Origin of the sequence: Micromonospora sp. WMMD1128, from assembly GCF_027497235.1 — a bacterium.
Taxonomy (GTDB): domain Bacteria; phylum Actinomycetota; class Actinomycetes; order Mycobacteriales; family Micromonosporaceae; genus Micromonospora.
In genome coordinates, this window is record NZ_CP114902.1 from 449,257 (window position 1) to 504,968 (window position 55,712).

General features: G+C 68.9%; 66 protein-coding genes, 3 tRNA genes and 1 pseudogene (2 of these 70 only partly in view). 67 read left to right on the top strand and 3 right to left on the bottom strand.

All coding sequences use genetic code 11. The annotated features are described in order from the left end of the window. Together O7602_RS02195 and O7602_RS02200 are read left to right on the top strand one after the other, a co-directional pair. Positions 1–578: the 3' portion of a GntR family transcriptional regulator gene (locus O7602_RS02195; RefSeq protein ID WP_281586579.1), read on the top strand. The gene continues 244 nt to the left of window position 1, outside the view; only the last 578 of its 822 coding nucleotides appear in the window; the start codon falls outside the window, past its left edge; it ends in the stop codon at positions 576–578. Beyond that, positions 566–1,342: a glycosyltransferase gene (locus tag O7602_RS02200; protein WP_281586580.1), complete on the top strand. Its 777-nt coding sequence runs from the start codon at positions 566–568 to the stop codon at positions 1,340–1,342. Before O7602_RS02195 ends, O7602_RS02200 begins: the two co-directional genes overlap by 13 nt. Here O7602_RS02200 and O7602_RS02205 read toward each other — a convergent pair. Next, a pseudogene (locus O7602_RS02205) lies at positions 1,326–1,625 on the bottom strand (hypothetical protein); the annotation flags it as partial. The gene O7602_RS02200 and the pseudogene O7602_RS02205 overlap by 17 nt on opposite strands. A 165-nt stretch (positions 1,626–1,790) precedes the next feature. Here O7602_RS02205 and O7602_RS02210 point away from each other — a divergent pair. Continuing rightward, the gene (locus O7602_RS02210) at positions 1,791–3,029 is read left to right on the top strand and encodes an IS701 family transposase (RefSeq protein WP_281586581.1); all 1,239 of its coding nucleotides are present in this window, start codon (positions 1,791–1,793) and stop codon (positions 3,027–3,029) included. A 282-nt stretch (positions 3,030–3,311) separates the two neighbouring features. Here the strand turns inward: O7602_RS02210 and O7602_RS02215 are convergent, their stop codons facing one another. Then, positions 3,312–4,541 (bottom strand): hypothetical protein, encoded by a 1,230-nt coding sequence (locus O7602_RS02215; RefSeq protein ID WP_281586582.1) that lies wholly within the window; start codon positions 4,539–4,541, stop codon positions 3,312–3,314. 266 nt (positions 4,542–4,807) lie between these two features. Here O7602_RS02215 and O7602_RS02220 point away from each other — a divergent pair, with 266 nt between their 5' ends. The 9 genes from O7602_RS02220 (at position 4,808) to O7602_RS02260 (ending at position 11,983) form a co-directional block, all read left to right on the top strand. Next, a complete protein-coding gene (locus tag O7602_RS02220) occupies positions 4,808–5,203 on the top strand; it encodes a transcriptional regulator (RefSeq protein WP_281586583.1) in 396 nt (131 codons plus the stop codon). A 301-nt stretch (positions 5,204–5,504) separates the two neighbouring features. Continuing rightward, entirely contained in the window at positions 5,505–7,094 is a 1,590-nt protein-coding gene (locus O7602_RS02225; RefSeq protein WP_281590075.1) for an FtsK/SpoIIIE domain-containing protein, read from the top strand. Then, complete coding sequence (locus O7602_RS02230; RefSeq protein WP_281586584.1) at positions 7,091–7,345, top strand: hypothetical protein; 255 nt, start codon at positions 7,091–7,093, stop codon at positions 7,343–7,345. The genes O7602_RS02225 and O7602_RS02230 overlap by 4 nt, the downstream gene beginning before the upstream one ends. A gap of 5 nt (positions 7,346–7,350) precedes the next feature. Continuing rightward, positions 7,351–7,542 carry a hypothetical protein gene (locus O7602_RS02235; protein WP_281586585.1) on the top strand — a complete coding sequence of 64 codons (192 nt, stop codon included), beginning with the start codon at positions 7,351–7,353 and terminating at the stop codon, positions 7,540–7,542. Continuing rightward, positions 7,539–8,093 (top strand): DUF2637 domain-containing protein, encoded by a 555-nt coding sequence (locus O7602_RS02240; RefSeq protein ID WP_281586586.1) that lies wholly within the window; start codon positions 7,539–7,541, stop codon positions 8,091–8,093. The genes O7602_RS02235 and O7602_RS02240 overlap by 4 nt, the downstream gene beginning before the upstream one ends. Beyond that, positions 8,090–9,844, top strand: a complete 1,755-nt coding sequence (locus O7602_RS02245; RefSeq protein WP_281586587.1) for a replication initiator — start codon at positions 8,090–8,092, stop codon at positions 9,842–9,844. Before O7602_RS02240 ends, O7602_RS02245 begins: the two co-directional genes overlap by 4 nt. Beyond that, entirely contained in the window at positions 9,841–10,026 is a 186-nt protein-coding gene (locus O7602_RS02250; protein ID WP_018784531.1) for a helix-turn-helix domain-containing protein, read from the top strand. The genes O7602_RS02245 and O7602_RS02250 overlap by 4 nt, the downstream gene beginning before the upstream one ends. Further along, positions 10,023–11,459 (top strand): tyrosine-type recombinase/integrase, encoded by a 1,437-nt coding sequence (locus O7602_RS02255; protein WP_281586588.1) that lies wholly within the window; start codon positions 10,023–10,025, stop codon positions 11,457–11,459. The genes O7602_RS02250 and O7602_RS02255 overlap by 4 nt, the downstream gene beginning before the upstream one ends. Before the next feature lie 74 nt (positions 11,460–11,533). After that, positions 11,534–11,983, top strand: coding sequence for a S1 RNA-binding domain-containing protein (locus O7602_RS02260; protein WP_281586589.1), 450 nt, complete (start codon positions 11,534–11,536; stop codon positions 11,981–11,983). Positions 11,984–12,238: 255 nt separating this feature from the next. Here O7602_RS02260 and O7602_RS02265 read toward each other — a convergent pair whose 3' ends face one another. Then, positions 12,239–12,685, bottom strand: a complete 447-nt coding sequence (locus O7602_RS02265) for a hypothetical protein (RefSeq protein ID WP_281586590.1) — start codon at positions 12,683–12,685, stop codon at positions 12,239–12,241. Between the two features lie 282 nt (positions 12,686–12,967). On the opposite strand from O7602_RS02265, the gene O7602_RS02270 reads away from it, so the two are divergent. The 55 genes from O7602_RS02270 to O7602_RS02540 all read left to right on the top strand — a co-directional run. Further along, entirely contained in the window at positions 12,968–13,171 is a 204-nt protein-coding gene (locus O7602_RS02270) for a hypothetical protein (protein ID WP_281586591.1), read from the top strand. Positions 13,172–13,966: 795 nt separating this feature from the next. Then, the gene (locus O7602_RS02275; protein ID WP_281586592.1) at positions 13,967–16,495 is read left to right on the top strand and encodes a bifunctional diguanylate cyclase/phosphodiesterase; all 2,529 of its coding nucleotides are present in this window, start codon (positions 13,967–13,969) and stop codon (positions 16,493–16,495) included. Positions 16,496–16,590: 95 nt separating this feature from the next. Next, positions 16,591–16,663 (top strand) — tRNA-Thr (locus O7602_RS02280). 25 nt (positions 16,664–16,688) lie between these two features. Further along, a tRNA-Met gene (locus O7602_RS02285) sits at positions 16,689–16,761 on the top strand. Positions 16,762–16,892: 131 nt separating this feature from the next. Next, on the top strand, positions 16,893–17,060 hold the full coding sequence (gene rpmG / locus O7602_RS02290) for a 50S ribosomal protein L33 (protein WP_013288652.1): 168 nt from the start codon (positions 16,893–16,895) through the stop codon (positions 17,058–17,060). A 120-nt stretch (positions 17,061–17,180) separates the two neighbouring features. Next, complete coding sequence (locus O7602_RS02295) at positions 17,181–17,627, top strand: MaoC family dehydratase N-terminal domain-containing protein (protein ID WP_281586593.1); 447 nt, start codon at positions 17,181–17,183, stop codon at positions 17,625–17,627. A gap of 2 nt (positions 17,628–17,629) precedes the next feature. Then, positions 17,630–18,022 (top strand): MaoC family dehydratase, encoded by a 393-nt coding sequence (locus O7602_RS02300; RefSeq protein ID WP_281586594.1) that lies wholly within the window; start codon positions 17,630–17,632, stop codon positions 18,020–18,022. Positions 18,023–18,149: 127 nt separating this feature from the next. Further along, positions 18,150–18,222, top strand: a tRNA-Trp gene (locus tag O7602_RS02305). A gap of 216 nt (positions 18,223–18,438) precedes the next feature. Beyond that, a complete protein-coding gene (gene secE / locus O7602_RS02310) occupies positions 18,439–18,828 on the top strand; it encodes a preprotein translocase subunit SecE (RefSeq protein ID WP_281586595.1) in 390 nt (129 codons plus the stop codon). Positions 18,829–18,863: 35 nt separating this feature from the next. Further along, positions 18,864–19,586, top strand: coding sequence for a transcription termination/antitermination protein NusG (gene nusG / locus O7602_RS02315; protein ID WP_091065737.1), 723 nt, complete (start codon positions 18,864–18,866; stop codon positions 19,584–19,586). 150 nt (positions 19,587–19,736) lie between these two features. Continuing rightward, positions 19,737–20,168: a 50S ribosomal protein L11 gene (rplK, locus tag O7602_RS02320; protein WP_091065740.1), complete on the top strand. Its 432-nt coding sequence runs from the start codon at positions 19,737–19,739 to the stop codon at positions 20,166–20,168. 83 nt (positions 20,169–20,251) lie between these two features. Next, a complete protein-coding gene (gene rplA, locus O7602_RS02325; protein WP_281586596.1) occupies positions 20,252–20,968 on the top strand; it encodes a 50S ribosomal protein L1 in 717 nt (238 codons plus the stop codon). An 80-nt stretch (positions 20,969–21,048) separates the two neighbouring features. Next, positions 21,049–22,035 (top strand): ATP-binding cassette domain-containing protein, encoded by a 987-nt coding sequence (locus tag O7602_RS02330; protein WP_281586597.1) that lies wholly within the window; start codon positions 21,049–21,051, stop codon positions 22,033–22,035. After that, positions 22,032–22,724: a hypothetical protein gene (locus tag O7602_RS02335; RefSeq protein ID WP_281586598.1), complete on the top strand. Its 693-nt coding sequence runs from the start codon at positions 22,032–22,034 to the stop codon at positions 22,722–22,724. Before O7602_RS02330 ends, O7602_RS02335 begins: the two co-directional genes overlap by 4 nt. Before the next feature lie 320 nt (positions 22,725–23,044). Continuing rightward, positions 23,045–23,593 (top strand): 50S ribosomal protein L10, encoded by a 549-nt coding sequence (rplJ, locus tag O7602_RS02340; protein WP_281586599.1) that lies wholly within the window; start codon positions 23,045–23,047, stop codon positions 23,591–23,593. 53 nt (positions 23,594–23,646) lie between these two features. Beyond that, the gene (gene rplL, locus O7602_RS02345) at positions 23,647–24,036 is read left to right on the top strand and encodes a 50S ribosomal protein L7/L12 (RefSeq protein ID WP_281586600.1); all 390 of its coding nucleotides are present in this window, start codon (positions 23,647–23,649) and stop codon (positions 24,034–24,036) included. A 574-nt stretch (positions 24,037–24,610) separates the two neighbouring features. Beyond that, positions 24,611–28,042 carry a DNA-directed RNA polymerase subunit beta gene (locus O7602_RS02350; protein WP_281586601.1) on the top strand — a complete coding sequence of 1,144 codons (3,432 nt, stop codon included), beginning with the start codon at positions 24,611–24,613 and terminating at the stop codon, positions 28,040–28,042. A gap of 80 nt (positions 28,043–28,122) precedes the next feature. Next, the gene (locus tag O7602_RS02355) at positions 28,123–32,010 is read left to right on the top strand and encodes a DNA-directed RNA polymerase subunit beta' (RefSeq protein WP_281586602.1); all 3,888 of its coding nucleotides are present in this window, start codon (positions 28,123–28,125) and stop codon (positions 32,008–32,010) included. Between the two features lie 187 nt (positions 32,011–32,197). Then, complete coding sequence (locus O7602_RS02360; RefSeq protein WP_281586603.1) at positions 32,198–32,566, top strand: hypothetical protein; 369 nt, start codon at positions 32,198–32,200, stop codon at positions 32,564–32,566. A gap of 608 nt (positions 32,567–33,174) precedes the next feature. Then, entirely contained in the window at positions 33,175–33,555 is a 381-nt protein-coding gene (locus tag O7602_RS02365) for a hypothetical protein (RefSeq protein WP_281590077.1), read from the top strand. A 485-nt stretch (positions 33,556–34,040) separates the two neighbouring features. Further along, entirely contained in the window at positions 34,041–34,415 is a 375-nt protein-coding gene (rpsL, locus tag O7602_RS02370) for a 30S ribosomal protein S12 (protein WP_007465318.1), read from the top strand. Position 34,416: 1 nt separating this feature from the next. Continuing rightward, positions 34,417–34,887 carry a 30S ribosomal protein S7 gene (gene rpsG, locus O7602_RS02375; RefSeq protein ID WP_077938296.1) on the top strand — a complete coding sequence of 157 codons (471 nt, stop codon included), beginning with the start codon at positions 34,417–34,419 and terminating at the stop codon, positions 34,885–34,887. Positions 34,888–34,963: 76 nt separating this feature from the next. Continuing rightward, positions 34,964–37,060 carry an elongation factor G gene (gene fusA, locus O7602_RS02380; RefSeq protein WP_281586604.1) on the top strand — a complete coding sequence of 699 codons (2,097 nt, stop codon included), beginning with the start codon at positions 34,964–34,966 and terminating at the stop codon, positions 37,058–37,060. A gap of 223 nt (positions 37,061–37,283) precedes the next feature. Next, a complete protein-coding gene (tuf, locus tag O7602_RS02385) occupies positions 37,284–38,477 on the top strand; it encodes an elongation factor Tu (protein WP_091426406.1) in 1,194 nt (397 codons plus the stop codon). Between the two features lie 355 nt (positions 38,478–38,832). Next, complete coding sequence (rpsJ, locus tag O7602_RS02390; RefSeq protein ID WP_007073037.1) at positions 38,833–39,141, top strand: 30S ribosomal protein S10; 309 nt, start codon at positions 38,833–38,835, stop codon at positions 39,139–39,141. Between the two features lie 11 nt (positions 39,142–39,152). Beyond that, entirely contained in the window at positions 39,153–39,818 is a 666-nt protein-coding gene (rplC, locus tag O7602_RS02395; protein WP_281586605.1) for a 50S ribosomal protein L3, read from the top strand. After that, positions 39,815–40,465: a 50S ribosomal protein L4 gene (rplD, locus tag O7602_RS02400; RefSeq protein ID WP_281586606.1), complete on the top strand. Its 651-nt coding sequence runs from the start codon at positions 39,815–39,817 to the stop codon at positions 40,463–40,465. Before rplC ends, rplD begins: the two co-directional genes overlap by 4 nt. After that, entirely contained in the window at positions 40,462–40,764 is a 303-nt protein-coding gene (rplW, locus tag O7602_RS02405) for a 50S ribosomal protein L23 (protein WP_013288632.1), read from the top strand. The genes rplD and rplW overlap by 4 nt, the downstream gene beginning before the upstream one ends. A 12-nt stretch (positions 40,765–40,776) precedes the next feature. Next, entirely contained in the window at positions 40,777–41,616 is an 840-nt protein-coding gene (gene rplB, locus O7602_RS02410; RefSeq protein ID WP_278109425.1) for a 50S ribosomal protein L2, read from the top strand. 12 nt (positions 41,617–41,628) lie between these two features. Continuing rightward, positions 41,629–41,910 (top strand): 30S ribosomal protein S19, encoded by a 282-nt coding sequence (gene rpsS, locus O7602_RS02415; RefSeq protein WP_091627706.1) that lies wholly within the window; start codon positions 41,629–41,631, stop codon positions 41,908–41,910. 40 nt (positions 41,911–41,950) lie between these two features. Then, positions 41,951–42,415, top strand: a complete 465-nt coding sequence (gene rplV / locus O7602_RS02420) for a 50S ribosomal protein L22 (protein ID WP_281586607.1) — start codon at positions 41,951–41,953, stop codon at positions 42,413–42,415. Beyond that, the gene (gene rpsC, locus O7602_RS02425; protein WP_281586608.1) at positions 42,415–43,296 is read left to right on the top strand and encodes a 30S ribosomal protein S3; all 882 of its coding nucleotides are present in this window, start codon (positions 42,415–42,417) and stop codon (positions 43,294–43,296) included. The genes rplV and rpsC overlap by 1 nt, the downstream gene beginning before the upstream one ends. A 3-nt stretch (positions 43,297–43,299) precedes the next feature. Further along, positions 43,300–43,725 carry a 50S ribosomal protein L16 gene (gene rplP, locus O7602_RS02430; RefSeq protein WP_073834927.1) on the top strand — a complete coding sequence of 142 codons (426 nt, stop codon included), beginning with the start codon at positions 43,300–43,302 and terminating at the stop codon, positions 43,723–43,725. Further along, complete coding sequence (gene rpmC / locus O7602_RS02435) at positions 43,725–43,961, top strand: 50S ribosomal protein L29 (protein WP_161685901.1); 237 nt, start codon at positions 43,725–43,727, stop codon at positions 43,959–43,961. Before rplP ends, rpmC begins: the two co-directional genes overlap by 1 nt. Next, on the top strand, positions 43,958–44,236 hold the full coding sequence (rpsQ, locus tag O7602_RS02440; protein ID WP_281586609.1) for a 30S ribosomal protein S17: 279 nt from the start codon (positions 43,958–43,960) through the stop codon (positions 44,234–44,236). The genes rpmC and rpsQ overlap by 4 nt, the downstream gene beginning before the upstream one ends. A 97-nt stretch (positions 44,237–44,333) precedes the next feature. Next, a complete protein-coding gene (rplN, locus tag O7602_RS02445) occupies positions 44,334–44,702 on the top strand; it encodes a 50S ribosomal protein L14 (protein ID WP_007465279.1) in 369 nt (122 codons plus the stop codon). Beyond that, entirely contained in the window at positions 44,699–45,019 is a 321-nt protein-coding gene (gene rplX / locus O7602_RS02450) for a 50S ribosomal protein L24 (protein WP_181570334.1), read from the top strand. Before rplN ends, rplX begins: the two co-directional genes overlap by 4 nt. Then, positions 45,019–45,588 (top strand): 50S ribosomal protein L5, encoded by a 570-nt coding sequence (gene rplE, locus O7602_RS02455; RefSeq protein ID WP_091065804.1) that lies wholly within the window; start codon positions 45,019–45,021, stop codon positions 45,586–45,588. The genes rplX and rplE overlap by 1 nt, the downstream gene beginning before the upstream one ends. Position 45,589: 1 nt before the next feature. Further along, entirely contained in the window at positions 45,590–45,775 is a 186-nt protein-coding gene (locus tag O7602_RS02460; protein WP_007073023.1) for a type Z 30S ribosomal protein S14, read from the top strand. 98 nt (positions 45,776–45,873) lie between these two features. Then, a complete protein-coding gene (gene rpsH / locus O7602_RS02465; protein WP_281586610.1) occupies positions 45,874–46,281 on the top strand; it encodes a 30S ribosomal protein S8 in 408 nt (135 codons plus the stop codon). A gap of 16 nt (positions 46,282–46,297) precedes the next feature. After that, positions 46,298–46,840 (top strand): 50S ribosomal protein L6, encoded by a 543-nt coding sequence (rplF, locus tag O7602_RS02470; protein ID WP_281586611.1) that lies wholly within the window; start codon positions 46,298–46,300, stop codon positions 46,838–46,840. Next, complete coding sequence (gene rplR / locus O7602_RS02475; RefSeq protein ID WP_281586612.1) at positions 46,837–47,226, top strand: 50S ribosomal protein L18; 390 nt, start codon at positions 46,837–46,839, stop codon at positions 47,224–47,226. The genes rplF and rplR overlap by 4 nt, the downstream gene beginning before the upstream one ends. Before the next feature lie 33 nt (positions 47,227–47,259). Then, entirely contained in the window at positions 47,260–47,874 is a 615-nt protein-coding gene (gene rpsE / locus O7602_RS02480) for a 30S ribosomal protein S5 (RefSeq protein ID WP_281586613.1), read from the top strand. Next, positions 47,874–48,056, top strand: coding sequence for a 50S ribosomal protein L30 (gene rpmD / locus O7602_RS02485; RefSeq protein WP_091065818.1), 183 nt, complete (start codon positions 47,874–47,876; stop codon positions 48,054–48,056). The genes rpsE and rpmD overlap by 1 nt, the downstream gene beginning before the upstream one ends. Continuing rightward, on the top strand, positions 48,056–48,499 hold the full coding sequence (gene rplO / locus O7602_RS02490; RefSeq protein WP_281586614.1) for a 50S ribosomal protein L15: 444 nt from the start codon (positions 48,056–48,058) through the stop codon (positions 48,497–48,499). The genes rpmD and rplO overlap by 1 nt, the downstream gene beginning before the upstream one ends. Before the next feature lie 235 nt (positions 48,500–48,734). Next, positions 48,735–50,060 (top strand): preprotein translocase subunit SecY, encoded by a 1,326-nt coding sequence (secY, locus tag O7602_RS02495; RefSeq protein WP_281586615.1) that lies wholly within the window; start codon positions 48,735–48,737, stop codon positions 50,058–50,060. Continuing rightward, on the top strand, positions 50,061–50,714 hold the full coding sequence (locus tag O7602_RS02500; protein WP_281586616.1) for an adenylate kinase: 654 nt from the start codon (positions 50,061–50,063) through the stop codon (positions 50,712–50,714). Between the two features lie 89 nt (positions 50,715–50,803). Further along, positions 50,804–51,655, top strand: a complete 852-nt coding sequence (gene map / locus O7602_RS02505) for a type I methionyl aminopeptidase (RefSeq protein ID WP_281586617.1) — start codon at positions 50,804–50,806, stop codon at positions 51,653–51,655. A 197-nt stretch (positions 51,656–51,852) separates the two neighbouring features. Further along, complete coding sequence (locus O7602_RS02510; protein WP_281586618.1) at positions 51,853–52,371, top strand: DUF1707 domain-containing protein; 519 nt, start codon at positions 51,853–51,855, stop codon at positions 52,369–52,371. A 295-nt stretch (positions 52,372–52,666) separates the two neighbouring features. Further along, a complete protein-coding gene (gene infA, locus O7602_RS02515) occupies positions 52,667–52,888 on the top strand; it encodes a translation initiation factor IF-1 (protein ID WP_007073013.1) in 222 nt (73 codons plus the stop codon). Between the two features lie 91 nt (positions 52,889–52,979). Next, complete coding sequence (gene rpmJ, locus O7602_RS02520) at positions 52,980–53,093, top strand: 50S ribosomal protein L36 (protein WP_012184307.1); 114 nt, start codon at positions 52,980–52,982, stop codon at positions 53,091–53,093. 152 nt (positions 53,094–53,245) lie between these two features. Beyond that, entirely contained in the window at positions 53,246–53,626 is a 381-nt protein-coding gene (gene rpsM, locus O7602_RS02525) for a 30S ribosomal protein S13 (RefSeq protein ID WP_013288614.1), read from the top strand. A gap of 87 nt (positions 53,627–53,713) precedes the next feature. After that, positions 53,714–54,121, top strand: a complete 408-nt coding sequence (gene rpsK, locus O7602_RS02530) for a 30S ribosomal protein S11 (RefSeq protein WP_014440747.1) — start codon at positions 53,714–53,716, stop codon at positions 54,119–54,121. A gap of 14 nt (positions 54,122–54,135) precedes the next feature. Then, entirely contained in the window at positions 54,136–54,762 is a 627-nt protein-coding gene (gene rpsD / locus O7602_RS02535; RefSeq protein WP_089155247.1) for a 30S ribosomal protein S4, read from the top strand. A gap of 94 nt (positions 54,763–54,856) precedes the next feature. Then, on the top strand, positions 54,857–55,712 hold the 5' portion of the coding sequence (locus O7602_RS02540) for a DNA-directed RNA polymerase subunit alpha (protein WP_007073009.1). 167 nt of this gene lie beyond the right edge of the window; only the first 856 of its 1,023 coding nucleotides appear in the window; its start codon is at positions 54,857–54,859; the stop codon falls past the right edge of the window.

Here is a 55,712-nt window from a genome sequence, read left to right on the forward strand (position 1 = left end):
TACGCCGTCGCAACAATGAGCGGTACCAGTGGGAGAAGGATCGGGTCCTGCTCGACGAGGACGAGCGGCTGAAGACCGGCGCCACCGAGCACGACACCGGCCTGACCGTCGACGACCTGAAGTTCCACGCTGAATACTCGCGGGTCGAGGCTGATACGGAGATGGCGGCGGCCTTACAGGTCGAGCCGGGCACGCCGCTGCTGCGCCGGGTCTACTGGACCTCTTCCCGCCACGAGAGCGCGCCGCTGACCGTGTCGTACTCCTACCTGCCCTACGACCTGGTGGCCGCGAACCCAGACCTGCTCGACGAGGGCAAGGAACCGTGGCCGGGCGGCACGCAACACCAGCTCTACACGCTCGGCATCGAGCTGGACCGGATCGACGACGAGATCCGAGCGCGTCCGCCATCCCCGGATGAGGCCGAACTCCTGGACATCGATCCGGGCGTCTCCGTCCTCACGGTCCGGAAGACTTCGGTCGACACCACGGGCCGGGTCGTCGAGGTGGCCGACGTGGTGATGCCGGGTGACCGGACTGAGCTTGTGTACTCCCACAAACTCCTGCGGTGGAAAACTTGAGGCAGCTCGTCTCGGTCGTCACTCCGGTCCATGCGCCTAGCATCGAGCACCTTGCGGGCGCCTACGCATCGTTGGCCAAGCAGGAAATGCCCACCGGGTGGGCCTGGCAATGGCTCGTGCAGGAGGACGGGCAGACCGGCGCCCTGGCTGACGCGCTGCCTGACGATCCCCGGATCAGTCTCGGCACCGGCCGTCCCGGTGGGCCTGGCGTCGCCCGTACCCTCGCCCTCTCCCGGGTCTCCGGTGACCTCATCAAGGTCTTGGACGCTGACGACCAGTTGATCCCCGGCGCACTCGCCCGGGACATCGCCGCGTTCGACGCGCACCCGCAGATCGGTTGGACCACCTCGCGGGTACTCGATCTGCTGCCGGACGGGTCGACCGCCGGCTGGGACAAGGATCCAGCCGGCGGGGTCATCGACCGCGGCTCGGTCCTGTCGTTCTGGCAAACCAACGACTACCGAGCATCGGTGCACCCGGCGACCCTGTGCCTGCGACGGGATCTCGTCTTCGCCCTGGGCGGCTGGATGGCGCTTCCCGCCTCCGAGGACACGGGCCTGCTGCTCGCCGCCAACGCCGTTAGCGCCGGCTACTTCACGCGGGAGTACGGGCTGCTCTACCGCAAGTGGCCCGGCCAGGTCACCAGCCAGGCAGCGCACCGAGAACCGGCCGAGTATCAGGCCCGAATGCGGATCATCGAGGCCAGAGCCAACGCCCTGGCCTCGATGCTGCCGAACGGTCTACCGCTCACGCCTCTGGCGTAGCCTCGTGCCCCGGCATGCCGTGGGTACGCCGCCGCTCCTTCATCTCCGCCTCGTAGATGTGCCGCCGGCCTCCGGCTAGCTTCTCCCGTGCGTCCCGCTCGATCTCCTGGAACGCGGCATAGTAGCCATCATCGAACTCCTCCATGATCTGGAAGGTCCAACGGCCGGGGAGCAGGTTGCGCCCCAACAGCTCGTGCTCGATCCGGTCGGCCGTCTCATCGTGCCCGGCCTCGCGGAGCAGCTTCACAACCCGGTCGAGAGTGAGATCCGCACCGCCAACTAGTACTCCAGCAGGAGATCCGTTCTGACCTGCTGCGGCGGTGTGGTTTTGTCCGTGGGCGTGGAGCAGCCACCGCTGAGTCTCGTGGTTGTGTGGACCAAAGATACGGCGGTGGCTGCCGCCTACAGAGTAGACGCCCAGCGATGGTCTGGGCTGTTCGACGAGCTGATGGACGTGGTCGGGTCGCGTTTCGGTCGGCCGGAGCCCCGCCGGCGAGTGCGGGACTTCATGGCCGGGCTGCTGGCGCCGTTGCCGACGAAGAACTGTTGGACGATCGCGGAGCACGCCGGTGACGACGGCCCGGCAGGAATGCAGGACCTGATCGGTCGTGCCCGGTGGGACGACGCGCAGGTCCGCGCCGACGTACGGAACTTCGTCGCGGTCAAGCTCGGGCATCCGGACGGTGTGTTGCTGATCGACGAGACCGGGGATCTGAAGAAGGGTGTGCACACCGTCGGGGTGCAGCGACAGTACTCCGGTACCGCCGGGAAGATCGAGAACTGCCAGCTCGCGGTGCACCTGTCCTATGCCTCACCAGCCGGACACACCCTGCTCGATGTCGCCCTCTACCTGCCGAAATCCTGGACCGACGACCCCGCGCGACGCATGGCTGCCGGGGTGCCCGACACGATCGGCTTCGCCACGAAACCGCAGCTGGCACGACGGCTGATCGACACCGCCTTGGCCGGTGGGCTGCCGTGCCGGTGGGTTGCCGGCGACGAGGCCTACGGCGGTGACCCGCACCTGGCCGCGGCGTTACGCGAGCATCGACTCGGCTACGTCCTCGCGGTCGCCTGCTCACACCGCGTCCCCACCGGGCTCGGCATCCAGCGAGCAGACCAGATCGCCGCCGACCTACCGACGTGGGCGTGGCAGCGGATCTCCGCCGGCCAGGGGGCGAAAGGACACCGCTACTACGACTGGGCGTTCGTCACCCTGCCCCTGGCCGCCGACCAGCACCAGGGTCACCACTGGCTGCTGATCCGGCGCAACCGCAGCACCGGTGAGTTGGCGTTCTACCGCTGCTGGTCACCGCAGCTCGTGCCGCTGCGCCAGCTGGTCGCCGTCGCCGGCCGACGGTGGAGCATCGAGGAATCGTTCCAGGCCGCGAAAACGGGCCTCGGCCTGGACCAGCACCAACACCGCCGCTGGCGGGCGTGGCACCGCTGGACCACCCTCGTCATCGCCGCCCACGCATTCCTCGCCGCCGCCGCAGCGGCCAGCACCACCAGCCCGAACGGCCTGATCCCGATCACCGTCAACGAACTCCGCCGGCTATTCCACGCCCTGGTCATCGAACCCACCCGACGCATCGGCGACGTCATCGCCTGGTCCATCTTCCGACGCCAGCACCAAGCCGAAGCCAAGATCAGCCACTACGCCCGACAAGCCCTCACCGAGCCCTGAAACGGATCTCCTGCTGGAGTACTAGCTGGTGCGCGGAGTATAGGTGACCCCGCACGCGGTGGATCGTCTCCAGCGCTTTGCTCAGCTCGCCCAAAGCTTCGACTGTCGTGTCGTCCAGGCCCTCTGGCCGTCGGTAAAGATCAGGGCCGGACGAAGAATGGTTAACGCTTCGCATGCATGGTTGGTACCCTGTGCAACATAGAAGATAACCCACGGGATGGGATTTCTGGTTGCTGGAGCCGGAGCGCTCTGGCCTCCAATTATCTGCCCGTCAAAGGAATTTCACGCGATGAATTCTCCCATTTCGCCGTCAAGATTGCCGGTCCGAACTTCCAAATTAATAGGAGATCTGGGGTCAAATCGTTGACAATGGGATCGGTCGTTCAGATGGGCCAAGTTCCAATGCTCGAACTCCTGAGCGATGAGAGGTAAGGGGCTGATTACGGCCAATTGGGCATGGCCCACCGCTTGCTCTAGCCGCTCCAATACGGTGAGCTGAGTTTTGGGGTGATAGCCGTCCAGGAACCCATCAAGAGTCAGGAATGTGGGCTCGACCATCGCATGGTGCTGAGCGTGAGCGGCAACTATCTCAACGAGAACAAGGTCTTGTATGAGAGCCGGGTAGCCAGGCTTGTCGGCAGTCGTCCAATAAGTGCGACCGCTGTAGTCAACCATGTATTGGACTGCATCCCTGTTCACTTGGACTTCCTTGACCAGAACGCTCGTTCCGGGTATAGAACCAAGGATGCCCTTTATTGCAGTCGTGTTTATGTCGAGGAACCGGGCGAGCGAGGTCAGGCTGCCGATGTCAGTCCCGTGCCAGTTCGAGAGCATTATCGTTTTGTACGGTCGCGCGACATAGGGGACCGGACGGCCGTCGAGGATATGCGATACCTGTCCCCGTCGACCCTTCGTTGCTACGTGGTGGGTTTGTGGATCAAACCACCGGACAGCAATGTCGACATCTCTCCGTTGCGAGATTTCGGCCACGTAATGAGGGTTCGCGGTGCTGCCGATTAGCCTTGCAAGTAAGGTCTTTCCGCTTTCATTCGGGCCTGCAATGATGTTCCGCATCCCCAGAGCAAACTTGCGCCCGGAAAGAGCTGCCGGTGCCGAGTTGATGGAGATCGACTCCACGAGTCCGTAGTTGTCTAGGGCTACCCCATGCATGTCGAGCGACTTGCGCGCCTCGTGTAGCCGCTTCCAAGCGCGCAATTCTGCTACTGAGAAAGAGTTCCCGCCGTCCGAATCGATTGCCTTGCCGTGGTCGTAGCAGCACCAGATGCCATTTTCTGCCGAACTGCGTTTGTAGGTCGGTAGGCCACCTGTTCCTCGCGGGCCACCTGGGGCTGCAGCATAGATATGTGCCGCCATGCCAATGTCTATGACATCCGCAGTGCCTGGCCCAGGTCCTACCGTTAATCTTCCGCAGTTCAGCACCGAGCATTGAAATCCTGCCCGCTGGGCGATTAGCCGCCGTGTCGCGGCCGAAAAGTCTGCACGCTGTTCCACGTGAGTGGCATCTCCTCGCTGGCCTGGGAGGTGACCCGGTTCACGCTACCTGAACGCGCCGACGTGGCCGGGCCGCGCGCCGTGGTTGAAGGCGCAGCTCAATGGCGACGATTATTTGTTTTGAAATGTGACAATAAAACCCAATTTATGCGATGTTGCGCGGTCTAGCCAGAGCGGAAGAGGGCCACCTGTTGACTTGTCTGCCAAGTGCCGTCTACCTTGGAATCTCAACTTGGCAGACATGCCAACAACCTGGAGGTTGAGCGATGGCTCTGCGTGGCGGTACGAGGTTCGCCGTGCGTTGCGAGGACGTGTTCCCGGCGGGATGCGCCCTGGTCCCCGAGTCCCTGGGTGAGGTCGAGGACTACGACGAGAAGACCGGCCGGCGTAGCCCGGCGAAGGACAAGCTGACCGGCCAGCGGGTGTGGCAGGTCCGCGTGATGGACCTGGACCCGGAGCTTGACAAGCGGTCCCGGGAGACGACGGTCAAGATCTCCGCCGACTACCAGCCGGTCCCGCCGACGGGCGTCCCGTTCGAGGCGGTGGAGTTCGACGGCATGACGGTCACGCCGTACGTGACCAACAACAACCGGATGGCGTACTCGCTGCGGGCGACCGGCATGCGCGCCCCGGCAGGCGTGACCCCGAAGGCGGCGGCGTAGCCGCATCAGATGGGGGCGGGGCTGTCAGGTCTTGGCGGACGGCAGCCCCGCCCTCTGTCTCTTCCCCCTGCTCTGTCGAGAGAGGTAGTGACGTGTCCAAGCGTAGGCGTTCGCCTGCCCCGGCTCAGCCTCGGTGCGGCGTGTGTCAGTCCCGGTTCGACCCGGCCGGCGGTGCGGCTGACCGCTGCCCGCTCTGTGTCGGGCAGCTCGTTCTTTCCTTTCCGCCGGTCCGGGACTCGTCGGGTCGGTTCGTGTCGCTGCGGGGTGCGCGATGATGCGCCGGCCGCGCGGCGAGGTGGTGATGACGACCGCCGGGGATCTGCTGGTGATTCGGCCGAAGCGGTTCGAGCTGCCGATGTGGGCTTCCGTGCTCGTCCTGGTGTTGCGCTGGTTCGCCCGGGGCTGCTGGTGGTGCCTGCGCCACCCGGTCACCGTCGGCCTTGTCATGCTCGCCGCCGTCCTCTACGCCGACTGCGGCTGGGCGGGCCTGGTCGTGCCGCTGGTCCTGGCGTCGGTGGTGTCGGCCGTGTGGCGGTGGCGGGACGAAGCGTCCTGGTGGCGGTGGTGTGCCGGGCCGCTGCTCGGCCGGTTCCGTCAGGTCTTCGTCTACCGGCGAGCGTGGCGCGAGGCCATGACCCTGTGCGGCCTGGCCGAGACGTACGACCATCGGACCGTCCTGCCCGAGCTGCTGCGCGTGCGCTCGGATCAGGCCCTCGACGTGCTGACCATCCGCATGGTCCGCGGGCAGACGCCGGCGGACTTCCAACGGGTCACGGCGAACCTCGCGTACGCCTTCGGCCGGCGGCACGCCCGGGTCTACTCCGAGCGGCCCGCCGACCCGCCGACCCGTATCGGCTACTGGGCGCTGCTGCTGGGCTGGGTGGACCGGGTGCGGTTCCGGGATCGGCCCACGGTGGTCTACCTGGTGCTCGTCCGCACCGACGCCCTGCGGCCCGTCGTGGCCCCGTTCGACGCCCCGGCCGCCCCGGACCTCACCGCTCTGCCGCTGGCCCGGCGGGAAGACCTGGGCACCTGGTCCCTGCACCTGCTCGCCACGCACGTCCTGATCGGCGGTGCCACCCGGTCCGGCAAGGGCTCGGTGCTCTGGTCGCTTGTCCGCTCGCTGGCCGGCGGCATCACCTCGGGCCTGGTGCGGCTCTGGGTGATCGACCCCAAAGGCGGGATGGAGTTCGCCATGGGCCGGCCGCTGTTCGCCCGGTTCGCCTGCAAGTCGTTCGAGGCCATGGCCGACCTCCTCGACGAGGCCGTGACGGTCATGCGGGAGCGACAGACCCGGCTCGCCGGCATGGTCCGGGTGCACACCCCGACCGAGGCTGACCCCCTGGTGGTCGTCGTCATCGACGAGATGGCCGCGCTCACCGCGTACCTGCAAGACGTCGACCTGCGCAAGCGCATCGCCGGCTCGCTCGGGCTGCTGCTGTCCCAGGGTGCCGGCGTCGGCGTCCTGGTGGTGGCCGCGTTGCAGGACCCTCGCAAGGAGGTGCTGCCATTCCGGGACCTGTTCCCGACCCGCATCGCGCTCGGCCTGACCGAGGCGGCTCAGGTCGACCTCGTGTTGGGCGACGGTGCCCGCAACCGGGGCGCCCTCGCCGACCAGATGCCTCGATGGGCCAAGGGCGTCGGCTACGTGATCCTCGACGGCACCCCGGAACCGATGCGGGTCCGGTTCTCCTACGTCACCGACGACCACATCCGGGAACTGGCTCAGCAGTACCCGGCCCCGGCCGACGCCGCGGACATCCTCGCCCAGGTCGGTCGCGAGTCGACGCCGGAACCGGTCCGGCCGGCCCTGCCCCGGCAGCGTCGCGGGCCACTGCTGCCCGACGCGTTGCGCAACATCCTCGACGCCGACGGGGGTGAGCCGCGGTGACCGCCCCGACCTTTTACCGGCTCCGCGCACCGAACCCGGACGGGGCGAGCAGCACGGCGGTGTCCGTCCGCATCGACGTCGACCGGCCCGACCCGTACCCGGTCTATCTCGCCGTCGGCGGTGGCCGACGCCGCATGCACCTGACCCCCGACGAGGCATGGGCGCTGTGGCGCTGCCTCTCAGAAGCGGTCGCGTCCCTCGGCGATCCGCCCGACCACATCCGTACCCGCGTCACCCCGGACCGGAGGTAGCCCCGATGTCCTTGAAGCGCTTCTTCCTCGGCACCCACCGCCTCAAGCCGCTGAACATCGACCTGGACGGCTCTCCGGACCGGCTCGCCGCCGCCCTGCACGGCCTGGCGCACATGGTCCGGCGCCGGGACGACCTCGACGGGCAGCGCATCCGCATCAACGTCACCATCCGCATCCCGGAAGGCGACTTCGAATGATCCGCCACCGAGCCGAGTCCGGCGTCCGGGTGCTGATCCTGCTCGCAATCGGGATCATGGCCGGCGCCGCCGCGTTCACCCACGTCCACGACCTGACCGTGGCCCACGGCCAGCCCGACTGGATCGGCTGGGCCAACGCCGTGGCGGTCGAGCTGATGGCGATCTACCTCGGCCTGGAGCTGCGCGCCCGCCGTCGCGCCGGTCGCCCGGTCGGCCTGGTCGGCGTGCTCCTGGTCGCGTTCGCCCTGCTCTCCCTCGCCGCCCAGGTCGCGGAAGCCGAACCGTCCGTGTGGGGCTGGATCGTGGCCGCCGTGCCGTCGCTGGCGTTCCTCGCCCTGGTCAAGGTCGTCCTGTCCAGCGCACCCGCCCCGGCACCCGAACCGGACCAACCGCCGGTCGACTGGACCTACGAGGTCCCGGCGCAGGCCGTCACCGAGCCCGAGCAGCCGACCGCACCCGCTCCGGCGGTCCGTCCGGCCCCGGCCGCTGTGCTGCCTCCGCTCGGTGTCGTCCAGCCCAACCGACCCCAGGTCGTCGGGATCATCCGATGACCGCTCCCACCCTGCCCGGCCTCGCGCCCGCCGTCCCGACCCCGGTTGCTCCTCGGCCGGGGTCGCGGGCGGCCCGCATGGCGTTGCCCCGCTCAGTCGACGTGCTTAAGGAGATCGCCGCCGAGTACGGCGTCTGCGTGCGCCCCCTCGCCATGCGCCGCACCGACCTCGACACCGGCCTGACCGAGGTCATCGACCTGCCCTGCGGCGCGACCCGCGAGGACAAGTGCGCGCCCTGCGCCAAGAAGAACCGCCGGCTGCGCCAGGCCCAGATCCGCGAGGGCTGGCACCGCGACGACGAACCGCTACCCGGCCCGGAACCCGCGACCGAGGCGCAGAAGTCCCTGATCCTGTTCCGCGCACACCTGGAGTTCTCCCGCGACGAGGCCGTACGCGGTGCCCAGTGGGACCAGGTGACCGACCTCGACGAGGCGATCCGCGAGGTAGAGGAAGCCATCGCCGCCGAAGGTCTGCGTGGGCGTGTCGGGCCACCCCACGCCAGTGCCGACGACGAGCCCGGCCGCCGGCGCAAGCGCTCCACCAAGCGACGTCAGGACGCACCCGAGCTACCTCGGCGCAAGGTCGAGCGGCGCACCGTCGGCAAGACCTACACCGCTCCGGACGGCGCGACGTTCCGGCCGTCGATGTGGCTGACGCTCACCCTCGACTCCTACGGCCCGGTCCGCCCCGACGGCACACCGCTCAACCCCGACCGGTACGACTACCGCCGCGCCGCCTGGGACGCCGTGCACTTCCCTCGGCTGCTGGACCGGTTCTGGCAGAACCTGCGCCGGTGTGAGGGCTGGAACGTCCAGTACGCCGGCTGCGTCGAGCCGCAACGCCGACTCGCCCCACACGCCCACTTCGCCATCCGGGGCACCATCCCCCGCGACGTTCTTCGCACCGTGGCGGCGGCCACCTACCACCAGGTGTGGTGGCCGGCGGTCGACGTCCAGCGGTACACCCTCGACCGGCTTCCCGTCTGGGACGAGCAGGCCGCCGCGTGGGTCGACCCCGACACCCGGGAGCCGCTGACCACCTGGACGGAAGCCCTCGACGCCATCGACGACGACCCGGACGCCGAACCGGTGCACGTCGTCCGCTTCGGCGCCCAGGTTGACGCCCGCGGCGTCATGCCCGGCACCGAGGACGCCGAACGGACCATCCGGTACGTCACGAAGTACATCACCAAGCACACCGGCGACGTCCACAAGGCGACCACCGACCGGCAGCGCAAGCACCTCGACCGGCTCTGGCAGCAACTCCAGCTCACCCCCTGCACCGAGCGGTGCGCCAACTGGCTGCTCTACGGCGTCCAGCCGAAGAAGGCACACGCCAAGCTCAAGCCCGGCCGCTGCAAGGGCAAGGTCCACCAACGGGACACCCTCGGCATCGGCGGCCGGCGCATCCTCATCTCCCGCGACTGGTCCGGCAAGACCCTCGCCGACCACAAGCACGACGTACGGGCCTGGGTGCGGGCCCTGCTCGGCGCCACCTCCGACAGCGCGACGGCCGGGCAGCTCGTCGACGACCAGGGCGCCAACGTCGAACGGGTCCGGCACGCCTGGGAACTCGCCCGACCCGACGACCCCGACGTGGGACCGCTGGCCCACCGGCTCATGCGCTCCATCAGCGAACGCGCCCGCTGGCGGTCCGAACTGCTCGCCGCCAAGGACCGGGCCGCGCAGGGGTCGGCAGATCTTTCGGCAACTCAGCACAGCGCAAAGCACGACGGGGAGGAGCCGCAGTGAACGAGGAGTTGTTGACCGTGCCGGAAGTGCTCGCCGAACTGCGCGTACCGCGTTCGACCTGGTTCTACTGGCGGCAGACCGGCAAGGGACCACGGGTCATCAAGCTTCCGAACGGGCAGCTTCGGGTCCGCCGGTCGGCGCTCGGTCGGTGGCTCGGTGAGCTGGAGCAGGACGCGGCATGAAGAGCTACGAGGTCCAGATCTGGGAGATCGGAAAGCGCGCCGACCGGAAGGCTCGGCCCTGGCGGGTCCGCTGGGCGGTGAGCGGCCAACGCTTCGAGGACATGTTCCGTACCAAGGCCCTCGCGCACTCCTTCCGCGCCGAGCTGGTCCAGGCGGCCAACGCGGGGGAGCCCTTCGACCCGGCCACTGGCCGCCCCGTTTCCGAGGCCAGAACCAAGAACCCCACCACCTGGTACGCGCACAGCCGCGCGTACGTCGAGATGAAGTGGCCTCGGGCGGCGGCCAAGACCCGGCGGTCGATCGTCGAGGCGCTGACCTCGATCACGGTGACGCTGACCCGGCCGGCGAAGCGGGGCCGACCGGCTGACGCGCTGCTCCGTGAGGCGCTGTACCTCTACGGCCTCAACCCGCGCCGCTGGTCCGAAGAGATCCCGCCCGACCATGCGGCGGCGCTGGCCTGGCTGGAAACCGCGTCCCTCCCGGTCGTCGAGCTGGACTCACCCGCGATGGTCCGCCGCGTCCTCGATAGCCTCTGCGTACGCCTCGACGGCAAGCCTGCGGCTGCCTCCACTGTCCAGCGGAAGCGGGCCACCTTCTACAACGTGCTCGGGTACGCCGTCGAGCTGGAACTGATCGCCTCCAACCCGGTCGACAAGGTCCAGTGGACCGCCCCTGAGGTCGCGCAGTCCATCGACCGGCGGGTGGTGGCGAACCCAGCCCAGGTCGCCACGCTGCTGGAGGCGGTGAAATCTCTCGGCAAACGGGCCGACAAGGTCACGGCGTTCTTTGGCTGCCTCTATTACGCGGGTATGCGGCCCTCGGAAGCGGCGGATCTACGGCGCGACGACTGCGACCTTTCGGGCCGGTGCGCTGACTGCGGCGCAGACTTCGACGACCTGGCGGCGGTCAAGCCTTCCCGGTCCTGCGACCACGAGAAGATCGAATATCGCTGGGGCCGTCTGGTGCTCGCCGGCACCTCGCCGCGCGCCGGCTCGCACTGGACCGACGACGGCGGCTCCCACGAGCGACGCGGACTCAAGCACCGGGGGAGGGCCGAGACTCGCACGGTCCCGATCCCGCCCCGGCTCGTCGAGCTGCTGTGCGCGCACGTCGACAACCATGGGGTCGCCCCGGACGGTCGGTTCTTCCGGGGCCTGCACGGCGGTCCGCTCTCCGAGTCGGTCTACGACCGGTGGTGGAAGCTCGCGCGTGAGAAGGCACTGACCGAATCGCAGTTCGCCTCGCCGCTCGTGCGCCGGCCCTACGACCTACGTCACGCGGCGGCCTCGCTCTGGCTGAATGCCGGCGTCCCGCCGACCGAGGTCGCCCGGCGCCTGGGCCACGGCGTCGCCGTCCTGCTCCGCGTCTACGCCAACTGCATCGACGGCGGCGACGACACCATGAACGACAAGATCGGCGACGCCCTCGGATGATAGGAGTTGGATTCATGAGGCGAGGGGACGACGACAGCGTGCGACTGAGCTTGGAAACGCTTGAGCGTGGCCAGGTGGCCACAGGCGTGGTGGTCGAGATCAAGAATTTCGGGGTCTTCGTAGACATCGGCGGTGTCATCGGCATGGTGAACTGTCCGGAGCTGACCTGGAAGCACTTCAGCCACCCGACCGATGTCGTGGGCCTGGGGGACCGGCTCAACGTGATGGTGTTGGACGTCGATCTCGACCGCGAGCGGGTGTCGCTGTCGCTCAAGGCGTTGCAGCCCGACCCGATGGCGGAGTTCGCGCGGATGCGTCTCGGAGCCGTCCTGCGCGGTGAGGTGACTCGTGTCGTGCCGTTCGGTGTCTTCGTCGCGGTGGGGGATGACATCCAAGGGCTGGTCCACAAGTCCGCCCTCGACCGCACTCCTGAACCCGGCGACACGCTGTTGGTAAAGGTCGTCGACATCAACCTTGTCCACCGGCGGGTCCGTCTCCTGCCCACCGGGCACGAGCCGTCGTGATACCTCGGGCACCGAGGCTGGAGCACCTGTCGTGGGCGTGGGCAGATGGTGGGCGGTTGAACGGCAGCGGGCAGGTTCTCAGAGAGAAGCGCCAGCTCAGGCGGCTTCCCTGGCACAAGATCACGGACGCCCTGTAAATCCGTCGCGAAAGCTTCAGAGGTTCGAATCCTCTACCCGCCACCAGGTGCAGATGCGGCCCCTGACCAGCAGAGATGCTGCTCGGGGGCCGTTCTCGTCGGCCCGGCCGGGTCCGGCTCACGTCTCTGACGGCGTCGCCTCGTGCCCCGGCCTGCCGTGGGTGCGGCGCCGCTGCTTCATCTCCGCCTCGTAGATGTGCCGCCGGCCGCCGACCAGCTTCTCCCGGGCGTCCCGCTCGATCTCCTGGAACGCGGCGTAGTAGCCGTCGTCGAACTCCTCCACGATCTGGAACGTCCACCTCCCGGGTAGCAGGTTGCGTCCCAGCAGCTCCTGCTCGACCCGGTCGGCCATATCGTCGTGCCCGGCCTCGCGGAACAGCTGCACCACCCGGTCGAGGGTGAGGTCCGCGCCGCCGACGAGCTGGTGCGCCGAGTAGAGGTGACCGCGTACGCGGTGGATCGTCTCCAGGGCCTCGCTCAACTCGCCGAGTGCTTCGATCGTGGTGTCGTCGACGTCCCGGGGTCGAGCGTGGTGGCCGTCGACGGATGCTTCCTGCTCACGCATGCACCCGGGTTACCCGGTAGGAATGTCCCTTATCCAACGCTGGTGCGGCGATCGGGACGGAGCCGGCGCGATGTCAAGGGGCCGCGGGCGTGGTCGCGGCTCGGCGATGACGCTTCGGGGGTGGTGGCTCGGAGCCGCGAGGCGTCCCGCCGGACCCGATCCACCCGGCCTGGCCGACAGGCACCGCACCGACCGGAACCGCTTGCCGCCGGTTACCACGATGGGTGGATGGCGTGGGAGTGGCTCGGGCCGGTGACGACAGCTGTGGTGGGCGTGGTGGGCGTGACAGGGACCGTATGGGCCGCGCACGCGGGTCGGCGACATCAGCTCGACGCGGTACGGGCGCAGGGCGCGGTGAGTGTGGCCATCGCGCTCGCGGCGGAGAAGCGGTTGGTCTATGCCCGCTTCCTTCAGCTCGCCAGGACCGCCTACGACGAGGCCCGGGCGCTCGTCTCCGCGGGCGAGGCCTGGCCATGGCCGCGTTGAACAGGTGTTATGACGAGGTGGTCATCGTCGGCGGTCCGGGAATCAGAAGACATGCCACCGCCGCAATATCGGATATCAGCCGATATGCGTCAGGGATTAGGGACAACTGGGATGTCGATCGCACCATGAACGAGGTTTCCGCGCTTCTGCACGAGGATGCGACGAAGGTGACGCATGACTGATGATTCACTCGGGTTCGTAGGCGTGAAACCTTGCCTCAGACATCGATGATGGTGGAGGCTGTGCGGGGAGTTGGTCCGCGGGGAGGCGGGTCCTCCACTGTGGTCGTGGGTCGCGACCGGCGGGCCTGACAGGAGAATCAGGTCTTACGCGCGGTTTACGTGTGAAGTCGTTGTGCGCGCTTTCCGTAGCGACCGCGGGGCTGATCGTCACGTCGCGCTGGGCCGGAGGTCGGGGATGGCCTGTCGAACGGATGATTTCCCGGTCTGACCACCCCTAGCAGGGGTGCGCACCGCTGTTGCGGGTGCGTGCCGTGTGGCACGATCGTGGAACCTCCACCATCGCTGTAACTCTCCCGACAGGAGCAATCATGTCTGGTCGAAGGTTGGGCCGGCTGCTTGGCTCGCTTCTCGTTCTCGCCACCCTCCTGGGTGGTGTCGCTGGGGTCGATTTCGATGGCAGCAACGGGGGCATTCAAACGCAGGACTTCGTGTGGAACTGACCGGCTTTTCCGGTCGTTAACCGTTTGGGCCCGGCTGCCGCCTAGCATGTGACGGCCGGGCAAGCGGCTTGCGTCGGCGGCGAAGCGGTACACCGCCAACCCGAAGGAGCGGCATGATCGGTCGCGGCCAGCCACGCCGCCGGTCGTCCGAGGACGCCTGGATCATCACGGCGCCGATGGCGTTGATCGCCGTCGCCTGTTCCGTCGTCACCGGCCTGGTCTCCGATCATCCCGTCGGCAGGTGGCCGCAGGCGGCTCTTCTCCTCGTCCTCATGGTGGTCGCGGGGATGCCCCTGCTGAGCCTGGTCGTGCGCCGGCACTCGGTCGCGATCACCCTCACGGAGCTGCCCCTGGTGCTGGCGCTCTTCTTCCTGCCGCCGCTGACGGTGGTGATCACGTACACCGCGGCGACGCTCATCGCCCACATCCGCCACCGGTTCTCGGCGCCGAAGGTCTGGTTCAACGGCGCCCGCGCGGCCGCCGGCACCTCGCTCGCGGTGCTGCTGCTCCAGGCGCTGCCGCCGATGGTGGGGGTCGGCCCGCGGACCTGGCTGAGCATCTTCGCCGCCGTCGGCGTGGTGATGCTGGTCAGCATCACGGCCGTGGTCGCCGTGCACACGCTGCTGCACGGCTGGCAGACCGGCCGGGGCGCGTTGCGCAGCGCCCGGACGGCGCTGCTGACCGCCGCGATCAACGTGTCCATCGGCCTGATCATGCTGATCCTGGTGCGCAGCAACTGGTGGTCGGTGCTGCTGCTGGCCGGGCTCGGCATCGGCCTGGTGCCGGTCTACCGCTCATACTCCCAGTTCTTCCGGCAGCACCGCACGCTCACCGATCTCTACGAGCTGACGCGGGCCGTGGTGGAGAGCGGCCAGAGCGGCACGCTTGCGGACGCGCTGCTCGTCCGCGTCCGTGCCCTGATGCAGGCCGAGTACGCGACGCTCTGGGTGCCGGCGCAGAGCCGCCACCCGGAGACGTTGCTGACCTCCCGGGCCGACGACCCCGGGCTGCTGGACGTGGCACACACCCCGCAGGCGTTGCGCGACAAGGTGCGCAGCACCCGGCGTACGGTGGCGGTGGGGCACGGCGTGACCACGGACGGCGAGTTCCGGGCGGAGCTGGACGAGCGGCGGATCAAGGACGCGGTCGCGACGCCGCTGCGGTCCGGCCAGGTGGTGATCGGCACCCTGGAGGTCGCCAACCGGGTCGGCGACGGCAACCACTTCACCGCGGCCGACATCGCCCTCCTGGAGACGGTGGCGGCACACGCCGCCGTCGCCCTGGAGAACTCGCGCCTGGTCGACCGCCTCCGGCACGACGCCGAGCACGACGCGCTCACCAAGTTGCCGAACCGTAGGCGGCTCACCGCCGCGGTGGCCGAGGCGGTCAAGGTCGGTGCGCCGGACGAGGTGGTGGCGCTGCTGCTCTTCGACGTCGACCGGCTCCGCCAGGTCAACGAGTCGCTCGGCCACGCGGCCGGCGACAAGGTGCTGATCGAGGTGGCCGAGCGGCTGCGGGCGTGCGCCCCCTCGTCCGCGCTCGTGGGCCGGGCCGGTGGCGACGAGTTCCTGGTGACGCTCCGGTTGGAGAGCGCCGACGCGGCCCTGGAGCTGGCGGCCCAGCTCCGGGAGCAGATCCGGGACGAGATGGTCTTCGACGCGCTCACCCTGGACGTGGACACCGCCGTCGGCGTGGCCGTCCACCCCGACCACGGCAGCGACGCGGTGGCCCTGCTCCAGCGGGTCGACCTGGCCGCCAACGCGGCCAAGTCGGTGCCGGGCAGCGTGCAGCTCTACAGCCCGGCGTTGGAGTCGCGCTCGTTGCGCCGGCTCGGTCTCGCCGGCGACCTGCAACGGGCGCTGGCGGACGGTGAGCTGGAGGTCTACTTCCAGCCGAAGGTCACGCTGCGGGACCGCCGCCTGGTGGGCGTGGAGTGCCTGGCGCGTTGGGAACACCCGGCGCACGGCACGGTCGCGCCGGACGACTTCGTGGCGGTGGCCGCGCACACCGGTCAGCTCGGCCGGCTCACCGAGTTCGTGCTGCGGGAGAGCCTGCGGCGCAGCCGCGACTGGAGCCACGGCGAGCGGGCGCTCTCCGTCTCGGTCAACCTCGCCGCCCGTACGCTCAACGACCAGCACTTCCCGGCGTTGGTGCGGGACCTGCTGGCCGAGTACGAGGTACCGCCGCAGCGGCTCACCCTGGAGATCACCGAGGCCGGTGTGCTGGACGGCACCGAACGTCCCATCCCGACCCTGCGGAGCCTCCGGGACCTCGGGGTCCGACTGGCGGTGGACGACTTCGGCACCGGCAACTCGTCCCTGGCCCAGCTCCGCCGGCTGCCGGTGCACGAGGTCAAGGTGGACCGGTCGTTCGTGCAGGGGATGGCGACCGATCCGGGCGACCTGGCCATCGTCAACGCGGTGGTGACGCTCTCGCAGCAGTTCGGCCTGACCGTGGTGGCCGAGGGGGTGGAGAGCGAGCTGACGCTGGAACTGCTCCAGGACATCGGCTGCGAGATCGGCCAGGGCTACCTGTTCAGCCGGCCGCTGCCGTACGAGCGCCTGGAGGCGTGGTTCGGCGCCCAGGTCGACCCCGAGACGGTCGTCGCCGGCGAGCTGCCGCGCCTGCGTGTGGTGCCCTGAGCAGGTGCGCCACCTGTCGGGGGGATCCGATTTCACCTCGCCGACGCGGTCGTGTACTGTTTCCTCTGCGCGACACCCCTGGGGTGATCGGGCAGGCCCCCTTAGCTCAGTCGGCAGAGCGTCTCCATGGTAAGGAGAAGGTCTACGGTTCGATTCCGTAAGGGGGCTCAGAGGGTCCGGCTGGACCCGCCACGGCGGTGTAGCTCAGATGGCAGAGCAAGCGGCTCATAATCGCTGTGTCGCCGGTTCAAGTCCGGCCACCGCTACTCTCGTCCTCCGGGCCCGCCCGGTGGCCGGTGGGATGGGCGCCACAGGCGCCTACTTTGCATGTCCGCGGCGTCAGCACGTAAGCTGACACGCCGTAGTTGATACCCGTGAGCGAGGAAGGCACTCCGCCGTGGCGAAGGCGACCGATGTCCGGCCGAAGATCACTTTGGCGTGTGTGGAGTGCAAGGAGCGCAACTACATCACGCGCAAGAACCGCCGTAACGACCCGGACCGCATCGAGCTGAAGAAGTTCTGCCCCCGGGACGGCAAGCACACCGTCCACCGCGAGACCCGCTGACGCACGGCCGGCGCCGCCGGCCCGCAGCAGCTTCACCGACGCCGATCCGCCCGGTCGACGGCCCTGAGGGCCAGCCGACCGCTCGGATCGGCGTTCGTGCTTTACGTGTAGGTTCGCGGCATGTCCCTGGACCCGTCCTTCGTCGGCCGGACGTATCCGCCGACCGCCCCCTACCAGGTGGGCCGAGAAAAGATCCGTGAGTTCGCGACCGCCGTCGGCGCGACCGACCCGGCGCACCACGACCCGGAGGCGGCCCGCGCACTCGGCCATCCCGACGTGGTGGCGCCGCCGACCTTCCCGGTGATCGTGACGATGGCGGCCAGCCGGCAGATCGTCGAGGACCCGGAGCTTGGCGTCGACTACAGCCGGGTGGTCCACGGCGACCAGCGGTTCGCGTACACCCGGCCGGTGGTGGCCGGGGACGAGCTGGTGTGCGTGAACACCATCGAGGACGTCAGCAGCCGGGGCGGCCACGGATTCCTGACCACCCGCACCGACGTGCGCACCTCCGACGGTGAGCCGGTGGTCGCGGTCTGGTCCAAGATCGTCGTACGCGGGGAGGCGTGAGGATGGAACTGCCCGTCCAGACCTACCGGGTGACCCGGGCGGACCTGGTCCGCTACGCGGGCGCCTCGGGGGACTTCAACCCGATCCACTGGAGCGACCGGACCGCCACCGGAGTGGGTCTGCCCGGGGTGATCGCCCACGGCATGTTCACCATGGCTCTGGTCGGTCGCGCGGTCGTCGGCTGGGCCGGTTCGCCGGACGCGGTGGTCGACTTCGGCGTCCGCTTCACCCGGCCGGTGGTCGTCCCGGACACCGACGCGGGCACCGAGATCGAGGTCGCCGCGGTGGTCAAGGAGGTCACCGAGGCGGGCCTGACCAGGCTCGACATCACCGCGACGTGCCACGGCGAGAAGGTGCTCTCGCAGGCCCGGGCGCTGGTCCGCGTTTCTCGCTGAGGGGCGACCCGACGCGCGTGGGGTGGACCGGTTGGGAAAGTCGTACGACTACCCGTACACTGGTCCGCCGTGGGGCAAGTGACCCCCGCTCGGCACCTTGTGTCCGGGTGGAGGTGAGTTGCCGCACAGGGGTGTAGCTCAATTGGCAGAGCAGCGGTCTCCAAAACCGCAGGCTGCAGGTTCAAGTCCTGTCACCCCTGCGCCTCAGGCCTGACCGTTCCCGTGGGTCGCGCCGCCGTTCGCGGTGGCGTCCGGCCCGTGGTGGTGGCACCGGTGGGGTGGTTCCGAGGCGTTCGGGGCTCTCCTGACCGGTCCGCCGGCCGCGGCCCGTCGCGGGACGGTTGGTCCGGCCGGCGTGACCAACACGCCGCGCACGCCGCCCGGCGTGCGACCCCATACCCCGCACGGAGGGCGAAGTGGCCGAGAAGAAGCGGCGCGGCGAGGACGACGGCGACGAGCGTCTGAACGACGACGCGACTGTCGACGACGTGGCCGACGATGCCGCCGACGCGGACGAGCCGGTCTCCCGGGGCGGCACGGCGACCCGCAAGCGGGCGCACGCCGAGCCCGCCGAGGGCCGGAAGACCCGTAAGGACACCGAGCGGATCGGGCTCTTCGCCCGCATCGCGCGGTTCTTCCGCGAGGTCGTGGCCGAGCTGCGTAAGGTCATCTGGCCGACCCGCAAGGAGCTGCTGACCTACACGGCCGTGGTGGTCACCTTCGTCGCGGTGATGCTGGCGATCGTGGCCGGCCTGGACTACGGCTTCGCCAAGGCGGTGCTGTGGGTCTTCGGCAACCCCAGCTGACCTGCGGACAGCGATACTGACGGAAGTGAGCGAGCGTGCCTGAGTACGACGAGACCGCCGAGACCCCGGACGAGCAGTCCGCGGTGGCGACGGCGGACAGCAACGAGTCGGTCGAGGCCGCCAGCGAGCCGGAGTTCCCGACCACCGAGCCGGCCCCGGACGAGGACTTCGATCCGGTGGCCGAGCTGCGCCAGAAGCTGCGCTACGCGCCCGGCGACTGGTACGTGGTGCACTCGTACGCCGGCTACGAGAACAAGGTCAAGACCAACCTCGAGACCCGGATCACGTCCCTCGACATGGAGGACTACATCTACCAGGTCGAGGTCCCGACCCGGGAAGAGGTCGAGGTCAAGAACGGTAAGCGGTCGCAGGTCCAGGCGAAGGTCTTCCCGGGCTACATCCTGGTCCGGATGGAGCTGACCGCCGAGTCCTACTCCTGCGTCCGGAACACCCCGGGGGTCACCGGCTTCGTCGGCGCCACCGACCGGGCCGACCGGCCGGCGCCGTTGAGCCTCGACGAGGTGCTCAAGTGGCTCGCCCCGGCGGTCGAGACCGAGCAGAAGAAGGCGAAGCCCGAGGTCAAGGTCCTCGACTTCGAGGTCGGCGACTCGGTCACCGTCACCGACGGCGCGTTCGCGTCGCTGCCGGCGACGATCAGCGAGATCAACGCCGATCAGCAGAAGCTCAAGGTGCTGGTGTCGATCTTCGGCCGGGAGACGCCGGTCGAGCTGAACTTCAACCAGGTCGCCAAGATCTGACGTACGTCCGCACCGGCGGTCGGCCTTCGCGGGCCGGCCGCCGGTGTCGCGTCGGACTGCGCTACTCTTGAACGTCGGCCGTCCGCACCGCGCTGACCGTGCGCGCCCGCGGACGGCGGAAAATCCCGGTTCCAAGCCCCAGGAAGAGACATGCCTCCGAAGAAGAAGCTCGTCAAGACGTTCACGCTTCAGCTGCCGGCGGGCCAGGCCACCCCGGCGCCGCCGGTCGGCCCCGCGCTCGGCCAGCACGGCGTGAACATCATGGAGTTCTGCAAGTCCTACAACGCGCAGACCGAGTCCCAGCGGGGCGACGTCGTCCCCGCCGAGATCAGCGTCTACGAGGACCGCACCTTCACCTTCGTGCTGAAGACCCCGCCCGCCGCCCGGCTGCTGATCAAGGCCGCCGGCGTGCAGAAGGGCTCGGGCGTCCCGCACAAGGAGAAGGTCGGCTCGGTCACCCGCGCCCAGCTGCGCGAGATCGCCGAGAAGAAGATGGCGGACCTCAACGCCAACGACATCGACCAGGCCGAGAAGATCATCGCCGGCACCGCCCGGTCGATGGGCCTGACCGTCGCCGACTGATCTCGCTCCACCGCTCCACCCGATCCGTTCGTGGGAGGGCCGCGATGCCGCGCGCCCGCCAGAGACCACAGGAGTCACCAGAAATGCAGCGCAGCAAGAGCTACCGCAAGGCCGCCGAGGTCATCGACCGGTCCAAGCTCTACGCCCCCGCCGAGGCCGTCAAGCTGGCCAAGGAGAACACCAACGTCAAGTTCGACGCCACGGTCGAGGTCGCGATGCGCCTCGGCGTCGACCCCCGCAAGGCGGACCAGATGGTCCGCGGCACGGTCAACCTGCCGCACGGCACCGGTAAGACCGCCCGCGTGATCGTCTTCGCCGCCGGCGCGAAGGCCGAGGAGGCCGCCGCGGCGGGTGCGGACGAGGTGGGCACCGACGAGCTGGTCGCCCGGATCCAGGGTGGTTGGCTGGACTTCGACGCGGCGATCGCCACGCCGGACCAGATGGCCAAGATCGGCCGGATCGCGCGGATCCTGGGCCCGCGCGGCCTGATGCCGAACCCGAAGACCGGCACCGTGACCATGGACGTCACCAAGGCGGTCGCGGACATCAAGGGCGGCAAGATCACCTTCCGGGTGGACAAGCACTCCAACCTGCACCTGATCATCGGCAAGGCCTCCTTCTCCGAGACCCAGCTGGTGGACAACTACGCCGCGGTGCTGGACGAGGTGCTCCGCGCCAAGCCGTCCGCGGCCAAGGGCACCTACCTCCGGAAGGTCACCCTGACCACCACCATGGGCCCGGGCGTCCCGGTCGACCCGAAGGTGGTCAAGAACCTCCAGGAGGGCTCGGCCGAGGGCTGAGCACGCGCTTCCCGGACGGGGCCCCGCCACCACGCCGTGGCGGGGCCCCGTCCGTCTGTCCGATGTGGCAGGCTCGGCGCATGCGGTTCGACGGGGTATGGCTCCGCTACCACAGGCGCGGTCCCTGGGTGCTGCGGCAGGTCGACGCGGCGATCGGCCCGGGTGACGTCGTGGTCGTGCTCGGCCGCAACGGAGCGGGCAAGTCCACGCTGCTCCAGCTCGCCGCCGGGGTGTTGCGTCCGGGCCGGGGCCGGGTGGTCGACCGGCCGGCCACCGTCGGGTGGGTGCCCGAGCGGTTCCCGGCCGACCAGCCGTTCACCGTCGGGGCCTACCTGGCCGCGATGGGTCGCGTCGCCGGCCTGTCCGGGCCCGCCGCCGACCGGGCGGTGCGTCACTGGGTGGAACGGCTGGGCCTGACCCGGTTCCACGACGTGCGCCTGCCGCAGCTGTCGAAGGGCACCGCCCAGAAGGTCGGCCTGGCGCAGGCGCTGTTGCGCCCGCCCGGCCTGCTCGTGCTCGACGAACCCTGGGAAGGGCTGGACGCGGCAGCCCGCGAGTTGGTCCCCGAGATGATCGGCGAGGTGTTGGCGGGCGGCGGTGCGGTGCTGGTCAGCGACCACCGGGGGGAGACCGTCCGTCTGCCCGGCGCCCGGCAGTGGTCGGTCGCCGACGGCACGCTGGCCGAGGCGGCGTCGTCCGGGGGCGCGGCCGTCGCCGTGGTCGAGCTGGCGGTGCCGGCCGCGCGGCTCGCCACCACCGTCGCCCGCCTGCGCGCCGACGGCCATCAGATTCTTCGGGTACGCGACCACGCCGTCCCCGCCGCAGCCACGTCCCCGGAGCCGGCGCTCGCCGAGCCGTCGGGCGGCCCGGCCGAGGCGCCGACGGGCGTCCCCACGTCGTCGGGCGGCCCGGCTGAGGCTTCGTCTGGCGCTTCGTCCGGGGCTTCGTCGGGCAGCCCGGGCGGCGAAACGCCGTCCGCCGGCCTGGCGCCGGGTGACGATCCGGCCGGGGCAACACCGGCCGTCCGGACCGGCCGGGACGGGACGACGTCGGAGGTGACCCGGTGATCGCCCTGGTGCGGTTGCGGCTGGCCGGCTTCGTGCAGACCGGGCGGGTGCTGGCACCGCTGCTTGCCGGCCTCTTCGCCCTGGGCATCCTCTACGGCGGCGGTGGCGGGGGCCGGCCCGCGGAGGTCTACGGCGTCTCCGCGGTGGTGATCTTCCCGGTGCTGGCCTGGCAGACCAAGATCCTGCTGGACGTCGAACCCGACGTGCAGCGCCGGTTGGCCCGGGTCGTCATCGGGCCGGTCCGGGAACGGGTGGCCGGCCTGCTCGCGGCGCTCGTCGCCGGGCTCGTCCTGGTGCTGCTCGCGCTGGCGATGCCGTGGCCGCTCGGCGCGGTGTCGCTGGCGAGCGGGCCGGAGGGCCGGTCGGCTCTCGTCGGGGTGGCGCTCGGGGTCTGGGCACACCTGCTCGGGTTGCCCGCCGCGGTGGCTCTCGGCGCGCTGTCCAGCCGGGCGATCACCCGCAGCGCCGGCTACGGGGCGGCCGTGCTGGCGGTCGGGCTGATCGGGGTGGTGGTGTGCGGGCTGTCCGGCTCGGTGGTGCCGTGGCTGGTCCCACCGGTGATGGCGACCGCGCGGGCGGTCAACGGGCCGATCGCTGCCGCCACCGGCCTGCTGCTCACCGGCTGGGCGGCGCTCTGGACCGCGGTGGTGCTGGCCGGCTACGCCTGGGGGCGGCGGGACCGGGCCTGATCAGGCGGGTGACCGGGAGCACCCGCAGACGATTTGGCGCTCCGGCCCACGTCACGTAACCTGGTGCGGTAGTTCCACCCAAAGACCGCTGGTCACCGTGCCCTGGCACGGTCGAAGGTCCCGCGACGACGGGCGACCCGCGCAGGGCGGCAAGCGAAACTCGGTGTCACGCACGGTCCGCCGACTGTGCTCCATGATCCCGGCCCTCGCCCCGTGCGCCCCGCGCCGGGGCTCTTTCGTTGTTCACGGTCCCTCCGCCGCCGTCGCGAGCCTCCGCTCGTCGCCGGCGAGCCAGCTCCGAGCAACGAGAGAGGAGGGACATGGCGGACAAGCCGATCCGGGCCGACAAGGCCACGGCCGTCTCCGAGCTGACCGAGAGCTTCCGCTCGTCGGGAGCCACCGTGCTCACCGAGTACCGCGGGCTCACGGTTTCGCAGCTCACCCAGCTGCGGCGCACGCTCGGCAAGGAGACCAGCTACACGGTCGCGAAGAACACGCTGGCCAAGCGTGCCGCGGCCGATGCGGGCATCTCCGGCCTCGACGAGCTGTTCACCGGTCCTACCGCGCTGACTTTCGTTTCGGGCGACGTCGTCGAGGCGGCGAAGGGGCTTCGCGACTTCGCGAAGGCCAACCCGAAGCTCGTCATCAAGGGCGGTGTCTTCGAGGGCAAGGCCATTTCCGCGGCCGAGGTCACGAAGCTCGCCGATCTGGAGTCCCGCGAGGTGCTGCTGGCCAAGCTGGCCGGCGCCATGAAGGGCAACCTGAGCAAGGCCGCGGCCCTGTTCCAGGCCCCGCTCTCCAAGGCTGCCCGCGCGGCGGCCGCCCTGGCGGACAAGAAGCGCGAGCAGGAGGGCGCCGAGGCGGCCTGAGGCCGCACGGCGCACCACATTCTTAGTTTCCACTTGCAGAAAGGACGCCAGACATGGCGAAGCTCAGCACCGACGAGCTGCTTGACGCGTTCAAGGAGATGACGCTGATCGAGCTCTCCGAGTTCGTGAAGCAGTTCGAGGAGACCTTCGAGGTCACCGCCGCCGCTCCGGTCGCGGTTGCCGCGGCCGGCGGCGCCGGTGGCGCCGCCGCCGCTCCGGCGGAGGAGGAGAAGGACGAGTTCGACGTCATCCTCGACGCCGACGGTGGCAAGAAGATCCAGGTCATCAAGGTCGTTCGCGAGCTGACCGGCCTGGGCCTCAAGGAGGCCAAGGACCTGGTCGAGGCCGCTCCGAAGGCCATCCTGGAGAAGGCCAACAAGGAGACCGCCGAGAAGGCGAAGGCGAAGCTCGAGGGCGAGGGCGCCAAGGTCACCCTCAAGTGACCTCGGTTTGACCTGAGGCGCGCTTCCGGCTCACGTGAGCCGGGGCACACCGCGTCGCGGCGGGCGGTGATCCGGAACCGGATCACCGCCCGCCGTGTTCGTGCCGTCCGGCGTCACCGGTGTGAGCAGGGCGTACAGGATCCTCGCACCGATTTCCCAGGGACCCGGGGCAGGTCGTCCCGTCGGGGGAAAGACACCCCGAGCGGTAACCGGCCCTTGACGCGACACGGCCCGGCAGGCACGCTGACATCAGCAAGACCTTCCGCGCTTGCAACGGCCGCCACTCGGGTAAAGGCAACGGCAGCACCGCCGCCGCGGCACCCGGGCGGACCGGCAGGAGCGTCGCGTTCCGAGCGGCCCGGTGGACCCGGTTTTCCGAGGTTCCAGGGCTTGTTCCGCGACGACCTGCGGGGTGGGCTGGACAGCGGTTAGCCTCTCGGCTACACTGCTAGTTTGCGCTGCCTTCCGACTTGACCCCTGCTCGGAAATGTCCGATTGTGGATATTTCTGGTGGGGTCATTGGAGTGCACGCGTACCAGCCGTTCTGCAGCACCGGTCCTCGGAAGGACGCATCTTGGCAGCTTCCCGCCCTGCGAAGACCAGTCGTACGTCGAGCGCTTTCGCGCCCCGCCGAGTTTCTTTCGGTCGGATCACCGAACACCTCGAGGTCCCCAACCTCCTCGCCATTCAGAACGAGTCCTTCGACTGGCTCGTCGGCAACGAGGCTTGGCAGGGCCGGTCGGCGGACGACCCGCACGCACGCTCGGGTCTCGCGGAGATCCTCGACGAGATCAGTCCCATTGAGGACTTCTCCGGCACCATGTCGCTGTCCTTCTCCGCTCCGCGCTTCGACGAGGTCAAGGCCTCGATCGAGGAGTGCAAGGAGAAGGACCTGACCTACTGCGCGCCGCTGTTCGTGACCGCGGAGTTCACCAACAACACCACTGGCGAGATCAAGAGCCAGACGGTGTTCATGGGTGACTTCCCGATGATGACGCCGAAGGGCACCTTCATCATCAACGGCACCGAGCGCGTCGTGGTCAGCCAGCTCGTCCGCTCGCCGGGCGTCTACTTCGACAAGCAGCCGGACAAGACCTCCGACCGCGACCTCTCCAGCGTCAAGGTCATCCCGAGTCGGGGTGCCTGGCTGGAGTTCGACATCGACAAGCGCGACACGGTCGGCGTACGCATCGACCGCAAGCGCCGGCAGGCCGTCACCGTCCTGCTGAAGGCCATCGGGTGGTCCGCGGAGCGCATCCGCGAGAAGTTCGGCTGGTCCGAGCTCATGATGACCACCCTGGAGAAGGACCACATCGCCGGCCAGGACGAGGCGTTGCTGGACATCTACCGGAAGCTCCGTCCTGGCGAGCCGCCGACCCGGGAGAACGCCCAGACCCTGCTCGACAACCTCTTCTTCAACCCGAAGCGGTACGACGTCGCGAAGGTCGGGCGCTACAAGTTCAACAAGAAGCTCGAAGTCGACGTGCCGATGAACACCGGCACGCTGACCGAGGACGACATCGTCGCCACCGTGGAATACCTCTGCCGGCTGCACGCCGGTGAGGAGGGCTACGAGGCCGACGACATCGACCACTTCGGCAACCGTCGCCTGCGCACCGTGGGCGAGCTGATCCAGAACCAGGTCCGGGTGGGTCTCTCCCGGATGGAGCGGGTCGTCCGCGAGCGGATGACCACCCAGGACGTCGAGGCGATCACGCCGCAGACCCTGATCAACATCCGCCCGGTGGTGGCGGCGATCAAGGAGTTCTTCGGCACGTCGCAGCTGTCCCAGTTCATGGACCAGACCAACCCGCTGGCGGGTCTGACCCACCGGCGCCGGCTGAGCGCGCTCGGCCCGGGTGGTCTGTCCCGTGAGCGGGCCGGCTTCGAGGTCCGCGACGTGCACCCGTCCCACTACGGCCGGATGTGCCCGATCGAGACGCCGGAAGGCCCGAACATCGGCCTGATCGGCGCGCTCTCCACCTTCGCCCGGGTCAACCCGTTCGGCTTCATCGAGACGCCGTACCGGAAGGTCATCGACGGTCGGGTCACCGACCAGATCGACTACCTGACCGCGGACGAGGAGGACCGGTTCGTCAAGGCGCAGGCCAACGCGCCGCTGCGGTCGGACGGCACGTTCGCCGAGGATCGCGTCCTGGTCCGCCGTAAGGGCGGCGAGACCGAGGACGTGGCGCCCGGGGCCGTGGACTACATGGACGTGTCGCCGCGGCAGATGACCTCGGTCGCCACCGCGATGATCCCGTTCCTGGAGCACGACGACGCCAACCGCGCGCTCATGGGCGCGAACATGCAGCGTCAGGCGGTGCCGCTGGTCAAGGCCGAGGCTCCGCTCGTCGGTACGGGCATGGAATACCGTGCGGCCGTGGACGCCGGCGACGTGGTCGTCGCCGAGGTCGGCGGTGTGGTCGAGGACCTCTGCGCGGACTACATCACCGTCCACCAGGACGACGGCCACCGCCGGACGTACCTGCTGCACAAGTTCCGCCGCTCCAACGCCGGCTCCTGCGTCAACCAGAAGCCGGTCGTCTTCGAGGGCGACCGCGTCGAGGCCGGCCAGGTCGTCGCCGACGGTCCGTGCACCGACGAGGGCGAGATGGCGCTCGGACGCAACCTGCTGGTGGCGTTCATGTGCTGGGAGGGCCACAACTACGAGGACGCGATCATCCTGTCGCAGCGCCTCGTGCAGCAGGACGTGCTCACCTCGATCCACATCGAGGAGCACGAGGTCGACGCCCGGGACACCAAGCTCGGCCCGGAGGAGATCACCCGCGACATCCCGAACGTCAGCGAGGAGATGCTCGCCGACCTCGACGAGCGCGGCATCATCCGGATCGGCGCCGAGGTCGTCCCCGGTGACATCCTGGTCGGCAAGGTCACGCCGAAGGGCGAGACCGAGCTGACCCCGGAGGAGCGGCTGCTTCGCGCGATCTTCGGGGAGAAGGCGCGCGAGGTCCGTGACACCTCGCTGAAGGTGCCGCACGGCGAGACCGGCACGGTCATCGGCGTACGCACCTTCTCCCGCGAGGACGGCGACGAGCTGCCCCCGGGCGTGAACGAGCTGGTGCGGGTCTACGTGGCCCAGAAGCGCAAGATCCAGGACGGTGACAAGCTCGCGGGCCGCCACGGCAACAAGGGCGTCATCTCCAAGATCCTGCCGATCGAGGACATGCCGTTCCTGGAGGACGGCACCCCGGTCGACATCGTGCTGAACCCGCTCGGCGTGCCGTCCCGGATGAACATCGGCCAGGTCCTGGAGACCCACCTCGGGTGGGTGGCCAAGACCGGCTGGAGCGTCGACGGTGACGACGAGGAGTGGAAGCGCCAGCTCCGCTCGATCAACGCGCACGAGTCCGAGCCGGACACCAACGTGGCCACTCCGGTCTTCGACGGTGCCCGCGAGGAGGAGATCTCCGGTCTGCTGGCGTCGACCCGGCCCAACCGGGACGGCAACCAGCTGATCGGGCGCACCGGCAAGGCGCAGCTGTTCGACGGTCGTTCCGGCGAGCCGTTGCCCGACCCGATCGCGGTCGGCTACGTCTACATCCTGAAGCTCAACCACCTGGTCGACGACAAGATCCACGCCCGCTCGACCGGTCCGTACTCGATGATCACGCAGCAGCCGCTGGGTGGTAAGGCGCAGTTCGGTGGCCAGCGCTTCGGCGAGATGGAGTGCTGGGCCATGCAGGCGTACGGCGCCGCCTACGCCCTCCAGGAGCTGCTGACCATCAAGTCCGACGACGTCCTCGGCCGGGTCAAGGTCTACGAGGCCATCGTCAAGGGCGAGAACATCCCCGAGCCGGGCATCCCGGAGTCGTTCAAGGTGCTGCTCAAGGAGCTGCAGTCGCTGTGCCTCAACGTCGAGGTGCTCTCCAGCGACGGTGTGGCCCTGGAGATGCGCGAGACCGACGACGAGGTGTTCCGGGCGGCGGAGGAGCTGGGCATCGACCTGTCCCGGCGCGAGCCGAGCTCGGTCGAAGAGGTCTGAGGCGGTGAGTCGGGGGTCGGCTCGCCGGCCCCCGCTCCCGCCCGTTAGCTAGCAGTACAGACGACGACATAGGGGACATAGTGCTCGACGTCAACTTCTTCGACGAGCTGCGCATCGGTCTCGCCACCGCCGACGACATCCGTCAGTGGTCCCACGGCGAGGTCAAGAAGCCCGAGACCATCAACTACCGCACCCTGAAGCCGGAGAAGGACGGGCTCTTCTGCGAGAAGATCTTCGGTCCGCAGCGGGACTGGGAGTGCTACTGCGGTAAGTACAAGCGGGTCCGCTTCAAGGGCATCATCTGCGAGCGCTGCGGCGTCGAGGTGACCCGCTCCAAGGTGCGCCGGGAGCGGATGGGTCACATCGAGCTGGCCGCTCCGGTGACCCACATCTGGTACTTCAAGGGCGTGCCGAGCCGGCTGGGCTACCTGCTGGACCTCGCCCCGAAGGACCTCGAAAAGATCATTTACTTCGCCTCGTACGTCGTGACGAGCGTGGACGCCGACGCGCGTCACCGCGACCTCTCGACCATCGAGAACGAGATCCTGGCCGAGAAGCGGCAGTCCGAGAACAGCCGCGACTCGGAGATCGAGAAGCGTGCCGCCAAGCTCGAGGCCGACCTGGCCGAGCTGGAGGCCGAGGGCGCGAAGGCGGACGTCCGGCGCAAGGTCAAGGAGGGCGGAGAGCGCGAGATGCGCCAGATCCGCGACCGGGCCCAGCGCGAGATCGACCGCCTCGACGAGGTCCTCGACACCTTCCGCAAGCTGGAGCCGAAGCAGCTGGTCACCGACGAGCTGCTCTACCGCGAGCTGCGGGACCGCTTCGGTGAGTACTTCACCGGCAGCATGGGCGCCGAGGCCATCAAGGCGCTGGTCCAGAACATGGACCTCACCGCCGAGGCGGAGAACCTGCGCGAGACCATCCGCTCCGGCAAGGGCCAGCGGAAGATCCGTGCGCTCAAGCGCCTGAAGGTCGTCGCGGCGTTCCAGAACACCCGGAACTCGCCGCTCGGCATGGTCCTCGACTGTGTCCCGGTCATCCCGCCGGACCTGCGCCCGATGGTGCAGCTCGACGGTGGCCGCTTCGCGACGTCCGACCTGAACGACCTCTACCGTCGCGTGATCAACCGGAACAACCGCCTCAAGCGGCTGATCGACCTCGGCGCCCCCGAGATCATCGTCAACAACGAGAAGCGGATGCTCCAGGAGGCCGTCGACGCGCTGTTCGACAACGGCCGTCGCGGTCGTCCGGTCACCGGCCCGGGTAACCGGCCGCTGAAGTCGCTCTCCGACATGCTCAAGGGCAAGCAGGGCCGGTTCCGCCAGAACCTGCTCGGCAAGCGCGTCGACTACTCCGGCCGTTCGGTCATCGTGGTCGGCCCGAAGCTCAAGCTGCACCAGTGCGGCCTGCCCAAGCAGATGGCGCTGGAGCTGTTCAAGCCGTTCGTGATGAAGCGGCTGGTCGACCTCAACCACGCGCAGAACATCAAGTCCGCCAAGCGGATGGTCGAGCGGCAGCGGCCGGTCGTGTGGGACGTGCTGGAAGAGGTCATCGGCGAGCACCCGGTCCTGCTGAACCGGGCGCCCACCCTGCACCGCCTGGGTATCCAGGCCTTCGAGCCGCAGCTGGTCGAGGGCAAGGCGATCCAGATCCACCCGCTGGTCTGCACCGCGTTCAACGCCGACTTCGACGGTGACCAGATGGCGGTCCACGTGCCGCTGTCCGCCGAGGCCCAGGCCGAGGCGCGGATCCTGATGCTGTCGTCGAACAACATCCTCAAGCCGGCCGACGGCAAGCCGGTCACCATGCCCACCCAGGACATGGTCATCGGTCTCTACCACCTCACCCACCTCACTCCGGGTGGCACGGGCGAGGGCCGGGCGTTCAGCTCCGACGCCGAGGCGCGGATGGCGTACGACAACGGCGAGCTGCACCTGCAGACCCCGGTCAAGATCCGGCTGCACGACGTGATCGGTGTCGACAACGGCGCCGGCGCGCAGCCGTGGACCGCGCCCGAGGGCTGGGTCGAGGGCGAGCCGGTGACGGTGGAGACCACCCTGGGCCGGGTCCTGTTCAACGAGACGCTGCCCCCGGGCTACCGCTTCGTGAACTACGAGATCCGCAAGGGGCAGCTCTCCGCGATCGTCAACGACCTCGCCGAGCGCTTCCCGAAGGTGGCCCTGGCGGCCACCCTGGACGGGCTCAAGGAGGCCGGCTTCCACTGGGCCACCTGGTCCGGCGTCACCATCGGCATGGAGGACGTCATCGCTCCGCCGCGCAAGCGGGAGATCCTGGAGCGGTACGAGAAGGAAGCCGACCGGATCGACAAGCAGTACCAGCGTGGTCTGATGACCGCCGAGGAGCGTCGCGGCGAGCTCATCGAGATCTGGACCAAGGCGACGAACGAGGTCGCCAAGGAGATGGACACCGCGCTGCCGCAGGAGAACCCGCTGTGGAAGATGATCAACTCGGGTGCCCGCGGTAACCTGCTCCAGCTCCGGCAGATCGCGGCGATCCGTGGTCTGGTGGCCAACCCGAAGGGCGAGATCATCCCGCGGCCGATCAAGGCCTCGTACCGGGAGGGTCTCTCCGTGCTGGAATACTTCATCTCCACGCACGGCGCCCGGAAGGGCCTCGCGGACACCGCCCTGCGTACCGCCGACTCGGGCTACCTGACCCGGCGTCTGGTGGACGTCTCGCAGGACGTCATCATCCGCGAGGAGGACTGCGGCACCGACCGGGCCATCCCGATGCAGATCGGTGAGCAGCTGGACGGCAAGCTGGTCGTGCACGAGCACGCCGAGACCAGCGTGCACGCCCGGACGCTCGCCGACGACATCAAGGGGCCGGACGGCACCGTGGTGGCCCACCGTGGCCAGGACATCAACTCCATCGGCGTCGACGCCATCGTCGCCGCCGGGGTGGAGACGGTCCGGGTGCGCAGCGTGCTCACCTGCGAGTCGAAGCTGGGCGTCTGCGGTGCGTGCTACGGCCGCTCGCTGCCGACCGGCAAGACCGTGGACGTCGGCGAGGCGGTCGGCATCATCGCCGCCCAGTCGATCGGTGAGCCCGGTACGCAGCTGACCATGCGTACCTTCCACACCGGCGGTGTCGCGGGTGAGGACATCACCCAGGGTCTGCCCCGTGTGCAGGAGATCTTCGAGGCCCGGGTGCCGAAGGGTAAGGCGCCCATCGCCGACACCCCCGGCCGGATCCGGATCGAGGACGGCGAGCGGTCCCGCAAGATCGTGGTCATCCCGGACGACGGCAGCGACGAGATCGTCTACGACAAGATCTCCAAGCGGGTCCGGCTCCGGGCGCACGACGGCGACCACGTCGAGGTCGGCGAGAAGCTCACCGAGGGCACCATCGACCCGCACGAGCTGCTGCGCATCCTCGGCCCGCGTGCGGTCCAGGTCCACCTGACCCAGGAGGTCCAGGAGGTCTACCGCTCGCAGGGTGTGCTCATCCACGACAAGCACATCGAGATCATCATCCGGCAGATGCTCAAGCGGGTGACGGTCATCGACTCCGGCTCGACCGAGTTCCTGCCGGGCGTGCTGGTCGACCGGGCGCTGTTCGAGTCGGAGAACCGCCGGCTCGTCGGCGAGGGTGGCGAGCCCGCCGCCGGTCGTCCGGTGCTGATGGGTATCACCAAGGCCTCGCTGGCCACGGACTCCTGGCTGTCGGCGGCCTCCTTCCAGGAGACCACCCGGGTGCTGACGGACGCGGCGATCCACGCCCGCAGCGACTCGCTGATCGGCCTCAAGGAGAACGTGATCATCGGTAAGCTCATCCCGGCCGGTACGGGCATCAGCAAGTACCGCAACGTCCGGGTCGAGCCGACCGAGGAGGCGAAGGCCAAGGTCTACTCGATGACCGGCTACCCGGAGACCGACTACGGCTTCGGGCCGGCCAGCGGCCAGGCGGTGCCGCTTGACGACTTCGACTTCGGGTCGTACCGCTAAACCGCACGAACGACTAGGCCCCCGGCATCCGCCGGGGGCCTCGTCGCGTTCCGGCGGGTGCCGGCGGCTCTTGATCCACTCCAGTACGGCGAGGTGGTGGGGTCAATGCATCCCGGAACCCACCACCTCGGCGGGCTGGTGTGGATCACCGAGTCAGGCCGCCCGGGTGGGAGGCATGATGGAAAGCATGACGACCGTGCCCGGGCAGGTGCCCGTCGTGCCGCAGGCGCACCGCCATCCGCACGACCCGGAGCCGGTCCGCTCCACGAAAGCCCGCGCCGTCTTCGCGCTCGGCCTGATCGGTGCGCTGACCGGCCTCTTTGTCGGCGGGGTGGTGCCGTCGACGATCGCGCTCACGCTGGTCCGGCAGGCCCGCCGGGAGGCGTACGCGTCGGGGGGGTATCTGACCGGCGCGGACCGGCTGCGCCGCGGCGAGCGGCTGGCCCAGGTGGGCCTGGTGCTCGCCGCCGTCGCCCTGGTGGCCGCGGTGGTGATCGGGGTGGTCCGGCACGCCGACGCCTCGTTCGGGCACGACTTCGCCCCGAACATCGACTGACCGGGTGGGGGAGCGGGCTCCGCGCCGGCCACCCGGCGGTGACCCGCGACGGTAGCCTGGCCGGTGTCCGCCGCACGGCGGGTGACCATGGACAGGAGGACCCCGTGACGGAACCGGCTGCGCCGGGCGGCGACCCGACCCGCCCCGGCGCCGGGGCGGACCCCGCCGTGTCCCCGCGGGACCCGGCTCCGACCAGCCCGTGGGCGCCCCCGCCGGCCGCCGGCGGGCGCGTCGACTCGGCCGCCGGCGGGCGCGTCGACTCGCCGGTCGGGGAGCGTGCCGCCCCGGTTGGCGGGGAGCCAGCCGGTCCGGCCGGCGGAGAGTGGGAACGCGCCGACCGGGCTGGCGGGCCGGTGTCCGGGCCGCCCGGCCCTTGGCCGCCGGCGGGACCGTACCCTCCGGCGGTGCACCCTCCGGCGGTGCACCAGCAGCCGTCCGGGCCGGGTGCGCCGCCGTACCACCCGGGGGAGCCCGGGCACGGCGGGCTCGGGGCGTACCCGGTCAGCGGGCCCGGCCACGGCGGTGGGTGGGGGACGCCGGGGAACGCGCCCGGCGGCGGGCCGGTGCTCCCGCCGCCTCCGCCCGAGGCACCCCGGCCGCCGAAGCGGGTGGACGCGGTGCCGGGTACCCCGTTCGGGGTGGTCCATCTCGACGTGCCGCCGGTCACCTCCGGGCTGGCCATTGGCTCGTTGATCGCCGGGATCGCCTCGATCCTGGTGTCGCTGCTGGTCTTCTGCTTCGGCATCGCGGGTCCGAACTACGGCGGCGCCTGGGCGGCGGGCGCCTTCACCGTGCTCGGCGCGCTCGGTGGGGTCGGGGCGATCGTGGCCTGGTTCTTCGCCCGGCGGCAGATCCGGCGGCCGGCGCCGCCGCCCGCGGTCCGGTTCACCGGCACCGGCCTGGCCGTGGCCGGGCTCAGCTGCGGCGCGGTCGGACTGCTGCTGAGTGTGATCGGGCTCGGGCTGGCCCTGGTGGTGCAGATCACGTGAGAACCGCTGGGGGATTCGTCGTTGTTCTGCGGAATGTCCTGCGTCGTCGGACCCGGGGCGTGTCCGGGCCGCCGGGCCGTACGCCGGATCAGCCGGTACACTTGTCACCGTAGGTGCCTGTCGGGGGCGTAACGGCGATCCGGAAGCCGGCCGGCGGGGCTGCGGAGCAGTCCCGACGAACCGTTCCGTTTTGACCGGCGCGCCTGTGGTGGGTACTCTTTCCCCTTGCGCCCGGGCTCGCCCGGGCAATGCGTGCGTGCGCTGGAGCCGGTCATCCCGGTGATCGCGTGGTCGCACCACCAAGACCAAAGATCCCGGGACGACGCGCGAGCGGCCGGCACGGGACCGTGACTCGGGCGACACGCCCGACCGCGGGTGCTGGGGTCCATGTGGCCCCGGTCGAAATGTAGGAGAGCCGTCCATCAGGCCGGCTAGAGCAGACGGCGCGGTCGCCTCGCAGCGGCCGAAGGGAGCGGAGAAACCCGGTGCCCACCATTCAGCAGCTGGTCCGGAAGGGCCGACAGGCCAAGACGACCAAGACCAAGACCCCGGCGCTCAAGGGGTCTCCCCAGCGGCGCGGCGTGTGCACTCGCGTGTACACCACCACTCCCAAGAAGCCGAACTCGGCGCTGCGCAAGGTCGCTCGCGTCAAGCTCAGCAGCCAGATCGAGGTGACCGCCTACATCCCGGGCGTCGGCCACAACCTGCAGGAGCACTCGATCGTGCTCGTGCGTGGCGGCCGTGTGAAGGACCTCCCCGGCGTGCGGTACAAGATCGTTCGCGGCTCGCTGGACACCCAGGGTGTCCGCAACCGCAAGCAGGCTCGCAGCCGTTACGGCGCGAAGAAGGAGAAGAGCTGACATGCCGCGTAAGGGACCCGCTCCGCGGAAGCCGCTGGTCGCTGACCCGGTGTACAACTCGCCGCTGGTCACCCAGCTGGTGAACAAGATCCTGCTGCGCGGCAAGCGTCAGCTCGCCGAGCGCATCGTGTACGCCGCCCTGGAGGGCTGCCGCGAGAAGTCCGGCACCGACCCCGTCGTCACGCTCAAGCGCGCGATGGACAACGTGAAGCCGACCCTCGAGGTGCGTAGCCGCCGTGTCGGTGGCGCCACCTACCAGGTTCCGGTCGAGGTCCGTCCGGCCCGCGCGACCACCCTCGGTCTGCGCTGGCTGGTGACCTACTCCCGGGCCCGGCGTGAGAAGACGATGATCGAGCGGCTGATGAACGAGCTGCTGGACGCGAGCAACGGCCTCGGTGCCGCCGTCAAGCGGCGCGAGGACACGCACAAGATGGCCGAGTCCAACAAGGCCTTCGCGCACTACCGCTGGTAACACCTGAGGTTCCGGCGCCCACGAGGCGCCGGAACCGCCACCAGTTGTGTCGAGACGACGATAAGTAGGGATTGAAGTGGCCGCCGCAGACGCGCTCGCCAACGTACGCAACATCGGCATCATGGCGCACATCGATGCCGGTAAGACCACTACCACCGAGCGAATCCTGTTCTACACCGGCATCACGTACAAGATCGGTGAGGTCCACGAGGGCGCCGCCGTCATGGACTGGATGGAGCAGGAGCAGGAGCGCGGTATCACCATCACTTCCGCCGCCACGAAGTGCGAGTGGAAGGGCCACACGATCCAGATCATCGACACGCCCGGTCACGTCGACTTCACGGTCGAGGTCGAGCGGTCGCTGCGTGTCCTGGACGGTGCGGTCGCCGTGTACGACGGCGTGGCCGGTGTGGAGCCGCAGACGGAGAACGTCTGGCGCCAGGCGGACAAGTACAGCGTCCCGCGCATGTGCTTCGTCAACAAGCTGGACCGGACCGGCGCCGACTTCTTCCGCTGCGTGCAGATGATGATCGACCGGCTCAACGCCACCCCGCTGGTGCTCCAGATCCCGATCGGCCTGGAGGGCGACCACATCGGCGTCGTCGACCTGGTCGGCATGCGCGCCCTCACCTGGCGCGGGGAGACCCAGAAGGGTGAGGACTACGCGATCGAGGAGATCCCGGCCGAGCTGGCCGACTCCGCGGCCGAGTGGCGCGAGAAGCTGATGGAGACCCTGGCCGACGTCGACGACGCGGTGATGGAGAAGTACCTGGAGGGCGAGGAGATCTCCACCGAGGAGATCAAGGCCGCCATCCGGCGCGCCACCATCGCCAGCAAGGCCAACCCGGTGCTCTGCGGCTCGGCGTTCAAGAACAAGGGCGTCCAGCCGATGCTCGACGCCGTCATCGACTACCTGCCGTCGCCGCTGGACGTGCCGGCGATCGAGGGTACGGCCACCGACGGCGAGACCCCGATGCTGCGGAAGCCGTCCACCTCCGAGCCGTTCTCCGGCCTGGCGTTCAAGATCCAGACCGACAAGCACCTCGGCAAGCTCACCTACGTCCGGGTCTACTCCGGCGTGGTCGAGACCGGTACCCAGGTGGTCAACTCCACCAAGGACCGCAAGGAGCGCATCGGCAAGATCTACCAGATGCACGCCAACAAGCGGGAGGAGCGCAGCTCCGCCAAGGCCGGCGACATCATCGCGGTCCAGGGTCTCAAGCAGACCACCACCGGCGACACGCTCTGCGACTCGGCGAACCCGGTCATCCTGGAGTCGATGACCTTCCCGGAGCCGGTCATCGAGGTGGCCATTGAGCCGAAGACCAAGGCCGACCAGGAGAAGCTCAGCACCGCCATCCAGAAGCTCGCCGAGGAGGACCCGACGTTCCGGGTCAAGCTCGACGACCAGACCGGTCAGACGGTCATCTCCGGCATGGGCGAGCTGCACCTGGACATCATGGTCGACCGGATGCGCCGCGAGTTCAACGTCGAGGCGAACTTCGGCAAGCCGCAGGTGGCATACCGCGAGACCATCCGCCGCAAGGTGGACAAGATCGAGTACACCCACAAGAAGCAGACCGGTGGCTCCGGTCAGTACGCCCGCGTCATCGTGAGCGTCGAGCCGCTGCCGCTTGGCAACGACTCGCCGACCTACGAGTTCGCGAACGCCGTCACCGGTGGTCGCATCCCCCGGGAGTTCATCCCGTCGGTGGACGCGGGCGCCCAGGACGCCATGCAGTACGGCATCCTCGCCGGCTTCCCGCTTGTGGGTCTCAAGCTGACGCTGCTGGACGGGCAGTACCACGAGGTCGACTCGTCCGAGATGGCGTTCAAGATCGCCGGTTCGATGGTGATGAAGGAGGCGGCCCGCAAGGCCGACCCCGCACTGCTCGAGCCGATGATGGCCGTTGAGGTCACCACTCCTGAGGAGAACATGGGTGACGTCATCGGCGACCTCAACTCCCGTCGGGGCATCATCCAGGCGATGGAGGAGCGCAGCGGCGCTCGCGTCGTCCGGGCTCTGGTGCCGCTGTCGGAGATGTTCGGCTACGTCGGCGACCTGCGGTCGAAGACCCAGGGCCGGGCTAGCTACAGCATGCAGTTCGACTCCTACGCTGAAGTGCCGCAGAGCGTGGCGAAGGAGATCATCGCCAAGGCGACTGGTGAGTGACGCTCACCTGAGCCGGCGGAGATGATCCGAGGGCGGTCGCGGGAGGGAGTTCCCGCCCGCGACCACCTCGGTCGGGTTGTGTGAATCCGGGCCTGTAGGCTTCATCGCCGCAGAACCCACAAAGGCTCTCCGGCCGTCAGGCCGGAAAGGCTGTCGACAGAGTCCTACGCGCCGACCGGCGCACCGGGGCGAACGAACCAAGAAAGTCCACAGGAGGACACCAGTGGCGAAGGCGAAGTTCGAGCGGACTAAGCCGCACGTCAACATCGGCACCATTGGTCACATCGACCACGGTAAGACGACGCTGACGGCGGCCATCACCAAGGTCCTGCACGACCAGTACCCGGACCTGAACCCGTACACGCCGTTCGACGAGATCGACAAGGCGCCGGAGGAGAAGGCCCGCGGCATCACGATCTCGATCGCGCACGTCGAGTACCAGACCGAGGCGCGTCACTACGCGCACGTCGACTGCCCCGGTCACGCCGACTACATCAAGAACATGATCACCGGTGCCGCGCAGATGGACGGCGCGATCCTGGTGGTCGCGGCGACCGACGGCCCGATGCCGCAGACCCGCGAGCACGTGCTGCTGGCCCGTCAGGTCGGCGTGCCGTACATCGTCGTGGCGCTCAACAAGAGCGACATGGTCGACGACGAGGAGCTCCTGGAGCTCGTCGAGCTCGAGGTCCGCGAGCTGCTCTCCTCGCAGGAGTACCCGGGTGACGACCTGCCGGTCGTCCAGGTCTCCGCGCTGAAGGCGCTCGAGGGCGACCCGGTCTGGACCGAGAAGCTGCTCGAGCTGATGAGCGCGGTCGACACCGCGATCCCGCAGCCGGAGCGCGAGACCGAGAAGCCGTTCCTCATGCCGGTCGAGGACGTGTTCACGATCACCGGTCGTGGCACCGTCGTCACCGGTCGTGTCGAGCGTGGCGTGCTGCTCCCGAACGAGGACGTCGAGGTCGTCGGCATCCGCGAGAAGGGCTTCAAGACCAAGGTCACCGCGATCGAGATGTTCCGGAAGACCCTGGACGACGCCCGCGCAGGTGAGAACGTCGGCCTGCTGCTGCGTGGCACCAAGCGCGAGGACGTCGAGCGCGGCATGGTCGTCATCAAGCCGGGCACCACGACCCCGCACACGGAGTTCGAGGCGACGGTCTACATCCTCTCCAAGGAGGAGGGTGGCCGCCACACCCCGTTCTTCCAGAACTACCGCCCGCAGTTCTACTTCCGGACCACGGACGTCACCGGCGTCGTCACGCTGCCCGAGGGCACCGAGATGGTCATGCCGGGCGACAACACCTCGATGTCGGTGAAGCTGATCCAGCCCATCGCCATGGAGGACAACCTGAAGTTCGCGATCCGCGAGGGTGGTCGTACGGTCGGCGCGGGTCGCGTCACCAAGATCATTAAGTGAGCTGGGTAACCCCGATTAGCGTTGCCGCCGGTCGTGCGGCATACTAGTCAGGTTGCGTAACGACGGTCGGTCACCCGCGTCCGGTTGAGGCCGGACCCCGGGAGGCAGACAGTCTCGCGTAGGGTGGTTGATCGCCATCGGCGGTCAACCACCCTCGCGCGGCGTTCAGGTCGCGGTTCCCGCGACCGGCGTCATGACCCACCGCGTGGTCAAGAGGATCGCTCCGGAGTCTCGGGGCGGAGCTTGGTCCACGGGCGCGACACGCCCGACCGCGGGGGTCGGCGGAAGTGGGCCGGTACCAGCCGGTACAGGCGCCCGCAACACAGCGGCATCGAGAGAAGGAACAGAAGCCACCATGGCGGGACAGAAGATCCGCATCCGGCTCAAGGCCTATGACCACGAGGTCGTCGACTCCTCGGCTCGGAAGATCGTCGAGACGGTGACGCGTACCGGGGCGCAGGTCGCTGGCCCGGTGCCGCTGCCCACGGAGATCAACCGTTTCTGCGTCATCCGCTCGCCGCACAAGTACAAGGACTCGCGCGAGCACTTCGAGATGCGTACGCACAAGCGTCTGATCGACATCATCGACCCGACCCCGAAGACGGTCGACTCGCTCATGCGCCTCGACCTGCCGGCTGGCGTCGACATCGAGATCAAGCTGTAGGGATCGATCAAATGGACAGGCAAGTCAAGGGGATCCTGGGCGCCAAGCTCGGCATGACCCAGGTCTGGGACAACAACAAAGTTGTCCCCGTGACCGTGGTCGAGGCCGGCCCGTGCGTCGTGAGCCAGGTTCGTAACGCCGAGAAGGACGGCTACGCCGCCGTTCAGCTCGCCTACGGAGCCATCGACCCGCGCAAGGTCAAGAAGCCGATCGCCGGGCACTACGCCAAGGCGGACGTCGCGCCGCGCCGGCACATCGTCGAGCTGCGCACCGCCGACGCCGCGGACTACGCGCCGGGCCAGGAGGTCACGGTCGACGAGTTCCCGCCCGGCGTCGTGATCGACGTGACCGGCAAGACCAAGGGCAAGGGCTACGCCGGCCCGATGAAGCGGCACGGCTTCCACGGTCTGCGCGCCAGCCACGGTGTCGAGCGCAAGCACCGCTCGCCCGGCTCGATCGGCGCCTGCGCGACCCCGGGTCGCGTCTTCAAGGGCACCCGGATGGCGGGTCGGATGGGTGGCGTGCGCTACACCGTCCAGAACCTCACCGTCCAGGCGGTCGACACCGAGAACAACCTCCTGCTCGTTCGTGGCGCCATCCCCGGCCCCAAGGGCGCGCTGGTCCTGGTCCGCACCGCGGCCAAGGCGAAGGTGAAGAAGGGCGGTGTGGCCAAGTGACCACCGTTGACGTCCTCGACGTCGAAGGCGGCAAGAGCGGCTCCGTCGAGCTGCCGGCCGACATCTTCGACGCGCAGGCGAACATCGCGCTGATGCACCAGGTCGTGGTGGCTCAGCTCGCGGCGGCCCGACAGGGCACGCACAAGACCAAGTCCCGCGGCGAGGTCTCCGGCGGTGGCCGGAAGCCGTACAAGCAGAAGGGCACCGGTCGCGCCCGCCAGGGCTCGACCCGCGCGCCGCAGTTCGCCGGCGGTGGCGTGGTCCACGGCCCGGTGCCGCGCGACTACAGCCAGCGGACCCCGAAGAAGATGAAGGCCGCCGCCCTGCGTGGCGCCCTCTCCGACCGGGCCCGCGCCGGCCAGGTGCACGTCGTCGAGGCGTTCGTCTCGGGCGAGAAGCCGTCGACCAAGGCCGCTCTGGCCACGCTGGCGAAGCTGACCGAGGCCCGGCGGGTCCTGGTCGTGCTCAGCAGCACCGACGAGCTGAACTGGGTGTCGCTGCGCAACGAGCCGCGGGTGCACCTGCTCGAGGCCGGGCAGCTCAACACCTACGACGTGCTGGTGGCCGACGACGTGGTCTTCACCAAGGAGGCCCTGGACGAGTTCCTGGGCGTGCCAGCCGAGACCACCGAGGAGGGTGGCAAGTGAGCACGATCGCCGATCCGCGTGACGTCATCGTCGCGCCGGTCGTCTCGGAGAAGAGCTACAGCGAGCTGAACCGGAACTGGTACACCTTCCTGGTGCACCCGGACGCGAACAAGACCGAGATCAAGATCGCTATCCAGCAGATCTTCAACGTCCGTGTCCTGACGGTCAACACGCTCAACCGCGAGGGCAAGCGCAAGCGGACCCGCACCGGGTTCGGCAAGCGCAAGGACACCAAGCGCGCGATGGTGAAGCTGGCTGACGGTGACCGTATCGAGGCCTTCGGCGGCCCGGTCAGCTGAGGGGTGTAGACAATGGCTATCCGTAAGTACAAGCCGACGACGCCGGGCCGGCGTGGCTCAAGCGTCGCCGACTTCGCTGAGATCACCCGGTCGACGCCGGAGAAGTCGCTGCTGGCTCCGCTGCCGAAGAAGGGTGGACGCAACGCCCACGGCCGGATCACCACGCGGCACCACGGCGGCGGCCACAAGCGCCAGTACCGCCTGATCGACTTCAAGCGGGTCGACAAGGACGGCGTGCCGGCGAAGGTCGCGCACATCGAGTACGACCCGAACCGCACCGCGCGCATCGCGCTGCTGCACTACGCCGACGGCGAGAAGCGCTACATCCTCGCGCCGAAGGACCTGAAGCAGGGCGACCGCGTCGAGTCCGGCCCGGGCGCCGACATCAAGCCGGGCAACAACCTGCCGCTGCGCAACATCCCGGTCGGTACCACCGTGCACAACGTGGAGCTGCGTCCGGGCGGCGGCGCCAAGCTGGCCCGCTCGGCCGGCGTCGGCATCCAGCTGCTCGGCCGCGAGGGCGCGTACGCGACCCTGCGTATGCCGTCCGGTGAGATCCGGCGTGTCGACGTGCGCTGCCGCGCCAGCGTCGGCGAGATCGGCAACGCCGACCAGTCGAACATCAACTGGGGCAAGGCCGGCCGGATGCGGTGGAAGGGCAAGCGCCCGACCGTCCGTGGTGTCGCCATGAACCCGGTCGACCACCCGCACGGTGGTGGTGAGGGTAAGACCTCCGGTGGTCGCCACCCGGTCAACCCGCAGGGTAAGCCCGAGGGCCGCACCCGTCGTAAGGGCCAGCCGAGCGACCGGCTGATCGTCCGCCGCCGCTACGCCACGCGTAAGCGCGGCTGAGGGAGATAAGACATGCCTCGCAGCCTGAAGAAGGGCCCGTTCGTCGACGACCACCTGCTCAAGAAGGTGGAGACGCAGAACGACAAGGGCTCGAAGAACGTGATCAAGACCTGGTCGCGGCGTTCGACGATCATCCCGGACATGCTGGGTCACACGATCGCCGTGCACGACGGACGCAAGCACGTTCCGGTCTTCGTGACCGAAGCAATGGTCGGGCACAAGCTCGGCGAGTTCGCGCTGACCCGCACGTTCAAGGGTCACGAGAAGGACGACCGGAAGAGCCGCCGGCGCTGACGCCGCGGGCATACGGATAGAGGAACAAGGGGTTACAGCGATGCCAGGAAAGGGCGACGCTCCGGTGCTTCCGGGCGCGCGGGCGGTTGCGCGGCACGTGCGCATCTCGCCGATGAAGGCGCGCCGGGTGGTCAACCTCGTCCGCGGCCTGCCCGCGAAGGAGGCGCTCACGGTGCTGCAGTTCGCGCCGCAGGCTGCGAGCGAGCAGGTATTCAAGGTGCTCGCGAGCGCGATCGCCAACGCGGAGAACAACGAGCGGCTGGACCCCGACGCGCTGCTCGTCAGCGAGGCGTTCGTCGACGAGGGCCCGACGATGAAGCGGTTCCGGCCGCGGGCGCAGGGCCGGGCCTACCGGATCCGCAAGCGGACCTGCCACATCACCGTGGCGGTCGAGGCGGTGGCGCCGGCCGCGCCGAAGAAGTCGGCCAGGAAGGCCGCTCCGGCCAAGCAGGCCGAGTCGGCCGCGCCGGCCGAGGGGCAGAGCACGACGGAGGGTGCCGAGTAATGGGTCAGAAAGTTCACCCCACCGGGTTCCGGCTCGGCATCTCGACCGACTGGAAGTCCCGCTGGTTCGCGGACAAGCTCTACAAGGACTACATCGGCGAGGATGTCAAGATCCGCCGGATGATGTCCAAGGGCCTCGAGCGCGCCGGCATCTCCAAGGTCGACATCGAGCGCACCCGGGACCGGGTCCGCGTCGACATCCACACCGCCCGGCCGGGCATCGTCATCGGCCGTAAGGGTGCGGAGGCCGACCGGATCCGCGGTGAGCTGGAGAAGCTCACCGGCAAGCAGGTCCAGCTGAACATCATCGAGGTGAAGAACCCCGAGTCGGACGCGCAACTGGTCGCCCAGGGCGTCGCCGAGCAGCTCTCCAGCCGGGTCAGCTTCCGTCGGGCGATGCGCAAGTCGATGCAGTCCGCGATGAAGAACCCGGCCTGCAAGGGCATCCGGGTGCAGGTCTCGGGTCGTCTGGGCGGCGCCGAGATGAGCCGGACCGAGTTCTACCGTGAGGGTCGCGTCCCGCTGCACACGCTGCGGGCCAACATCGAGTACGGCTTCTTCGAGGCCCGTACCACCTTCGGCCGGATCGGCGTGAAGGTCTGGATCTACAAGGGCGACGCCGTCCCGGGTCGGGAGACTCCGGCCGAGACCGCCCCGTCGCGCGGCCCGCGCCGCGACCGTGGCGACCGGCCGGATCGGCCGCGTCGTGGCCGCTCGGGCTCCTCGGGTACGACCGCCGGTGGCACCGAGGCCGGCCGGGCTGCCGCGACCACCATCGCGCAGCAGGCGGAGACGCCGGCCGGTGAGCCGGTCGACAGCAGCGCTGTCGCCGCAGCCGCCTCGGCTCCGAACCAGCCGGCAGAAACGCAGCAGGAGGGCTGACAGATGCTGATGCCGCGCAAGCCCCCGAAGGGCTTCCGCAAGCCGCACCACCCGGACCGCCACGGCGCGTCCAAGGGTGGTAACCGGGTGGTGTTCGGCGAGTTCGGGATCCAGGCTCTCGAGCCGGCGTACGTGACCAACCGCCAGATCGAGTCGGCGCGTATCGCGATGACCCGTCACATCAAGCGTGGTGGCAAGGTCTGGATCACGATCTTCCCGGACCAGGCCCTCACCAAGAAGCCGGCCGAGACCCGGATGGGTTCCGGTAAGGGTTCGCCCGAGTGGTGGGTCGCCAATGTCAAGCCGGGGCGGGTTCTCTTCGAGATGTCCTTCCCGAACGAGCAGATCGCGCGAGAGGCAATGCGTCGCGCGATCCACAAGCTCCCGATGAAGTGCCGCATTGTTACGCGCGAAGTGGGTGAATCCTGATGGCAGCGGGCGTCAAGGCCTCCGAGCTGCGTGAGCTCTCCGACGAGGAGCTGGTCACGAAGCTGCGCGAGGCGAAGGCGGAGCTGTTCAACCTCCGCGTGCAGGGCGCAACCGGGCAGCTGGACAACAACCGGCGGCTGCAGGTCATCCGTCGGGAGATCGCCCGGATCTACACGATCATGCGTGAGCGTGAGCTGGGTCTCTCGGCCGCGCCGACTGAGGTGACTGCATCATGAGTGACGAGAACACGACCGCCACCGTGCGGGCCCGCCGCAAGGTCCGTGAGGGCCTCGTGGTGAGCGACAAGATGGACAAGACCGTCGTGGTCGAGGTCGAGGACCGGGTCAAGCACGCGCTGTACGGCAAGATCATGCGCCGTACCAGCAAGTTGAAGGTGCATGACGAGCAGAACTCGGCCGGTACCGGCGACCGGGTCCTGATCATGGAGACCCGGCCGCTCTCCGCCACCAAGCGGTGGCGGCTCGTGGAGATCCTCGAGAAGGCCAAGTAGCGAAGGCTCGAGCTCGGCCGGCATCGGTCGGGCGAACGTTCCGCCAGGCTCCGGCCGCCCTCGGCGGCCGGAGAACCGGCAGACATAGGAGATAGACGTGATTCAGCAGGAGTCGCGACTGCGCGTCGCCGACAACACGGGTGCCCGGGAGATCCTGTGCATCCGGGTTCTCGGTGGCTCCGGTCGGCGCTACGCGAGCATCGGCGACGTCATCGTGGCAACGGTGAAGGACGCGATCCCCGGTGCCGGCGTGAAGAAGGGCGACGTCGTCAAGGCCGTCGTCGTTCGGACCGCCAAGGAGAGGCGGCGGCCGGACGGGTCGTACATCCGCTTCGACGAGAACGCCGCCGTCATCATCAAGGACGGTGGGGACCCGCGCGGTACCCGTATCTTCGGCCCGGTGGGTCGCGAGCTGCGGGACAAGCGGTTCATGAAGATCATCTCTCTCGCGCCGGAGGTGTTGTGACCGTGAAGGTCAAGAAGGGCGACACGGTCGTCGTCATCGCCGGCAAGGACAAGGGTGCCAAGGGCAAGGTCATCGCGGCCTACCCGCGGCAGGACAAGGTCCTGGTCGAGGGCGTGAACCGGGTCAAGAAGCACACTCGCATCAGCACCACCCAGCGTGGCGCCAAGACCGGTGGCATCGTCACCCAGGAGGCCCCGATCCACGTCTCGAACGTGATGGTCATGGACTCCGACGGCAAGCCGACCCGCGTCGGCTACCGGATCGACGACAACGGCCAGAAGGTCCGCATCGCGCGTAGCACCGGTAAGGACCTGTGATGACCACGGCTACCGAAACGAAGACCCTGCCGCGTCTCAAGGAGCGGTACCGCAACGAGGTCGTGGCGAAGCTGCAGGAGCAGTACGCCTACGGCAACCCCATGCAGGTGCCCGGCCTGGTCAAGATCGTCGTCAACATGGGTGTCGGCGAGGCCGCTCGCGACGCCAAGCTGATCGACGGCGCGGTCCGCGACCTGGCCACGATCACCGGCCAGAAGCCGTTGGTCCGGCGGGCGACCAAGTCGATCGCGCAGTTCAAGCTCCGTGAGGGCATGCCGATCGGCGCGAAGGTCACCCTGCGGGGCGACCGGATGTGGGAGTTCCTGGACCGGCTGCTCTCGATCGCGCTGCCGCGTATCCGCGACTTCCGCGGTCTGGACGGGCGCAAGCTGGACGGGCACGGCAACTACACGTTCGGTCTGACCGAGCAGTCGGTGTTCCACGAGATCGACCAGGACAAGATCGATCGCCAGCGGGGCATGGACATCACGGTGGTCACGACCGCCACGACCGACGACGAGGGCCGGGCGCTGCTCAAGCTCCTGGGCTTCCCGTTCAAGGAGAACTGAGATGGCCAAGAAGGCGCTGATCCTCAAGGCGGCCGCGAAGCCGAAGTTCTCGGTTCGCGCGTACACCCGCTGCCAGCGGTGCGGGCGTCCGAAGGCGGTCTACCGCAAGTTCGGTCTCTGCCGGGTGTGCATCCGGGAGATGGCCCACCGCGGTGAGCTGCCCGGCGTGTCCAAGGCTTCCTGGTAATAGCCCGGCGCGCTCCGGCGCGTCAGCTGAACTGTCTCTTCGCCGTAGGCCCCGGGCCTGGCCCGGGGAACCCCGGCGAGAAAGGTTGACGAGTTTTCATGACGATGACCGACCCGATCGCAGACATGCTCACGCGTCTGCGTAACGCCAACCAGGCGTACCACGACCGGGTGACGATGCCCTACTCGAAGATCAAGGCGAACATCGCCGAGGTCCTCAAGGCCGAGGGTTACATCGCCACCTGGTCGGTCGATGACCCCGAGGAGGGCGCCGTCGGCAAGCGACTGGTCGTCGAGCTGAAGTACGGCCAGAACCGCGAGCGGAGCCTGGCCGGCATCAAGCGCGTGTCCAAGCCCGGTCTCCGGGTGTACGCCAAGTCGGACGGGCTCCCGCGGGTGCTCGGCGGACTGGGCGTGGCGATCATTTCGACGTCCCAGGGGCTGCTCACCGACCGGCAGGCCCGCAAGCGGAGCGTTGGCGGGGAAGTCCTCGCCTTCGTCTGGTAACGGGAGACAGGTAGAAATGTCGCGTATTGGACGTAAGTCGATCCCGGTGCCTTCCGGCGTCGACATCACGATCGACGGCCAGACCGTCAAGGTCAAGGGCCCCAAGGGCGAGCTGAGCCACGTGCTGGCCGAGCCGATCACGGCGGAGCGCAGCGAGAACGGCGAGCTGGTCGTCAACCGGCCGAACGACGAGCGCAAGGCCAAGGAGCTGCACGGCCTGAGCCGTACGCTGGTGGCCAACATGATCGTCGGGGTGACCGAGGGCTACCGCAAGAGCCTGGAGATCGCCGGCACCGGTTACCGCGTCACCGCCAAGGGCAAGGACCTGGAGTTCGCGCTCGGGTTCTCGCACCCGGTGCTGGTGCAGGCGCCGGACGGCATCACCTTCACGGTCGAGCGGCCGACGCTGTTCCACGTGGCCGGCATCGACAAGCAGCAGGTCGGCGAGATCGCCGCCAACATCCGGAAGATCCGCCCGCCGGAGCCCTACAAGGGCAAGGGCGTGAAGTACCAGGGCGAGGTCATCCGCCGCAAGGCTGGAAAGGCAGGTAAGAAGTGAGCGCCACGCTGCTCAAGCGCCGCCGCGGCGTCGCCGCCAAGCGTGCCGTCGGGCGTGCGCGTCGGCACTTCCGGGTCCGCAAGAACGTCAGCGGCACCGGCGAGCGTCCCCGCCTCGTCGTCACCCGCTCCCTGCGGCACGTGGTCGCCCAGGTCGTGGACGACACCAAGGGTCACACCCTGGCGTCGGCCTCGACCATGGACGCCTCGCTGCGCGGCGCGGAGGGCGACAAGAGCGCCCTGGCCGGCAAGGTCGGCGCGCTGCTCGCCGAGCGCGCCAAGGCCGCCGGCGTCTCGAAGGTCGTCTTCGACCGCGGTGGCAACCGGTACGCGGGGCGTGTTGCCGCGCTTGCCGACGCCGCCCGCGAAGCCGGGCTCGAGTTCTAACAACCCCGTCACGAGAGAGAAGGAAGGCTGCTGATGCCAGGTCAACAGCGCCGTGGCGGCGGGTCCGGTGGCAACGAGGGTGGTCGCCGCGACAACCGCCGTGAGGGCGGCCGCGGAAACGCGCCCGTCGAGAAGACCCCGCACCTCGAGCGGGTCGTCGCGATCAATCGCGTCGCCAAGGTCGTGAAGGGTGGTCGTCGCTTCAGCTTCACCGCCCTGGTGATCGTGGGCGACGGCGACGGCACCGTCGGCGTGGGCTACGGAAAGGCCAAGGAGGTGCCCGCGGCGATCGCCAAGGGTGTCGAGGAGGCCAAGAAGCACTTCTTCAAGGTGCCGCGGATCGGTCAGTCGATTCCGCACCCGGTCACGGGCGAGGACGCCGCCGGTGTGGTGCTGCTCAAGCCGGCCTCGGCCGGTACGGGTGTCATCGCCGGTGGTCCGGTCCGTGCCGTGCTGGAGTGCGCGGGCATCCACGACGTGCTCTCCAAGAGCCTCGGCTCGTCCAACCCGATCAACATCGTGCACGCCACCGTGGCGGCCCTGCGGGGGCTCGAGTCCCCCGAGCAGGTCGCGGCGCGTCGTGGCCTGCCGGTGGAGGACGTCGCGCCGGCTGCCATGCTGGCGTCGCGTGCGGGGGTGGCGTCCTGATGGCACGTCTGAAGGTCACCCAGGTCCGGTCCGGGATCGGGCGCAAGCAGAACCAGCGTGACTCGCTGCGTTCGCTCGGGCTCAAGCGGATCAACGACGTGGTGGTCAAGGAGGACCGGCCGGAGATCCGAGGCATGATCTTCACGGTCAACCACCTCGTGAAGGTCGAGGAGGTCGAGTAATGACGATCAAGGTGCACCACCTGCGTCCGGCACCCGGCGCCAAGACCGCCAAGACCCGTGTGGGTCGTGGTGAGGGCTCCAAGGGCAAGACCGCCGGTCGCGGTACCAAGGGTTCGAAGGCCCGGAAGAACATCTCGCCGGCGTTCGAGGGTGGGCAGATGCCCATCCACATGCGCCTGCCGAAGATGAAGGGCTTCAAGAACAAGTTCAAGGTCGTGTTCCAGGTGGTCAACCTGGACCGCCTCGCCGAGCTGTTCCCGAACGGCGGCGAGATCGGCCCGGTCGAGCTGGTCGAGTCCGGCGCGGTCCGTAAGGGCCACCCGGTCAAGGTCCTCGGCACCGGCGACCTCGGTGGTGTCTCGCTCCAGGTGTCGGCGCACGCGTTCAGCGCGTCGGCCAAGGAGAAGATCACCGCGGCCGGCGGCTCGGTCACCGAGCTGTAAGGCATGTTCGTGGCGCCCGCTCAGTTGTTCGTGACTGGGCGGGCGCCATGGTCTACCGGCGACGTGTGCGCCGGGTAACATCGGATTCGGTTTATGTAGCCGGGCACATCTGCCCGGACGGGGGTCGGGCTGTTAGAGTCCGTTCCCAGCCATGGATATCGGGCACTGGGCCCGACATTCACCCCGCCCCGCCAGGGATCGTCACCGGCGGCCCGCGTCGCGCAGGAGGAAGAAGTTGCTGTCCGCCTTTCTCAGTGCGTTCCGTACGCCTGACCTGCGCAAGAAGCTGCTGTTCACAGTAGGCATCATCGCGGTCTACCGGCTGGGCGCCACGCTGCCCAGCCCGGGCGTCTCGTACGGCAACGTGCAGAAGTGCCTCGACACCATCCAGGGCAGCACCGGCGTGCTCAACCTGCTGGATCTCTTCTCCGGCGGCGCGCTGCTTCAGCTCTCGGTCTTCGCGCTGGGCATCATGCCCTACATCACCGCGTCGATCATCCTGCAGCTGCTGACGGTGGTGATCCCGCGCCTGGAGCAGCTCCGCAAGGAGGGCCAGGCCGGTCAGGCGAAGATCACCCAGTACACCCGCTACCTGACGCTGGGCCTGGGCATCCTCCAGTCCTCGGCGTTCGTGGCGCTGGCCCGCTCCGGGCAGCTGTTCAACAACCAGTGCGACCAGTTCCCGATCGTGCCCAAGGGCACCGGCATCCCGGACTGGCTGACGCTCACCGTGCTGGTCATGACCATGACCGCCGGCACCGGCGTGGTGATGTGGCTCGGCGAGCTGATCACCGACCGGGGCGTCGGCAACGGCATGTCGGTGCTGATCTTCACGTCGATCGCGGCCCGGCTCCCCAGCGAGGGCTGGAAGATCAAGACCACCAAGGGCTGGGGGATGTTCCTCCTCGTCATCGCCCTGGTGCTGCTGGTCATCACCGCGGTCACGTTCATCGAGCAGGCGCAGCGCCGGATCCCGGTCCAGTACGCGAAGCGCATGATCGGCCGGCGGATGTACGGCGGCACGTCGACCTACATCCCGCTCAAGGTGAACCAGGCCGGCGTCATCCCGGTCATCTTCGCCTCGTCGCTGCTCTACCTGCCGACGCTCGCGCTCCAGTTCTTCGACCAGAACGACCCGGGCAAGACCCAGGCGTGGATCCAGAACCACATCGTGAAGGCGAGCGCGCCGGAGCACATCGCGATCTACTTCCTGCTGATCATCTTCTTCACCTACTTCTACGTGTCGATCACGTTCAACCCGACCGAGGTCGCGGACAACATGAAGAAGTACGGCGGCTTCGTGCCGGGCATCCGCCCCGGCAAGCCGACCGCCGAATATCTGGACTTCATCCTCAGCCGGATCACCCTGCCGGGCGCGCTCTACCTGGGCATCGTCGCGATCCTGCCGAACTTCTTCTTCATCTGGCTGGACAACCAGCAGTTCCAGAACTTCCCGTTCGGCGGCACCGCTGTGCTCATCATGGTCGGCGTCGGTCTGGAGACCGTGAAGCAGATCGAGAGCCAACTCATGCAGCGGAACTACGAAGGGTTCCTGCGGTAGATGCGACTCGTTCTGGTTGGCCCGCCGGGCGCGGGCAAGGGCACACAGGCGGAGTTCATCGCCGCTCACCTGGCGGTGCCGAAGATCTCCACCGGTGACATCTTCCGGGCCAACGTCACCCAGGGCACGCCGCTGGGGGTCGAGGCCAAGCGATACATGGACGCCGGCAAGCTGGTCCCGGACGACGTCACCATCAACATGGTGCGGGGCCGGCTCGCCGAGCCGGACGCCGGCGAGGGCTTCCTGCTCGACGGCTTCCCGCGGACCACGCCGCAGGCCGCCGAGCTGGACAAGCTCCTCGCCGACCTGGGCGGCTCGCTGGACCTGGTGTTGGAGCTGGTCGTCGACGACGACGAGGTGATCCGGCGGCTCTCCGGCCGGCGTACCTGCCGGGGTTGCGGCAAGATCTGGCACGTCGAGTTCGACGCGACCACCCGGGAGGGTGTCTGCGACAGGTGCGGCGCGGAGCTGTTCCAGCGGGACGACGACAAGCCGGAGACCATCGCCGCCCGGCTGCGGGAATACGCGGAGAAGACCGCGCCGCTCGTCGACTACTACGGCGCCCAGGGCAAGCTGGTGGGCATCGACGCGACCGGGCCGGTGGAGGACGTCACCGTCCGGGCCATCGACGCGCTACGGTCGTACGGAGGCTGACCGCCCGCCGCCGCCCGGCGGATAGAGTTCGAACAGCGGGGTACGCGTGACGTGCCCCGCTGTTCCGTGTAACGAAAGGTGTCGCCGTCATGCGCCGTCCCCAGCTGGACATCCAGCTGAAGACCCCCGAGCAGATCGAGCTGATGCGGGCCGCCGGTCTGGTCGTCGCCCGTGCCCTGAGCCGGATGCGGGAGGCGGTCGCGCCCGGCGTGACGACGGCCGACCTGGACGCGATCGCCGAGGCCACCATCCGCGAGGCCGGGGCGGTCCCGTCGTTCAAGGGCTACCACGGCTTCCCGGCGTCGATCTGCTCCTCGGTCAACGAGCAGGTGGTGCACGCCATCCCGTCGCCGGAGCAGGTGCTGCGCTCCGGTGACCTGATCTCGATCGACTGTGGCGCGGTGCTCGACGGCTGGCACGGCGACGCGGCCGTCACGGTTGCCGTGGGCGACGTCGACCCGGCGCTGCTGCGGATGGCCGAGGTCGCCGAGGACGCGATGTGGGCCGGGATCGCCGCCGCGGCCCGGGGGGCGGCCTCCGGCCGGGGGCGGCTCACCGACATCTCGCACGCGGTGGAGACCGCGGTCCGCAAGGGCGGCCGGTACGGCATCGTCGACGGCTACGGCGGCCACGGCATCGGCACCGAGATGCACCAGGATCCGCACGTGCTCAACCACGGCCGCCCGGGCAAGGGTCCGCGCCTGGTGCCCGGCATGGCGTTGGCCATCGAGCCGATGATCACGGCCGGTTCCCCGCGTACGGTCGAGCTGTCCGACGGCTGGACCGTGGTGACGCGAGACCGGTCGATGGCGGCGCACGTCGAGCACTCGATGGCGCTGCTGCCCGACGGCGTGTGGGTGCTGACCGCGGTAGACGGCGGCCGGGCCCGCCTGGGCGACCTGGTCACCGCCCGCCAGCCCGCGGACTCGCCGGCGCGCTGACCCGGCCGGGGACGCCCACCCGGGCCCGGTTGGTCCTGGTTCGGTCCGGCTTCCGGGCCTCGGCTTGCGTGATCAACTCCGTTTCGGCGCTCTGGCGGTATCGGGGTGGGTGTGATGCGGCCACTTCGGCGAACTGGTGTGGATCACGGAGGGCCGGGCGTTTCGTGCGGTGGCGGGGTGGTGGCATCCTTGCCGTCATGGACGGGCACCGGGAGATGCGAGCGGCCGACCGCGACCGGGAGGCCACTGCGGAACGGCTCCGGGTGGCGCTGGAGGAGGGCCGGCTCGGCCTGCACGAGTACGACGAGCGGCTGGCCCGCGCGTACGCCGCCCGGACCTACGGCGAGCTGGACGAGGTGGTCGCCGACCTGCCGGGGGTGGCGCCCGTCGAGCGGTCCGCCCTGGCGCCGACCCCGCCGCCCGCGCCGGTTGATCCGGCGGCTCCCGCCGGCGCCGGAGCGGCCGGGACGCCGGTGAAGTCCGGTGGATCGGAGGCGCCGGAGACCCGCTCCCGGCTGCTCTGGATCTGGATGCCCTGGCTGCGGGTGGCCGCGATCCTGGTGCCGATCTGGCTGATCAGTGCGGTCGCATCGGGCCACGTCGCCGGCGTCTGGCCGCTCTGGGTGCTGGGCCCGTGGGGTGGCCTGGTGTTGATGCAGTCGGTCGGGCTGATCGGTGTGGATCACGGCCGGAAGCGGCGCGACCGCCGGCGCTGAGCGTGGGTGCCCGAGGGCGTACGGCGACGGTCGCGGCCTTCCACCGCTGTGCCACTGGTCACAGTGGGTGCGGAAATTGGCCAGGCGCGGGGCGTCAGGGCCGGCCGGTTTGGCGGCAGCGCTCCGGCCGGCGTACACTTTCTGATCGGCGCACAGCGTCCACTCCGCCATGCCCACCCTGCGCTTCGGTGGGAGTCGGAGCCGCGGCTGGCGCGGGTCAACTGATCTTGATTGGGCGATCCGTGTAAGACGTTGTGAGCCGTCCGGAGTAACCGACGTCAGGACAGCGGAGTACATGCCGAAAAAAGACGGAGCCATCGAGATCGAGGGTCGGGTCATCGAGCCCCTGCCGAACGCCATGTTCCGGGTGGAGCTCGCGAACGGTCACAAGGTGCTGGCTCACATCAGCGGCAAGATGCGGCAGCACTACATCCGCATCCTGCCGGAGGACCGGGTCGTCGTCGAACTCTCGCCGTACGACCTGACCCGCGGGCGCATCGTCTACCGCTACAAGTAAGCCTGACGACGGCCGGGACGTCCCCGTGTCCGTCTTCGACGTCCGGGTCGCGACTCGTCGCGTTCCGGGCCGGATGGGAAGTAAGGCAACCGTGAAGGTCAAGCCGAGCGTCAAGAGGATCTGCAACAAGTGCCGGGTGATCCGCCGGCACGGCCGGGTCATGGTCATCTGCACCGACCCGCGCCACAAGCAGCGCCAGGGCTGACGCCCCACACGTCACAGCTCGTCCCAGCCGCGGACGGTGCGCTTCGCGCGTACCCCCTCGTGGTTGACCCCCGGTCGGAGGCCGGGGCCCGCTCGGGCAGCGGGGTGGGACGGGTCCAGACCTCCGCACACATTTGAGGAGTACGCCCGCACATGGCACGTCTAGTCGGCGTGGATCTCCCCCGCGAGAAGCGGATGGAGATCGCGCTCACCTACATCTTCGGGGTCGGTCGCACCCGCGCCCTGGAGACCCTCGCCGCCACCGGCATCTCGCCGGACAAGCGCGTTCGGGACCTCACGGACGAGGAGCTGGTCGAGCTCCGGAACCACATCGAGGGCAACTACAAGGTTGAAGGCGACCTGCGCCGCGAGGTCGCCGCCGACATCCGCCGCAAGGTCGAGATCGGCTGCTACGCCGGCATCCGGCACCGTCGCGGTCTGCCCGTGCGCGGTCAGCGCACCAAGACCAACGCGCGGACCCGGAAGGGCCCGAAGCGGACTGTGGCCGGCAAGAAGAAGCCCGGCAAGAAGTAATTCTTACCCGGGTGACGGGTCGGCCGCCGCAGAGGTGGGCCAGGCCGCAACCCGTTCCGGAAAGTCAACTAGGAGCGCAGAAGACTTATGCCACCGAAGGCTCGTGCCGGAGCCGCTGTCAAGAAGGTCCGGCGCAAGGAACGCAAGAACGTCGCCCACGGGCAGGCGCACATCAAGAGCACCTTCAACAACACCATCGTGTCCATCACGGACCCGACCGGTGCGGTCATCTCCTGGGCCTCCTCCGGCCAGGTGGGCTTCAAGGGCTCCCGCAAGTCGACCCCGTTCGCCGCGCAGCTGGCCGCCGAGGCCGCCGCGCGTCGGGCCATGGAACACGGCATGCGCAAGGTCGACGTGTTCGTCAAGGGCCCCGGCTCCGGCCGGGAGACCGCCATCCGTTCGTTGCAGGCCGCGGGCCTCGAGGTCGGGCAGATCTCCGACGTCACGCCGCAGCCGCACAACGGGTGCCGTCCGCCGAAGCGTCGCCGGGTCTGAGAGGTTAGAGAGAGATGGCTCGTTACACCGGTGCTGACTGCCGCCGTTGCCGGCGGGAGAAGATGAAGCTGTTCCTCAAGGGCAGCAAGTGCGATGGCCCGAAGTGCCCGTTCGAGTCCCGGCCGTTCCCGCCCGGGCAGCACGGCCGCGGCCGGACCAAGGAGACGGAGTACCTGCTCCAGCTCCGTGAGAAGCAGAAGGCCCGCCGTGTCTACGGCGTGCTGGAGAAGCAGTTCCGCGGCTACTACGAAGAGGCCGTGGGCAAGAAGGCCAAGACCGGTGAGGTTCTGCTGCAGATCCTCGAGTCGCGGCTGGACAACGTGGTCTACCGGGCCGGCTACGCCAAGTCCCGGGACATGGCCCGTCAGCTGGTCAAGCACGGTCACTTCACGGTGAACGGCAAGAAGGTCGACATCCCGTCGTTCCGCGTCAAGGAGCACGACATCATCGAGGTCCGGGGCAAGAGCAAGGAGCTCACCCCGTTCATCGTCGCGCAGGCCGAGGCCGGCTCCAAGACCGTTCCGGCGTGGCTCGAGGCCATCCCCAGCCAGATGAAGGTCCTCGTGCACTCGCTCCCGGCCCGACAGGTGATCGACACCCAGGTCCAGGAGCAGCTGATCGTCGAGCTCTACTCCAAGTAGGGCTCGTTGCGGTGGCCCGTCCTGCGGGGCGGGCCACCGGAACAGTTGTGTCGTGGGCGTCAAATAGCGGGCGCCCCGGAAGAGAAGAGAAAAGATGCTCATCAGCCAGCGACCGTCTCTCTCCGAAGAGTCGATCAACGAGACCCGGTCCCGGTTCACCATCGAGCCGCTGGAGCCCGGCTTCGGCTACACGCTCGGCAACTCGCTGCGGCGTACGCTGCTGTCGTCCATCCCCGGTGCGGCGGTCACCTCGATCAAGATCGACGGTGTCCTGCACGAGTTCACCACGATCCCCGGGGTCAAGGAGGACGTGGTCGAGCTCGTCATGAACATCAAGGAGCTGTGCGTCAGCTCCGAGCACGACGAGCCGGTCAGCATGTACCTGCGCAAGCAGGGCCCGGGCGACGTGACCGCCGGTGACATCCAGCCCCCGGCCGGTGTCTCGGTGCACAACCCGGACCTGAAGCTCGCCACCCTCAACGGCAAGGGCCGGCTCGACATGGAGCTGACCGTCGAGCGGGGTCGGGGCTACGTCACGGCGGCGCAGAACAAGCAGGCGGGCGCCGAGATCGGCCGGATCCCGGTCGACTCGATCTACTCGCCGGTGCTCAAGGTGACGTACCGCGTCGAGGCGACCCGGGTCGAGCAGCGGACCGACTTCGACCGGCTGATCATCGACGTCGAGACCAAGCCGTCGATGGGTCCGCGTACCGCGCTGGCCTCCGCCGGCTCGACGCTCGTGGAGCTGTTCGGCCTCGCCCGCGAGCTGGACGAGACCGCCGAGGGCATCGACATCGGGCCGTCCCCGCAGGACGCCCAGCTGGCGGCGGACCTGGCTCTGCCGATCGAGGAGCTGGACCTGACCGTCCGCTCCTACAACTGCCTCAAGCGCGAGGGCATCAACTCCGTCGGTGAGCTGATCGGGCGCACCGAGGCCGACCTTCTCGACA

Bases quoted from the DNA above. Each gene is read 5' to 3' on its own strand.
- O7602_RS02210 (WP_281586581.1), top strand. From the start codon at position 1,791: ATGGACGTGGTCGGGTCGCGTTTCGGTCGGCCGGAGCCCCGCCGGCGA.
- O7602_RS02220 (WP_281586583.1), top strand. From the start codon at position 4,808: ATGGCTCTGCGTGGCGGTACGAGGTTCGCCGTGCGTTGCGAGGACGTG.
- O7602_RS02225 (WP_281590075.1), top strand. From the start codon at position 5,505: ATGACGACCGCCGGGGATCTGCTGGTGATTCGGCCGAAGCGGTTCGAG.
- O7602_RS02235 (WP_281586585.1), top strand. From the start codon at position 7,351: ATGTCCTTGAAGCGCTTCTTCCTCGGCACCCACCGCCTCAAGCCGCTG.
- O7602_RS02240 (WP_281586586.1), top strand. From the start codon at position 7,539: ATGATCCGCCACCGAGCCGAGTCCGGCGTCCGGGTGCTGATCCTGCTC.
- O7602_RS02245 (WP_281586587.1), top strand. From the start codon at position 8,090: ATGACCGCTCCCACCCTGCCCGGCCTCGCGCCCGCCGTCCCGACCCCG.
- O7602_RS02255 (WP_281586588.1), top strand. From the start codon at position 10,023: ATGAAGAGCTACGAGGTCCAGATCTGGGAGATCGGAAAGCGCGCCGAC.
- O7602_RS02265 (WP_281586590.1), bottom strand. From the start codon at position 12,685: ATGCGTGAGCAGGAAGCATCCGTCGACGGCCACCACGCTCGACCCCGG.
- O7602_RS02275 (WP_281586592.1), top strand. From the start codon at position 13,967: ATGATCGGTCGCGGCCAGCCACGCCGCCGGTCGTCCGAGGACGCCTGG.
- O7602_RS02295 (WP_281586593.1), top strand. From the start codon at position 17,181: ATGTCCCTGGACCCGTCCTTCGTCGGCCGGACGTATCCGCCGACCGCC.
- O7602_RS02300 (WP_281586594.1), top strand. From the start codon at position 17,630: ATGGAACTGCCCGTCCAGACCTACCGGGTGACCCGGGCGGACCTGGTC.
- rplK (WP_091065740.1), top strand. From the start codon at position 19,737: ATGCCTCCGAAGAAGAAGCTCGTCAAGACGTTCACGCTTCAGCTGCCG.
- rplA (WP_281586596.1), top strand. From the start codon at position 20,252: ATGCAGCGCAGCAAGAGCTACCGCAAGGCCGCCGAGGTCATCGACCGG.
- O7602_RS02330 (WP_281586597.1), top strand. From the start codon at position 21,049: ATGCGGTTCGACGGGGTATGGCTCCGCTACCACAGGCGCGGTCCCTGG.
- rplJ (WP_281586599.1), top strand. From the start codon at position 23,045: ATGGCGGACAAGCCGATCCGGGCCGACAAGGCCACGGCCGTCTCCGAG.
- rplL (WP_281586600.1), top strand. From the start codon at position 23,647: ATGGCGAAGCTCAGCACCGACGAGCTGCTTGACGCGTTCAAGGAGATG.
- O7602_RS02360 (WP_281586603.1), top strand. From the start codon at position 32,198: ATGACGACCGTGCCCGGGCAGGTGCCCGTCGTGCCGCAGGCGCACCGC.
- rpsG (WP_077938296.1), top strand. From the start codon at position 34,417: ATGCCGCGTAAGGGACCCGCTCCGCGGAAGCCGCTGGTCGCTGACCCG.
- rpsJ (WP_007073037.1), top strand. From the start codon at position 38,833: ATGGCGGGACAGAAGATCCGCATCCGGCTCAAGGCCTATGACCACGAG.
- rplC (WP_281586605.1), top strand. From the start codon at position 39,153: ATGGACAGGCAAGTCAAGGGGATCCTGGGCGCCAAGCTCGGCATGACC.
- rplB (WP_278109425.1), top strand. From the start codon at position 40,777: ATGGCTATCCGTAAGTACAAGCCGACGACGCCGGGCCGGCGTGGCTCA.
- rpsS (WP_091627706.1), top strand. From the start codon at position 41,629: ATGCCTCGCAGCCTGAAGAAGGGCCCGTTCGTCGACGACCACCTGCTC.
- rplV (WP_281586607.1), top strand. From the start codon at position 41,951: ATGCCAGGAAAGGGCGACGCTCCGGTGCTTCCGGGCGCGCGGGCGGTT.
- rpsC (WP_281586608.1), top strand. From the start codon at position 42,415: ATGGGTCAGAAAGTTCACCCCACCGGGTTCCGGCTCGGCATCTCGACC.
- rplP (WP_073834927.1), top strand. From the start codon at position 43,300: ATGCTGATGCCGCGCAAGCCCCCGAAGGGCTTCCGCAAGCCGCACCAC.
- rpmC (WP_161685901.1), top strand. From the start codon at position 43,725: ATGGCAGCGGGCGTCAAGGCCTCCGAGCTGCGTGAGCTCTCCGACGAG.
- rpsQ (WP_281586609.1), top strand. From the start codon at position 43,958: ATGAGTGACGAGAACACGACCGCCACCGTGCGGGCCCGCCGCAAGGTC.
- rplE (WP_091065804.1), top strand. From the start codon at position 45,019: ATGACCACGGCTACCGAAACGAAGACCCTGCCGCGTCTCAAGGAGCGG.
- O7602_RS02460 (WP_007073023.1), top strand. From the start codon at position 45,590: ATGGCCAAGAAGGCGCTGATCCTCAAGGCGGCCGCGAAGCCGAAGTTC.
- rpsH (WP_281586610.1), top strand. From the start codon at position 45,874: ATGACGATGACCGACCCGATCGCAGACATGCTCACGCGTCTGCGTAAC.
- rplF (WP_281586611.1), top strand. From the start codon at position 46,298: ATGTCGCGTATTGGACGTAAGTCGATCCCGGTGCCTTCCGGCGTCGAC.
- rpsE (WP_281586613.1), top strand. From the start codon at position 47,260: ATGCCAGGTCAACAGCGCCGTGGCGGCGGGTCCGGTGGCAACGAGGGT.
- rpmD (WP_091065818.1), top strand. From the start codon at position 47,874: ATGGCACGTCTGAAGGTCACCCAGGTCCGGTCCGGGATCGGGCGCAAG.
- rplO (WP_281586614.1), top strand. From the start codon at position 48,056: ATGACGATCAAGGTGCACCACCTGCGTCCGGCACCCGGCGCCAAGACC.
- O7602_RS02500 (WP_281586616.1), top strand. From the start codon at position 50,061: ATGCGACTCGTTCTGGTTGGCCCGCCGGGCGCGGGCAAGGGCACACAG.
- map (WP_281586617.1), top strand. From the start codon at position 50,804: ATGCGCCGTCCCCAGCTGGACATCCAGCTGAAGACCCCCGAGCAGATC.
- O7602_RS02510 (WP_281586618.1), top strand. From the start codon at position 51,853: ATGGACGGGCACCGGGAGATGCGAGCGGCCGACCGCGACCGGGAGGCC.
- infA (WP_007073013.1), top strand. From the start codon at position 52,667: ATGCCGAAAAAAGACGGAGCCATCGAGATCGAGGGTCGGGTCATCGAG.
- rpsM (WP_013288614.1), top strand. From the start codon at position 53,246: ATGGCACGTCTAGTCGGCGTGGATCTCCCCCGCGAGAAGCGGATGGAG.
- rpsK (WP_014440747.1), top strand. From the start codon at position 53,714: ATGCCACCGAAGGCTCGTGCCGGAGCCGCTGTCAAGAAGGTCCGGCGC.
- rpsD (WP_089155247.1), top strand. From the start codon at position 54,136: ATGGCTCGTTACACCGGTGCTGACTGCCGCCGTTGCCGGCGGGAGAAG.